This window comes from Priestia sp. BR_2, from assembly GCF_041954005.1.
Classification (GTDB): domain Bacteria; phylum Bacillota; class Bacilli; order Paenibacillales; family Paenibacillaceae; genus Paenibacillus_AQ; species Paenibacillus_AQ lautus_A.
On sequence record NZ_JAVFHM010000185.1, the window covers coordinates 115,344 to 173,014 of the forward strand.

At 50.4% G+C, this 57,671-nt stretch carries 59 protein-coding genes (2 of these 59 cut by a window edge); 46 read left to right on the forward strand and 13 right to left on the reverse strand.

All coding sequences use genetic code 11. From position 1 onward, the window contains the following. Window positions 1-381: the 5' portion of a polysaccharide deacetylase family protein gene (locus RB298_RS09890; RefSeq protein WP_096773411.1), read on the reverse strand. The gene continues 468 nt to the left of window position 1, outside the view; the window shows 381 of its 849 coding nt (coding positions 1-381); its start codon is at window positions 379-381; its stop codon lies beyond the left edge, outside the window. 166 nt (window positions 382-547) lie between these two features. Here RB298_RS09890 and RB298_RS09895 point away from each other — a divergent pair, with 166 nt between their 5' ends. From RB298_RS09895 to mobB, 7 genes are all read left to right on the forward strand, one after another. Next, window positions 548-1,570 (forward strand): NADH:flavin oxidoreductase/NADH oxidase, encoded by a 1,023-nt coding sequence (locus tag RB298_RS09895; protein ID WP_036665360.1) that lies wholly within the window; start codon window positions 548-550, stop codon window positions 1,568-1,570. A gap of 159 nt (window positions 1,571-1,729) precedes the next feature. After that, window positions 1,730-2,398 carry a PspA/IM30 family protein gene (locus RB298_RS09900; protein ID WP_486046977.1) on the forward strand — a complete coding sequence of 223 codons (669 nt, stop codon included), beginning with the start codon at window positions 1,730-1,732 and terminating at the stop codon, window positions 2,396-2,398. 200 nt (window positions 2,399-2,598) lie between these two features. Continuing rightward, on the forward strand, window positions 2,599-3,003 hold the full coding sequence (locus RB298_RS09905; RefSeq protein ID WP_009589371.1) for a DUF350 domain-containing protein: 405 nt from the start codon (window positions 2,599-2,601) through the stop codon (window positions 3,001-3,003). A gap of 31 nt (window positions 3,004-3,034) precedes the next feature. After that, on the forward strand, window positions 3,035-3,541 hold the full coding sequence (locus RB298_RS09910) for a DUF4178 domain-containing protein (protein WP_009589430.1): 507 nt from the start codon (window positions 3,035-3,037) through the stop codon (window positions 3,539-3,541). 10 nt (window positions 3,542-3,551) lie between these two features. Further along, window positions 3,552-4,286: a DUF4247 domain-containing protein gene (locus RB298_RS09915; RefSeq protein ID WP_486046978.1), complete on the forward strand. Its 735-nt coding sequence runs from the start codon at window positions 3,552-3,554 to the stop codon at window positions 4,284-4,286. A gap of 187 nt (window positions 4,287-4,473) precedes the next feature. After that, window positions 4,474-5,763, forward strand: a complete 1,290-nt coding sequence (locus tag RB298_RS09920; protein ID WP_486046979.1) for a molybdopterin molybdotransferase MoeA — start codon at window positions 4,474-4,476, stop codon at window positions 5,761-5,763. Further along, window positions 5,760-6,263 (forward strand): molybdopterin-guanine dinucleotide biosynthesis protein B, encoded by a 504-nt coding sequence (mobB, locus tag RB298_RS09925; protein WP_192572324.1) that lies wholly within the window; start codon window positions 5,760-5,762, stop codon window positions 6,261-6,263. Before RB298_RS09920 ends, mobB begins: the two co-directional genes overlap by 4 nt. A 9-nt stretch (window positions 6,264-6,272) precedes the next feature. On the opposite strand, the gene xerS is transcribed toward mobB, so the two are convergent. Further along, window positions 6,273-7,355: a tyrosine recombinase XerS gene (gene xerS, locus RB298_RS09930; RefSeq protein ID WP_015734723.1), complete on the reverse strand. Its 1,083-nt coding sequence runs from the start codon at window positions 7,353-7,355 to the stop codon at window positions 6,273-6,275. Between the two features lie 200 nt (window positions 7,356-7,555). Here xerS and RB298_RS09935 point away from each other — a divergent pair, with 200 nt between their 5' ends. The 6 genes from RB298_RS09935 (at window position 7,556) to RB298_RS09960 (ending at window position 13,676) form a co-directional block, all read left to right on the forward strand. Beyond that, entirely contained in the window at window positions 7,556-8,059 is a 504-nt protein-coding gene (locus tag RB298_RS09935; protein WP_213577947.1) for a GNAT family N-acetyltransferase, read from the forward strand. Between the two features lie 82 nt (window positions 8,060-8,141). Then, window positions 8,142-8,915, forward strand: coding sequence for an SDR family NAD(P)-dependent oxidoreductase (locus RB298_RS09940; protein WP_096773415.1), 774 nt, complete (start codon window positions 8,142-8,144; stop codon window positions 8,913-8,915). Between the two features lie 124 nt (window positions 8,916-9,039). After that, window positions 9,040-9,927 (forward strand): aldo/keto reductase, encoded by an 888-nt coding sequence (locus RB298_RS09945; protein ID WP_192572321.1) that lies wholly within the window; start codon window positions 9,040-9,042, stop codon window positions 9,925-9,927. Between the two features lie 533 nt (window positions 9,928-10,460). Continuing rightward, on the forward strand, window positions 10,461-11,807 hold the full coding sequence (locus tag RB298_RS09950) for an ABC transporter substrate-binding protein (RefSeq protein WP_486046980.1): 1,347 nt from the start codon (window positions 10,461-10,463) through the stop codon (window positions 11,805-11,807). Window positions 11,808-11,924: 117 nt separating this feature from the next. Next, the gene (locus tag RB298_RS09955) at window positions 11,925-12,782 is read left to right on the forward strand and encodes a carbohydrate ABC transporter permease (protein ID WP_009589479.1); all 858 of its coding nucleotides are present in this window, start codon (window positions 11,925-11,927) and stop codon (window positions 12,780-12,782) included. Between the two features lie 21 nt (window positions 12,783-12,803). After that, window positions 12,804-13,676: a carbohydrate ABC transporter permease gene (locus tag RB298_RS09960; protein ID WP_486046981.1), complete on the forward strand. Its 873-nt coding sequence runs from the start codon at window positions 12,804-12,806 to the stop codon at window positions 13,674-13,676. 120 nt (window positions 13,677-13,796) lie between these two features. Here the strand turns inward: RB298_RS09960 and RB298_RS09965 are convergent, their stop codons facing one another. Continuing rightward, entirely contained in the window at window positions 13,797-14,735 is a 939-nt protein-coding gene (locus RB298_RS09965; RefSeq protein WP_375119514.1) for an NAD(P)-dependent oxidoreductase, read from the reverse strand. 285 nt (window positions 14,736-15,020) lie between these two features. Here RB298_RS09965 and RB298_RS09970 point away from each other — a divergent pair, with 285 nt between their 5' ends. Together RB298_RS09970 and RB298_RS09975 are read left to right on the forward strand one after the other, a co-directional pair. After that, complete coding sequence (locus tag RB298_RS09970; protein WP_096773420.1) at window positions 15,021-15,455, forward strand: MarR family winged helix-turn-helix transcriptional regulator; 435 nt, start codon at window positions 15,021-15,023, stop codon at window positions 15,453-15,455. A 56-nt stretch (window positions 15,456-15,511) separates the two neighbouring features. Continuing rightward, entirely contained in the window at window positions 15,512-16,147 is a 636-nt protein-coding gene (locus RB298_RS09975; protein ID WP_096773421.1) for an NAD(P)-dependent oxidoreductase, read from the forward strand. Window positions 16,148-16,491: 344 nt separating this feature from the next. Here RB298_RS09975 and RB298_RS09980 read toward each other — a convergent pair whose 3' ends face one another. Then, window positions 16,492-16,953, reverse strand: coding sequence for an Hsp20/alpha crystallin family protein (locus RB298_RS09980; protein WP_486046982.1), 462 nt, complete (start codon window positions 16,951-16,953; stop codon window positions 16,492-16,494). Between the two features lie 120 nt (window positions 16,954-17,073). Here RB298_RS09980 and RB298_RS09985 point away from each other — a divergent pair, with 120 nt between their 5' ends. Genes RB298_RS09985 through RB298_RS10005 form a run of 5 tightly spaced genes read left to right on the forward strand, consistent with a single transcriptional unit; the run spans window position 17,074 to window position 18,785 of the window. Then, the gene (locus RB298_RS09985; RefSeq protein WP_009589476.1) at window positions 17,074-17,295 is read left to right on the forward strand and encodes a spore germination protein; all 222 of its coding nucleotides are present in this window, start codon (window positions 17,074-17,076) and stop codon (window positions 17,293-17,295) included. Between the two features lie 18 nt (window positions 17,296-17,313). Further along, on the forward strand, window positions 17,314-17,541 hold the full coding sequence (locus tag RB298_RS09990; RefSeq protein WP_096773422.1) for a spore germination protein GerPB: 228 nt from the start codon (window positions 17,314-17,316) through the stop codon (window positions 17,539-17,541). A gap of 47 nt (window positions 17,542-17,588) precedes the next feature. Then, window positions 17,589-18,206 (forward strand): spore germination protein GerPC, encoded by a 618-nt coding sequence (gene gerPC / locus RB298_RS09995; RefSeq protein ID WP_486046983.1) that lies wholly within the window; start codon window positions 17,589-17,591, stop codon window positions 18,204-18,206. Continuing rightward, window positions 18,184-18,369: a hypothetical protein gene (locus RB298_RS10000; protein ID WP_015734741.1), complete on the forward strand. Its 186-nt coding sequence runs from the start codon at window positions 18,184-18,186 to the stop codon at window positions 18,367-18,369. The genes gerPC and RB298_RS10000 overlap by 23 nt, the downstream gene beginning before the upstream one ends. Next, entirely contained in the window at window positions 18,366-18,785 is a 420-nt protein-coding gene (locus RB298_RS10005) for a spore germination protein GerPE (protein ID WP_375119517.1), read from the forward strand. Before RB298_RS10000 ends, RB298_RS10005 begins: the two co-directional genes overlap by 4 nt. 59 nt (window positions 18,786-18,844) lie before the next feature. Here the strand turns inward: RB298_RS10005 and tlp are convergent, their stop codons facing one another. Further along, window positions 18,845-19,072 (reverse strand): small acid-soluble spore protein Tlp, encoded by a 228-nt coding sequence (gene tlp / locus RB298_RS10010; RefSeq protein ID WP_375119518.1) that lies wholly within the window; start codon window positions 19,070-19,072, stop codon window positions 18,845-18,847. 222 nt (window positions 19,073-19,294) lie between these two features. Between tlp and RB298_RS10015 the strand changes: the two genes are divergently transcribed. The 4 genes from RB298_RS10015 to RB298_RS10030 all read left to right on the forward strand — a co-directional run bounded on the left by RB298_RS10015 (window position 19,295) and on the right by RB298_RS10030 (window position 22,433). Beyond that, window positions 19,295-20,593 carry a YCF48-related protein gene (locus RB298_RS10015; RefSeq protein ID WP_015734743.1) on the forward strand — a complete coding sequence of 433 codons (1,299 nt, stop codon included), beginning with the start codon at window positions 19,295-19,297 and terminating at the stop codon, window positions 20,591-20,593. A gap of 207 nt (window positions 20,594-20,800) precedes the next feature. After that, window positions 20,801-20,983 carry a hypothetical protein gene (locus tag RB298_RS10020; RefSeq protein ID WP_036665338.1) on the forward strand — a complete coding sequence of 61 codons (183 nt, stop codon included), beginning with the start codon at window positions 20,801-20,803 and terminating at the stop codon, window positions 20,981-20,983. A gap of 218 nt (window positions 20,984-21,201) precedes the next feature. Continuing rightward, on the forward strand, window positions 21,202-21,618 hold the full coding sequence (locus tag RB298_RS10025) for a DUF2500 domain-containing protein (RefSeq protein WP_486046984.1): 417 nt from the start codon (window positions 21,202-21,204) through the stop codon (window positions 21,616-21,618). Window positions 21,619-21,683: 65 nt separating this feature from the next. After that, the gene (locus RB298_RS10030; protein ID WP_486046985.1) at window positions 21,684-22,433 is read left to right on the forward strand and encodes an SDR family NAD(P)-dependent oxidoreductase; all 750 of its coding nucleotides are present in this window, start codon (window positions 21,684-21,686) and stop codon (window positions 22,431-22,433) included. Window positions 22,434-22,540: 107 nt separating this feature from the next. Here the strand turns inward: RB298_RS10030 and RB298_RS10035 are convergent, their stop codons facing one another. Then, window positions 22,541-26,944 carry an Ig-like domain-containing protein gene (locus RB298_RS10035; RefSeq protein ID WP_486047013.1) on the reverse strand — a complete coding sequence of 1,468 codons (4,404 nt, stop codon included), beginning with the start codon at window positions 26,942-26,944 and terminating at the stop codon, window positions 22,541-22,543. Between the two features lie 215 nt (window positions 26,945-27,159). Here RB298_RS10035 and RB298_RS10040 point away from each other — a divergent pair, with 215 nt between their 5' ends. From RB298_RS10040 to RB298_RS10095, 12 genes are all read left to right on the forward strand, one after another. Continuing rightward, window positions 27,160-29,493, forward strand: a complete 2,334-nt coding sequence (locus RB298_RS10040) for an AraC family transcriptional regulator (protein WP_486046986.1) — start codon at window positions 27,160-27,162, stop codon at window positions 29,491-29,493. 137 nt (window positions 29,494-29,630) lie between these two features. Further along, complete coding sequence (locus tag RB298_RS10045; RefSeq protein WP_192572308.1) at window positions 29,631-31,262, forward strand: extracellular solute-binding protein; 1,632 nt, start codon at window positions 29,631-29,633, stop codon at window positions 31,260-31,262. Between the two features lie 84 nt (window positions 31,263-31,346). Next, window positions 31,347-32,306 (forward strand): ABC transporter permease, encoded by a 960-nt coding sequence (locus RB298_RS10050; RefSeq protein ID WP_009589453.1) that lies wholly within the window; start codon window positions 31,347-31,349, stop codon window positions 32,304-32,306. Window positions 32,307-32,319: 13 nt separating this feature from the next. Beyond that, window positions 32,320-33,201: a carbohydrate ABC transporter permease gene (locus tag RB298_RS10055; protein ID WP_036665327.1), complete on the forward strand. Its 882-nt coding sequence runs from the start codon at window positions 32,320-32,322 to the stop codon at window positions 33,199-33,201. Window positions 33,202-33,215: 14 nt separating this feature from the next. Continuing rightward, a complete protein-coding gene (locus RB298_RS10060) occupies window positions 33,216-34,343 on the forward strand; it encodes a glycoside hydrolase family 88 protein (RefSeq protein ID WP_332294245.1) in 1,128 nt (375 codons plus the stop codon). 173 nt (window positions 34,344-34,516) lie between these two features. Further along, window positions 34,517-35,152, forward strand: coding sequence for a copper homeostasis periplasmic binding protein CopC (gene copC, locus RB298_RS10065; RefSeq protein WP_486046987.1), 636 nt, complete (start codon window positions 34,517-34,519; stop codon window positions 35,150-35,152). Further along, a complete protein-coding gene (locus RB298_RS10070) occupies window positions 35,152-36,240 on the forward strand; it encodes a copper resistance D family protein (RefSeq protein WP_486046988.1) in 1,089 nt (362 codons plus the stop codon). The genes copC and RB298_RS10070 overlap by 1 nt, the downstream gene beginning before the upstream one ends. A gap of 145 nt (window positions 36,241-36,385) precedes the next feature. Continuing rightward, window positions 36,386-36,820: a GNAT family N-acetyltransferase gene (locus RB298_RS10075; protein WP_486046989.1), complete on the forward strand. Its 435-nt coding sequence runs from the start codon at window positions 36,386-36,388 to the stop codon at window positions 36,818-36,820. Window positions 36,821-36,877: 57 nt separating this feature from the next. Further along, window positions 36,878-38,578 (forward strand): GAF domain-containing sensor histidine kinase, encoded by a 1,701-nt coding sequence (locus RB298_RS10080; RefSeq protein WP_375119524.1) that lies wholly within the window; start codon window positions 36,878-36,880, stop codon window positions 38,576-38,578. After that, window positions 38,575-39,216: a response regulator gene (locus tag RB298_RS10085; protein WP_096773435.1), complete on the forward strand. Its 642-nt coding sequence runs from the start codon at window positions 38,575-38,577 to the stop codon at window positions 39,214-39,216. The genes RB298_RS10080 and RB298_RS10085 overlap by 4 nt, the downstream gene beginning before the upstream one ends. Before the next feature lie 174 nt (window positions 39,217-39,390). Further along, window positions 39,391-40,209: an NmrA family NAD(P)-binding protein gene (locus tag RB298_RS10090; protein WP_096773436.1), complete on the forward strand. Its 819-nt coding sequence runs from the start codon at window positions 39,391-39,393 to the stop codon at window positions 40,207-40,209. A 19-nt stretch (window positions 40,210-40,228) separates the two neighbouring features. Beyond that, window positions 40,229-40,408, forward strand: coding sequence for a hypothetical protein (locus RB298_RS10095; RefSeq protein WP_486046990.1), 180 nt, complete (start codon window positions 40,229-40,231; stop codon window positions 40,406-40,408). A 94-nt stretch (window positions 40,409-40,502) separates the two neighbouring features. Here RB298_RS10095 and RB298_RS10100 read toward each other — a convergent pair whose 3' ends face one another. Beyond that, window positions 40,503-41,375: an AraC family transcriptional regulator gene (locus RB298_RS10100; RefSeq protein ID WP_096773438.1), complete on the reverse strand. Its 873-nt coding sequence runs from the start codon at window positions 41,373-41,375 to the stop codon at window positions 40,503-40,505. Between the two features lie 200 nt (window positions 41,376-41,575). Between RB298_RS10100 and RB298_RS10105 the strand changes: the two genes are divergently transcribed. The 5 genes from RB298_RS10105 (at window position 41,576) to RB298_RS10125 (ending at window position 47,751) form a co-directional block, all read left to right on the forward strand. Beyond that, complete coding sequence (locus RB298_RS10105) at window positions 41,576-44,260, forward strand: family 78 glycoside hydrolase catalytic domain (RefSeq protein ID WP_486046991.1); 2,685 nt, start codon at window positions 41,576-41,578, stop codon at window positions 44,258-44,260. Between the two features lie 132 nt (window positions 44,261-44,392). Then, window positions 44,393-44,815 carry a cell wall hydrolase gene (locus tag RB298_RS10110; protein ID WP_009589484.1) on the forward strand — a complete coding sequence of 141 codons (423 nt, stop codon included), beginning with the start codon at window positions 44,393-44,395 and terminating at the stop codon, window positions 44,813-44,815. A gap of 88 nt (window positions 44,816-44,903) precedes the next feature. Then, the gene (gerQ, locus tag RB298_RS10115; protein ID WP_374705876.1) at window positions 44,904-45,305 is read left to right on the forward strand and encodes a spore coat protein GerQ; all 402 of its coding nucleotides are present in this window, start codon (window positions 44,904-44,906) and stop codon (window positions 45,303-45,305) included. Between the two features lie 466 nt (window positions 45,306-45,771). Next, window positions 45,772-47,091, forward strand: coding sequence for a hemolysin family protein (locus RB298_RS10120; RefSeq protein WP_096773440.1), 1,320 nt, complete (start codon window positions 45,772-45,774; stop codon window positions 47,089-47,091). A gap of 216 nt (window positions 47,092-47,307) precedes the next feature. After that, window positions 47,308-47,751: a hypothetical protein gene (locus RB298_RS10125; RefSeq protein ID WP_486046992.1), complete on the forward strand. Its 444-nt coding sequence runs from the start codon at window positions 47,308-47,310 to the stop codon at window positions 47,749-47,751. 68 nt (window positions 47,752-47,819) lie between these two features. On the opposite strand, the gene RB298_RS10130 is transcribed toward RB298_RS10125, so the two are convergent. The 4 genes from RB298_RS10130 to RB298_RS10145 all read right to left on the reverse strand — a co-directional run bounded on the left by RB298_RS10130 (window position 47,820) and on the right by RB298_RS10145 (window position 52,209). Further along, window positions 47,820-48,638: a DUF4367 domain-containing protein gene (locus RB298_RS10130; protein WP_486046993.1), complete on the reverse strand. Its 819-nt coding sequence runs from the start codon at window positions 48,636-48,638 to the stop codon at window positions 47,820-47,822. Next, on the reverse strand, window positions 48,616-49,206 hold the full coding sequence (locus tag RB298_RS10135) for an RNA polymerase sigma factor (protein ID WP_036665307.1): 591 nt from the start codon (window positions 49,204-49,206) through the stop codon (window positions 48,616-48,618). The genes RB298_RS10130 and RB298_RS10135 overlap by 23 nt, the downstream gene beginning before the upstream one ends. Before the next feature lie 371 nt (window positions 49,207-49,577). Beyond that, window positions 49,578-50,807 (reverse strand): aminopeptidase, encoded by a 1,230-nt coding sequence (locus tag RB298_RS10140; protein ID WP_277748646.1) that lies wholly within the window; start codon window positions 50,805-50,807, stop codon window positions 49,578-49,580. A 169-nt stretch (window positions 50,808-50,976) separates the two neighbouring features. Continuing rightward, on the reverse strand, window positions 50,977-52,209 hold the full coding sequence (locus RB298_RS10145) for an aminopeptidase (RefSeq protein ID WP_486046994.1): 1,233 nt from the start codon (window positions 52,207-52,209) through the stop codon (window positions 50,977-50,979). 145 nt (window positions 52,210-52,354) lie between these two features. Here RB298_RS10145 and RB298_RS10150 point away from each other — a divergent pair, with 145 nt between their 5' ends. Further along, entirely contained in the window at window positions 52,355-52,642 is a 288-nt protein-coding gene (locus tag RB298_RS10150) for a hypothetical protein (protein WP_009589418.1), read from the forward strand. 88 nt (window positions 52,643-52,730) lie between these two features. On the opposite strand, the gene RB298_RS10155 is transcribed toward RB298_RS10150, so the two are convergent. Beyond that, a complete protein-coding gene (locus tag RB298_RS10155; RefSeq protein WP_486046995.1) occupies window positions 52,731-54,083 on the reverse strand; it encodes a TrkH family potassium uptake protein in 1,353 nt (450 codons plus the stop codon). A 77-nt stretch (window positions 54,084-54,160) separates the two neighbouring features. Here RB298_RS10155 and RB298_RS10160 point away from each other — a divergent pair, with 77 nt between their 5' ends. The 4 genes from RB298_RS10160 to RB298_RS10175 all read left to right on the forward strand — a co-directional run bounded on the left by RB298_RS10160 (window position 54,161) and on the right by RB298_RS10175 (window position 57,547). Next, window positions 54,161-55,078: a DMT family transporter gene (locus tag RB298_RS10160; protein ID WP_486046996.1), complete on the forward strand. Its 918-nt coding sequence runs from the start codon at window positions 54,161-54,163 to the stop codon at window positions 55,076-55,078. A gap of 111 nt (window positions 55,079-55,189) precedes the next feature. Continuing rightward, window positions 55,190-56,326, forward strand: a complete 1,137-nt coding sequence (locus tag RB298_RS10165) for a zinc-dependent alcohol dehydrogenase (protein WP_486046997.1) — start codon at window positions 55,190-55,192, stop codon at window positions 56,324-56,326. A 169-nt stretch (window positions 56,327-56,495) separates the two neighbouring features. Beyond that, window positions 56,496-57,230 (forward strand): AzlC family ABC transporter permease, encoded by a 735-nt coding sequence (locus RB298_RS10170; protein WP_486046998.1) that lies wholly within the window; start codon window positions 56,496-56,498, stop codon window positions 57,228-57,230. Continuing rightward, complete coding sequence (locus RB298_RS10175; protein WP_486046999.1) at window positions 57,221-57,547, forward strand: AzlD domain-containing protein; 327 nt, start codon at window positions 57,221-57,223, stop codon at window positions 57,545-57,547. Before RB298_RS10170 ends, RB298_RS10175 begins: the two co-directional genes overlap by 10 nt. Before the next feature lie 102 nt (window positions 57,548-57,649). Here RB298_RS10175 and RB298_RS10180 read toward each other — a convergent pair whose 3' ends face one another. Further along, window positions 57,650-57,671: the final stretch of an NAD-dependent epimerase/dehydratase family protein gene (locus RB298_RS10180; protein ID WP_486047000.1), read on the reverse strand. Its footprint extends 920 nt past the window's final position; only the last 22 of its 942 coding nucleotides appear in the window; the start codon falls outside the window, past its right edge; it ends in the stop codon at window positions 57,650-57,652.

A 57,671-nucleotide genomic window follows, 5' to 3' on the forward strand; every position in this document is an offset into this window, starting at 1 on the left:
TTTCTTGGCACGTTCTCCTACTGCAAAAAAGGTGGCCTTCACCTGCTGTTCCTTCAGCACATCGAGTACTTTTCCGGTAAATCGGGGATCCGGTACATCATCAAAGGTAAGCGCCACCTGTTTGACCCGTGGTCCGCTTGCGCGAAACGTGTCCGGGTATTTCCTCAGCAATTGGCTTAAAGACGGCGCGTCGTCTGATGGTTTGCTCTGATTTCGCTTCGAATGATCCATGACTTGGCCGGACTCCGACATGACGGAAGCATCCTGAGGTTGTGGTGACAGATTATGTAAACCGGACGCGTTTGCCGGGATGCCCGGCACAACGAAAAAGAATGAAAGGATCCACAGCAGGCAGATTCCTGCGCGGCATCTTTTGAACATCACGATCGGCCCCTTTAGCTTTTTAGTATGGTATGCCCAGTTGGACAAACAATTATCCTCAATATGGGAATTCGACGGTTTTTAGTTTTCCCTCGGAAAGGTGTATAATAACCCCTAACAGATTTTATTACATCTTAATCATTTGGATGTGGAAGGAGATAATCGCTTGGCTGACTTGTTTACACCCTACAATTTCAAGAATTTGACCCTCAAGAACCGCATTGTTATGCCACCGATGTGTCAATATTCCGTAAAGGCCGGGGACGGGATTCCGAATGATTGGCATTTTGTGCATTACGTCAGCCGTGCCGTGGGAGGCACTGGCTTAATTATTGTGGAAATGACAGGCGTTCACCCGGACGGACGCATAACCAATCAGGATACCGGGATCTGGGACGACAATCAAATTCCTGCCTATCGCCGCATTGTCGAAGCCGTGCATTCTTATGGAACCAAGATTGGTATCCAGCTCGGCCATGCCGGCCGAAAGGCGCAGGATGCCGAGCCGTCGGTAGCCCCGTCGGCAATCCCGTTCAGTTCCCATTACAAAATGCCGAAGGCACTCTCCACTGCCGAAGTGGAAGATCTCATACAGGCCTTCAGGGAAGGAGCTCGCCGGGCTGTTGAAGCCGGATTCGATACGGTTGAGATTCATGGCGCGCATGGTTACCTGATCCATCAGTTTCATTCGCCGCTGACGAATCAACGCAGTGACGAATATGGCCAAGACCTCCCCCTGTTCGGCGAACGGGTTGTCCAGGCCGTTAAGGAAGTGCTGCCCGAAGGCATGCCGATCATCATGAGGGTGTCTGCAAAAGAATATGTGGACGGCGGTTATGATGTGGAGTACTGTGCGGAAATCTGCAAACGATACCGGGATGCCGGGGTCGATATTTTTCATATCTCCTCCGGAGGAGAAGGGGTCGTCGGTTCCAATGGCGGTCCGGAAGCGAAGCCGGGTTATCAGGTCGATCTGGCTGCGGAGTTCAAACAACTGCTGAAGGTCCCAGTGATTGCAGTAGGGCTGCTTGATGATTACAATGTCGCCCAAGAGGTGGTTTTGTCGGGCAAGGCAGATATGGTAGCGATTGGAAGGGGCATGCTGCGGGATCCGTACTGGGCGGTTCATGCTGCCAAAGCGCTAGATGAAGAACAGAAAGTACCGAAGCAGTATGAACGTGGATATTAAAAATCAGTGCGTGTTCAAAATTCAGATTTCAGCACCGATAAGGTGATCCCAAGATGACTTTTAACAACCACTAAAAAATTTTGAAACCGTTTGGGATCATGCAACGTAAACATTTAACATATACCAGTATTTTAAAGCGAAAGCGAGAGGAAGAGAACGATGTCCATATTTAAAAGATTGCGTGACTTGACCATGTCCAATATTAACGCCATTATCGACAAGGCTGAAGACCCGATCAAGATGACGGACCAGTACATCCGCGATATGACCGAAGACCTTGAGGATGCCGAGAAGGCGGTAGCTTCCCAAATCGCCATCGAGAAACGCTTCAAAGCCCTTTATGAAGAGCAAGCTGCTCTCGTGGAAAAACGCACGCAGCAGGCTCATACGGCAGCGCAGGCGCAAAACGTTGAACTTGCCCGTCGTGCGCTGGAAGAGAAGAAGGCAGCTGAAGCCAAGCGCGAAGAGTACAAAGCAAGCTACGATCAGAACAAGCTGGCAGCCGACAACCTGCGCGGCAAGCTGGAGGAAATGCGCAAGCAGCTTACAGCCATGAAGAACAAGCGCGAGACGCTGGTTGCCCGTTATAATGCGGCTAAAGCGCAAACCGAGATCAACAAAGCAATGAACGGTTTCGGGTCTGACACGGCTTCGGCCGGGTTGAAGCGGATGGAAGAAAAGATGCTGGCCATGGAAGCGCGTGCCGAAGCAAGCAACGAAATGTCGACGCGCGAGAAATCCCTCGATGAAGAGTTCGAGAACCTCGGCAAGGACAAAGCCGTTGAGGATGAGCTTGCAGCCTTGATGAAGCAATACGAGAACAAGTAATCCGGGTCTGGTGGTCTGACAGGTAAATAGTATCGATGGCGAGGGAGACGCAGCAGGGCTGAATACTACTGTGCTTCTCCTTCGCTTTTGTTTGATACCGGATATATACGGGACTACCCCTTTAAGGTTGTCTATCTTCAATTTGAAGCAGTCTGATCAGGGCAAGTTGATATGTATGTTGAATGTGTGGAGGCTTAGAGATGGATTTTGATATGATCTTGCGTGTATTGCTTTGGACGGCGGTCGGCGGGCTGCTGTTGTTTGTCTTGATGTTCGTGGATTCCCTGTTCACGAAATATAACGATCTTGAAGAAGTGAAAGCGGGTAACATGGCGGTAACCACAAGGCTGATCCTCAAGCTGGTCGCCCAAGGGTATATTTTATCCGTGTCGATCGGAACGTCCTATCACCTGCTGGAGGCGATTGTGGTATCGGTCGTTTCGTTTATCATATTGTTTGTTCTCGAAGCGTTGACAGAGCTCATGCTGCGCAATTTTGGCAAGCTGAACCTGGATAAGGGAACCCGCGAGGGCAAAACCGGTTACGGTTTGTTTGCAGGATCGCTGCATGTGGTTGGAGCGTTAATTATTACCGCTTGCTTATAGAACGCATAATGGAGATAGGGGATTAGGAAAGATGAGTATGTGGAAAAGAATCAGCAATTTATTTAGCAAGCCCGAGCCGCCAAAGGTAGAGAAGAGCATGCTGCAGCTGGCTCCGGGCGATATTTGCGAAGTGTCTCTGGTTACTTACGAAGTCACGGGCCGCGTGCACAATCGAGGCCGCAACGCGGTCGTCCTGACGCTTCAGGATGGCAGCACCATTGCTTATCTTCACATCGAAGAACGCGAGACGGTTCAATATGCACTCTACGCGCCCATCGATGGACGCCTGGATTCGCCGGATGAGGTGCCGTCCATCATCGATCTGGACGATCATGTGTTTCATTTGGAAGAGGAATACGGTGGACATGTTTCGATATCCGGCCGTACCGCGTTTATGCAAAGCGGGGAGCAGCACGTATGGCAGTACCAATCCGATGATTACAAGCTGCTGCGAATCGAATGGCAGAATGGACGGTTTATGCTCTATGAAGGTGAGAAAGTGATACCGGGGGACGTAAGGGTTATCCGGGCGACTTAGGAGTGGTGGCATGAAGGAACGCTCTTTTTTATCTGTAAAAATCATACTGGTACTGAGTCTGTTCGTATCTTTATTAAGCGGATGCGGAGCGCCGAATATCAAGGACACATATCCGCTGGAGTCCGTCAATCGGGACGGAAATGCAACATCCTACGTGTATCGGGCAGCTGATAAAAGCGTTCCCGAAGTGGCGAGCGAGCTCATGGCGGCCAATACGCCGGATCAATCTTCTCCTGAGGATACGGAGCGGATGTTCTTGGTCTATGGCGATGAGTATTACCATTTGCAGCAGGATCCCCAGAAGCCGGCCGATACGCTGATCGAAATCGATTCCAAGGAATATGTTCAGCGCAATTACGATTCCAGTTTCCTGCAGGGATACTTGACCGCCGTCCTTATTGGGAATTTGTTTGATTCGATGGGCGGCGGGGGCTATCGCGGCTATACCAGCAAAGATGTGTATAAACCGGCTCAAGGGAACTATAAAAAGCCGACAAGCCAAGATAAGAAGATCGCTCCGCCGTTGACGGTTGACCGGAGCGGGAAAATTACGCGGCGCGGTCAGGATACGGTCGTCGGCACGGGCGGAAGCCTGTTCAGACGGAATCCGGATTCGAGCGGTGACCGCGGCTCGATCAAACGCGGCGAAAGCGGCGGAAGTTTGTTCGATTCGCCGAAGAAATCGTACAAGAAGCCCAAGACCCGGATCGGATCCGGAAAGATTTCCCGAAGGGGCCGAAGGTAAAACAATTACGTTTCATGCGCATGGTCTAAGGGCCATGCGTTTTTTAATGTTTCGAAACGAAAATATACAACCGTCTGATACGTACATGCGATTTCTTGGAGATCAGCCGCTCGGTTTGAAGATTGCTCAGAATGTAGTACAGTAAGATTATCAGTCTGGGATATAGTCAGAAAGCGAGGAATGCGTTGTGAAAGATCATGAACCGATATCGCCCAAGAAACCAAACCATAAATTCGATCGGCGTGCACTACAGGTATCAGACGCGCAAGCGTTAGCAACTTCTTATGCGGATCGCGGCCAGGAGGAGCTCATTCGGCTGCAGGACAGCGATGGCCGGGTGCTTGCATCCGATGTCGTCGCTCCCCACCCGTTCCCGGCTTTTGCCCGTTCGGGCATGGACGGTTATGCGGTGTCGTCAGCGGATTTGGCGCCATGCGATCAGGGCGAAAAGGTTTGGCTTGAGGTCGTCGACCATATCCCGTGCGGATATGTCTCCTCCGTGCCGATCGTACAAGGCAAGGCTTCCCGTATCATGACGGGCGCCCAGGTGCCCGAAGGCGCAGACGCTGTCGTGATGCTTGAAGCGACGGAGCTTCGCGTGGAGGATAGCGTAACCTATGTAGGCTTTAAGCGTTCCATCGAGAAGGGAAAGAATATTACCCCTCTCGGGTTCGAACTCCAGGAAGGCGATATGATTCTCCGCCGAGGGACTCGCATCGGGCCGGGAGAGATTTCGGTTCTGGCTACGTTTGGCATTCATAAGGTTGGAGTGTATCGTCAGCCGGTCGTGGGAATCTTCTCGACGGGCACCGAGCTGCTCGACATAACCGAGCCGCTTGAGCCCGGTAAAATCCGTAACAGCAACACCTATATGCTTGCATCGCAAATTCGGGAAGCGGGCGGCGTTCCGGTGATCATGGAGGCCATTCCCGATCATATCGAGCTTGCCCGTCAGAAGGTGGAGGAAGCGCTCCGGGATTATGACATCGTGGTTACGACAGGCGGCGTCTCCGTAGGCGATTACGATATTATGGGAGAGCTGGTGACATCCGGCGGATTGGACATGCTGTTTAATAAAGTCACGATGCGTCCGGGCAGCGTGACAACCGCGGCGGTGAAGGAGGGGAAGCTGCTCTTCGCGCTCTCCGGTAATCCGGGGGCATGCTTTGTCGGATTTCTGTTGTTTGTCAGACCTTCGATTCGAAAAATGCTGGGCATGGAGCAGTTGTATTTAACCGAATGGACAGCCGAGCTGGGTTCGGATTATGCAAAGGTGAATAATTTTACCCGTTTTGTCAGGGGCAGCCTCCAAGCGGTAAACGGCAAACTTGTAGCCACGCCCGCCGCCCTGGATGAATCGAGTGTCATGATCACGATCAAGGACAGCGACTGTTTGATTGTTATACCGCCAGAGCTTAGAGGAGCGGTTAAAGGCCAAGCCGTGCAGGTGCTCGTTCTTCCAGGGGTTTGGTCATGAAAGTCTTCCAGTTCTGCGGGTATAAGAACAGCGGCAAAACCACGCTCATTGCGTCTCTGATTCCGCAATTGAAACGACAGGGCATCAGGATAGCCGTCATCAAGCATGATGGGCATGGCTTTGATATGGACCGCGAAGGGACGGATACTTACAAATTCCGCGAGGCCGGAGCCGAGGGGATTGCCATTGCCTCGCCGGGCCGGACGGCCATGCTGAGGGAAACGGAGCTGGACCTCGATACGTTGATACATATGTACACTGATTATGACATGGTGCTGGTCGAAGGGTATAAGATGATGCCTCACCCAAAATTGGTGCTGCTGCGGGGAATGGAGGACAGGGGGCTGCTGGATCAGGTCGAGGAGATCCGGGGAATCGTCGTGAATCCCGACATGCTAAAGGAACCGCCCGGCCTGCAGGAGATTCAGCATCGGCTGGCGGTTCCCTTGTTTACTTGGAATGAGACGGAGCGGATCGCGTCGCTTATACTATCACTGTAAAAAACATAATTACTCGTCGGAACGCCGCTCAATCGCCTCGGACATCGTTTTGTCCGTCAAATGGGCATACACTTCGGTCGTTTCGGTGGAAGCGTGCCCCAATTGTTCTTTCGTTTTATATATGTCATTTTGAAGATAGTAATCCGTTGCAAACGAGTGCCGCAGCTTGTGCACGGTCAGGGACGGCTTGCCAAAACGCTTGGCGTATTTGATGATCATTGCCTGAATCGCCCGTTTCGTCATGCGCTGTCCTTCATTCTGGCCGTTTCGCAGCGCGACGAAGAGAGCCTTTTCTTTTTTCGGCACCTTGTAGCGGGTCTGCCGCAGCTGCAGATAATGCTCGAGATCGTCTTTGGCCTGCGCCCGGAAGTAGACCGGGGTTTTAAAGGTTTCATCGTTATTGCCCTTACGATACACATGCAGCATTTTATTGTTCAGGTCGATGTCTGCAAGATTCAAGTTGACCACTTCGGATACGCGAAGACCCGAGTTTAGAATAAGGCTGGCAATGCAGGCATCTCGGACTTTGTTCTGTTCATGCGCGTATAGAGCCTGTTTGTTATTCTCCACATCGTGCCCGTATCCTTCGTGAATGTAAGTGATGAAATCCTGAAGCTCTTCTTCTTCCAGTATTTTTCCTTTCAACTTGGCAGCCGTATCTTTGGGCTTGTGAATCCGTTTGATCTCCACTTTGGCCATGATGTTGCGTTTAAGGAGCGGGTAAAAATCCTCATCCTCCGCAATCTGGCTTAAATAATGGAACAGAGAGCGAAGCGATGACAGCTTGCGGGAAACCGTAATTCGGGAGTTGGTGCCTTCCCGGCGCGTGGTCAAATATAATCGGTAACCTGTGATGCTGTCCATGCGAAGGGTCTCCAGCTCAAGCAGCGTCACGTCTCGGTTAGAGGCGGCTTGTGACAGCCCTTCCGACCGGAGCCAATTAAAAAACGTTTCATAGTCCCTTACATATTCGAGCAGGGTGGAGGGGGAGAGATCCGGAAGTTTGTAGTCGATAAATTGCTGCACAAACCAAGGCATGGCCGGCGCTTTCTCATCGAGTCGTGCGCGGTCGATATCTTTTTGTATATTCATGTTCCACCTCGAATGATTGTCTTTATAGCGATAATCGCTGTCATTATATACTAGTGTAACATATGGAAAGTCCGTCGTGCTTAATGCCTCACACGATCGTCTCCTCGATCCGATGGCGCTTGTGTTTCAACATAGACGGATACTATGATGAAGATGGGAAGCATTTGATATGATAGTGAAATGCCTAGGGAGGCGGCAGCATGATTTCAGAACGAGCGGAGCGCATGGGAATTGAGCTGGTTCCCAAACGGAAGCAAGCCGTTATCGTAAACTTGATGCAACTGTACTTGTACGATTTTACTAAATACCTGGATATCTCGGTGAACGATCAAGGATTGTTTTTACCCTATCCCGATCTCGATGAGTTCTGGAAAAAGCGGGAACGGAAATATCCGTTTCTGATTACGTTTGATCAACGGCCGGCCGGTTTTGCCTTGATCGAGCGTATGGACAACGCCGCGGAAGCCGACTATTACATGACGGAATTTTTCGTTATGCAAAAATACAGACGTACGGGATTGGGGACTTGGGCGGCGACCTGGCTGTTCGATCATTTCCAGGGACGCTGGAAGGTGACGCAGGTCAGCAGCAATATACCGGCCCAGGCTTTCTGGCGAAAAGTCATCGAGTCCTATACGGGCGGGCGTTATGAGGAATACGTGGACCCGGTTCGTTTAAATCCGTCTCAATATTTCAATTCCTAGTAAGTCAGCATGAAATCAACTTTTGACGTGTTTCAACTGAATACCTGAGCTGTTTGCATATCTATAACTTGGAGGGATTCGAATGTATTTGCCCAGCTTTAATCTGGAAGGAAAAAAAGCCTTTGTAACAGGAGCGGGGCGGGGAATCGGGCGCGCGATAGCCGTAGGCTTGGCGGAGGCCGGATGCGACGTTGGCCTGATGTCCCGAACCCGAAGCGATCTGGAGGAGACCGCGGGTCTGATTGCCGGCTTGAAGAAAGGTCAAGCCTATGTGTTGCCGGGCGATCTGACGATTCGGGAAGAGATGGAGGCGGCGATCCGCGAATTTGTGGACCAGGCGGGGCAAATCGATATATTGGTGAACAATGCCGGCATGAACATTCGTACGCCGGCGCTTGAAGTGACCGATGACGAATGGGAATTAATCGTTCAGACCAATTTGAAATCGGCATTTGTCGCATCTCAAACCGCTGCCCGTTATATGAAGGAGCAGGGGAATGGAAGAATCATCAACATTTCTTCCGTAGGCGGCCATACCGCCCTACGCACGGGCGTTGTCTATGGATCGACCAAGGCTGCTCTAATCCATATGACCAAGGTGCTGGCGATGGAGTGGGCGCAGTATGGAATCCAGGTCAACGCCGTCGGTCCTTGGTATTTCCGGACGCCGCTGACCGAGAAGCTGCTGAATGACGACACTTACATGCAGGCTATCCTGGACCGGACGCCGCTAAAACGCGTAGGAAGCCTGGAAGAAGTGGTGGGTCCCGTCGTTTTCCTGGCTTCCGAAGCCGCCAATTACATGACCGGGCAGACGCTGCTGGTTGACGGCGGGCTTAGCATTTATGGATTTTGATACGGGATTCTTTTCATGGATGCAGGTGCTTGAATCCTTTGGCAATTGTATCGGAACAAGGCTTTCAAGATTATCCATAACGGGTAATGTAGAATGGTAATCATAGGGAGGAGAGTGAAGGACGATGGAACGTAGAGCATTTGGGCGGACGGATATGCAGGTCAGTGTATTGGGATTCGGCGGTGCCGAGATCGGACAGTCGGATCAGAAGACGGTGGACCGGCTGCTGCACAGCGCGATTGACGCAGGCCTTAACATGATTGATACCGCGGAATGTTACGGCCACAGCGAGGAATTGATCGGCAAAGCGCTGTCGGGCCGCAGAGATGATTATTACCTGTTTACGAAATGCGGGCACGCCTCCGGACTGGACTACCCGGATTGGGATCCGGTGATGCTTGAGCAAAGCATTGACCGGAGCTTGAAACGGCTGCAGGTGGACCACGTTGATGTCATACACCTTCACAGCTGCTCTGAGGAAATTCTACGGCAGGGCGCCGTGATCGAGGTGCTGAAAAAAGCAAAAGAGCAGGGGAAAACGCGGTATATCGGCTACAGCGGCGATTCGACGGATGCACTGTACGCCCTTCAAACCGGGGCATTCGACAGCTTTGAAACTTCGCTGAACATTGCGGACCAGGAGGCGATCGACCTCACGATTCCCCTTGCCATGAAGCAGGGAATAGGGGTTATTGCCAAACGTCCCGTAGCCAACGTAGCCTGGAAGCATGAAACATTAAGCGAACGGGACTATGCCTATCCTTACTGGGTTCGGCTCGGCGAGCTGAACTACGATTTCCTCTCTGACGTTCAGCAAGGCGTTGAGACGGCATTACGGTTCACCCTGAGCACGCCGGGCATTGCGACGGCCATCGTGGGTACGGCAAATCCCGACCGTTGGGGGCAAAATGCCGCACTGCTCGAGAAAGGGAAATTGCCGGAGGAGGTTTACGAATCCATCCGCGGCCGCTGGAGAGAGGTTGCCGGATCCGACTGGGTAGGTAAAGTGTAGATCGCGGCTTGCTTAGAACCTGAGATTCAGACCGAATAGAGTAAGAGGTTGATGCGCCTTAAATACCGTCTTGGTATCCCGGAAGAGCTTGTCAAGATTTCTTGACAAGCTCTTTTGCCGTGATGAGAGCGCGGATGCCGCGTTTCGGCAGATCGATACCGATAAAGTGGAATGATGTTTCCGGGGAGGGCCGGCCATGCGAATGGCGGGTCTTTTTTTGTTGAATAAGAGAGCATGAGCGTTTCGATGGTGAATAATTATATTAATTCAACATATGAAAAATTCATAATAGAGAAATACCAACCACTTACGTTACTCTTGCCGCTCCGATGTTCCCGCTTAACTATGCCTTAACCTAACACAATGATATGGCCTAAAAAAAGAGCTAGGGTGCGAAGAAAAGTTGACATGGAAATATTTCCCCCTGCTAAAGATGAATGTCCCCCTTTGAAAGCAATAGGGCTTGGAATAAAATTCTGGTAGACAGCAAGTGTTTGCATCAGGTTCTGAAAACATACTTAGGGGGATTAGAAATGAAAAGGACTTCCATGTTACTCATGAGTGTCATGCTGCTGCTCTCCATGTTCCTCGCAGCCTGCGGAAACAGCGGTGGCACCAACACTCCTGCAGCTGAAGGAGAAACGCCGAAGACGGAAACAACTCCGCCGGCGGAAGAGAAGAAGGATGAAGCCGCTCCGGTTTCGCTTCGCGTGTTCTCGACCTTCGGAGGAACCGACGCAGCTCGCGAAGCCTTCCAAGCCGCGTTGGATGAATTCACGAAAGAGCATCCAAACGTAAAGATTGATAATGACACCATGTCAGCAAATGATGACGGTTTCAGAACGAAAGTCAACACCGATATGAACAGCGGCAACGAGCCAGACCTGTTGTTCTACTTCATCGGGGCTGACGCAGAAGGGTTCGTCAATGCCGGAAAAGTCGTGCCGCTGAACGAAATTCTCGACGCTGACGCTGACTGGAAGAACGGATTCATTCCGGATGCGCTTGAGCTTGCCAAGCAGAAAGACGGCAACATTTACGCTGCACCTTTGACCGGCTTCTACGAAGGCTTGTTCGTTAACAAAAAAATCTTCGAAGAAAACGGTCTGGAGCTCCCAACCGATTGGGCGAAGCTGACCACGGCCGTTAAGGCATTGTCCGAAAAAGGCATCATTCCTTTGTCCGTACCGTTTGACCAATCGCACTACCTGATCGAGCATACCATTTTGTCTGCGGCTGGTCCTGAAGGACAAAATAAAGGCCTGCTCGATGGCATCGATCCAAACTGGGAAAAAGCTTATGCCGCTATGAAAGAATTGTATGATCTTGGCGCATTCCCTAAAGATGCCGCAACGATCGACCTGAGTATGTCCGGCAACTATTACAGCGAAGGCCTGGCAGCCATGACCGTCGAAGGATCCTGGGCCATCGGCGGCTGGAGCGACGATACTCGTGACAATTCCACGGTTGTGCCATTCCCGACGGTTCCTGGCGGCGTGGGCAGCGGCAATGATATCGTAGGCGGATTCGGTTCCGGCTTCTACCTCTCCAAAGCCACCTATGACGATACAGCCAAGAAAGAAACAGCCATCGCTTTGCTGAAACACCTGACTTCCCCGGCGTCCATTCAAAAAATCGCTTCGGCTAACGGCGGTACACCTGCTGCTGACGTTGAAGTGACCGGATTGCCGCAAGTCGCACTCGACGGCTTCGCTATGGCAGCAAAAGCAGCCTCCATCAGCGCACCGGTTGACAGTAAAGTTTCGCAAGAAACGTTCGGTAACCTTCGTGCCAGCGTTCAGCCTGTAGTGGAAGGCAAGAAAACTCCTACTCAAGCGATCGAAGAAGCGAAGAAAACCGAGGATGCCAACAAAAAATAGTTGTTATCAGAAACGGTAGAAATAAAAGTGACGTACGCCGCCCCTCTGCTTTCATTCGGGCGGCGTAGTCATTTCGGCATGGACGATGAAGAAAAATAAACATCAAGGGTGATTAATATGAAGGGTGATCGCAAGTACATTGTGCTGTTTTTATTACCCGCAGCGGCCATCATGACAATCTTTCTATATTATCCGTTCTTCAAGAGTTTGTATCTCAGCTTTTATCGCACAAGCGGCTTTTTCGACAAAAAGTTTGTGGGCTGGGCTAACTATGAGAGACTCGTTACGGATAAGCTGCTTGGCGCTGCAACGCTGCACACGCTGGAAATTATGCTCTATGTTATCGTGTTCCAGGTGGGAATTGCGCTAGTGCTGGCCGTCCTGGTAGATAACATATCCAAGCTGAAAGGGTTCTATCGAACCGTATTCTTCTTCCCGGTGGTTATATCCGGTACGGCTATATCTTTGTTGTTTGTGCTCTTCTACAACTACAACTTCGGTTTGCTGAACAACTTGCTGGCGAATTTCAACATCGAGAAGGTATTGTGGCTGGATGCGAAAAATGCGCTTAAAGCGGTATCGATCCCAACGGTATGGCATTATGTGGGCTTTTATTTCGTTCTGTTCTTGACCGCCATGTCCAAAATACCTTCGGATTATTATGAAGCTGCAAAATTGGAAGGAATCACGGGCCTCAAAAAAACAACGATGCTTACAATTCCGCTTATCATGAGTGACATCAAGGTCGTCATTACCCTTGCCATTACAGGTACGTTGAAGGTGTTCGAGTTCATCTGGGTCATCACGAGCGGCCAGAACGGAACCGAGGTGCTGGGGACGTACATGTACAAAAAGGCCATGGTGGACCAGAACTTTGGTTACGGATCGGCGGTTGCGATATACATGGTGGTCTTTGGCGTGCTGCTTGCGTTGATAGCCAACCGTTTGTTGAAAAGAGACGAGATTACATACTAAGCATTATAGGGGTGTACTGTTATGGAGCCAACCATCGTCGTTGAACACAAAACTCAGCGCGTTAGGAAGCATCGGTTTAGTCTAGGCACCACGTTGATGTACGTGATTTTGACAGCGTGGTCCTTAACGACCATCTATCCGTTATTCTGGATCGTGAACAACTCGTTCAAAGTATCCCGCGATGTGATGAATAATTCCTTTGGCATCGCCTGGGAACCGGTGTTTGTTAACTATCAGAACGCATTTGACCGCATTAATATCGGAAGAAGTTATATCAATAGTTTGGTGATGTCCTTCAGCACCGTATTCTTGGTATTATTGCTTGGAGGATTAGCTGCTTACGTGTTGTCCAGGTTCAACTTTCGAGGAAAGCGAACCATCTATTCCATTTTGTATGCGACGCTGCTGATTCCTGCGTTTGCAACCGTGGTTCCGGTATATGAGCTGCTTATCAAAACCAGTCTGGTCAATACATACTGGGGTTTGATCTTTCCCCAAACGGCAGGCAATCTGACGTTTGCGACCTTGGTTATTGCCGGTTACATGGCAACCATACCGAAAGAGCTTGAAGAAGCGGCATTCATGGACGGCTGCAACCGATGGCAGATGTTTGTGAAGATCTTCGTTCCGATCTCTCAGCCCGTATTCGCGTCGGCAAGCATCTTCGTGTTTATGTGGTCGTATAACGATTTGTTCTCGGCATTGATTTTTGTGAACAAAGAGAATGTCCGTCCAATCGTTGCCTTGCTCAATGAGATCAGCTCGCAATACGGAACGGACTTTGGTCTGATGGCGACGGCAGTATCATTGACGGTTATTCCGGTTCTGATTGTATATCTGTTTATCTCGAAATTTATCCAGAAAGGCCTGACCGAGGGAGCCGTCAAAGGTTAAGGAAACGGCGAACTCAACGAATAGGCAAGTCAAGAGGGGACATGAAGTCGCCTGTTTGACTTGCCTATTCGTTGTTAGGTTTCATTCGAGTATTAAACTGCAGCGAGCGCGATCGGTCAATTATGGCGAGGTGAGATTATACTCGATCAAGCGGGAGAAGCCGTCTTCTCCATGGCCGGCCTGGATTGCTTTTCGGGCAATTGCTTTTGCTGCGATTAAGACGCTGCTATCAATTCCATGATGTTCGGCAGCGTGGATGATATGCTCCATGCTCGTTACATTCGAGATCAGGTTGGAACTGTCCCCAGGGTAAACACCCCGATCCGCATCATGCGCCATATAGGTCATGATATCCGGCATAATGCGAATGATATTGTGCGCATAAGGGGCGATGTCTTCCGCAGCGATGTTCTCCGCCCGTGCAATGGCCAGCGCGTGCACATAACCGCTCATGGCTGTCCAGAACACATCTAGCAGCGCCACGTCATATGCCGCTGCACGACCCGGATCCTCGCCCAGGAACGAAGCGGTTCCGCCCAGGCTGGCGAGTATACGATGATGGCTGCGATAAACGTCTTCTGGCCCGCTGTACAAAATGACGGCCGAAGGCTCCCCAATCGTAGGTATCGGCGTCATGATGGCGCCATCGATGTAGTCAATTCCGTTGCGGTAAGCCCATTCCGCCATTTCCCGCGCACGTTCAGGTACGTCGGCTGTCAGGTTTATAAGCGTTTTTCCTTTCAATGCACTTGTCTCAGAAGACAGAACGGCGTTCACCGCATCATAGTTGAGTACGCAGATGATAATAAGCTGACTGGCAAGCACCGCATCCTTAACGGACGGAGCCAGCACGGCACCTTGCTTTACCAGCGAGTCAGCCTTTGCCGATGTCCGGTTCCAGACCGTTGTGGAATGGCCGCTCCTGATAAATGCACCGGCCAGGGCTTGCCCCATGGGTCCGAGCCCCAGCACCGTTACGGCGGTTTGACTGCCGTTTGCCGGCGTTTGCCGAGTTTCGGATTCGAGCATTTGTTCTTGATGTTGTTTCGATGGTTTCATTGTATACCTCCTTAAGGATTAGCTTCGAATACAGTGTAGACCTTGACACTAATGACAAGGTCAACGATTTTTTACAACCCTAGCGGAGAGAATAATATTTCAACATATGAAAAATTCATAAAAGTACTAGTAACACGTTCTACCATCAGTGGAGCATGCTTACGGCTGAATCCGAACTTATTGACAAACGAAAGAGGAAAAAGCATTGAAACTAACTAAAATAAAGTTGTTGACAATAACATAGTTCAATGTTAATTTGTATATACAAATGAGAGGTGGCTGGATATGAACATCGATGATTCCATTTTAAGCTCGTGCCTGTTTTTTACGTCAAATCGGTTTGCACGTTCCATGACCAAGATGGCGGAGGATGCATTTGCAAAAGCCGGCTTATCCCCAACGTACTCCTATGTGCTGGTGGTGATCCATCAATATCCCGGAATTACGCAGAAAGAGCTTAGCGATAAATTGTCGATTGCTCCATCCACAAGCACCCGATTCATTGATAAGCTGGAGGAGAAACTTCTGGTAAAGCGCAAATCCGAATGGAAGGAAACGCATATTTTCTTGACGGACGAGGGGATGGCGTTATACCGGGAGCTGAACCAATATTTTGAAAAGTTATACGGAGAGTATGTCACCCTCTTGGGGAAGGAGCATAGCGAACAGTTAGCGAAACTTCTCCATGAATCCAGCGAATTGCTGAAAAGGGGAATGTAGCCTCTGTCTTTTTCACCACTCATTTGTACATACAATTGATAAAGGAGAGATTCGAAATGCAGATTGGTATTATCGGTGCGACAGGGAAAGCGGGAAATCTGATTCTCAAGGAGGCACAAGCACGCGGTCATGAAGTAACGGCGATCGTGCGTAATGCATCCAAAATCTCCGATTCCAGCATAAACATTTTGGAGAAGAACGTGCTGGATCTGACCAGCGCCGATCTTCAGCGGTTCGACGTTGTCGTGAATGCATTTGGCGCGGCGCCTGGACAGGAGACTCAATATGTGGAAGTAGGCCGGGTGCTGATACAAGCATTAAAAGGCACGGATACCAGACTGTTTGTTGTCGGAGGAGCCGGCAGCTTGTTTGTGGACGAAGCCAAAACGCTTCGACTTTTAGAAACGCCCGATTTTCCGAAGGAATATTATCCGACGGCATTTCATGCCGGCGAGAATTTGAAGGACCTGGAACAAACTACGGATGTAACATGGACGTATCTTAGTCCGGCAGCGTTCTTTAATCCGGAAGGTCGGCGGACAGGGAGTTATCAGGAGGGCAAAGATCAAGTCATTGGCAACGCTAGCGGTAAAAGCTACGTCAGCTATGCCGATTACGTCATCGCGGTGCTCGATGAGCTTGAGCAGCCCAAACATCTCAACGAGCGCTATACGGTCGTTTCCGAGGCTTAACAGGCCCGGACATGCGGCCTTCATAATAGATCTTTGAATAAGCTGGTTTCTTAACTGAAATCAGCTTATTTCTTTTTTTATTATGTTATTTCAACATATGAAAAATTCACAATAGAAAACACCTCAAGCGATATCTAGCTACATCCTCTTAAATGCAGCCCGACCACTTACAAAGCAGCCATGATATAGGTTTAAACAAGGAAAAACCCCATTACGATAGCGCAATTCAGGCATCTATAAGTATTAGATAAGATGAGTCAAAACAACCTGCAAACAACGGATATTGCATGCAAGTTGTTTTGAACGGTGCTTCTGTTGGCTGTCCTTGTTGTTATCCGTCTGATTCACAAGAAACGAATATTGATATCGCGCATGCGGCCGGGAGACATTTTCGGCATCTTAATTTGAAGCGTAGGCTGTCTATAGGTCGCAACGGATTGCGCAGGCAGGATGGGGACGGGTAAAGATATGGTTTGGTGTTGTTCTTTTGGCAAGCCGTTGATTTTGATCTGCGTCCGGTTCAGCTGAATCCATAAATTTTCCGGATGGATGCGTTTAGGCACATAACATTTCACGATCAGAAAGTTATGAGTATCTAACGTTTCATAGCGAAGCGAATGCGGGTCGGGAAGAATTTCATTTCCGCCAGTCGCTTTTCGTATCGTATCCTTTACATAATCCTCAATGATCGTCGGATCCAGCTGATAATCTTCATTGAGATGATTCAGATCCTTAAATGGAAAGGAATTGTTGTTAAAGAAAGAGTCCTGTGTCAACCAGTCCGGCTTTTTGGATCTTGAGCTCACGATAATCCCTCCTACGTTCTTTGTTCCAGTGTATGGGCGAAGGAATGTTATAGTGACATCTGGGCATCCGACCACATAGAATAAATCCAAGCGGACGATTTTGAACAAAGAGGTGGAATTGTGGTTTCAATTATCGGCAATATGAAAATCGTAAACGTGGGCCCCAGTTCTACGGTACTAGTTGGAAATACAGGAGTAATCGATTTAAACAGCACGACAAAAGCTTATTCCGGCGCCAACTCGTTCACCACCGGAGACAGTATTGGTACGAATATAACTAATAACCAAGCCAACAGCACGAATACATTCGATCCAGACCTCATTGATTCGCCTAATGCTTAATTAAGGTTGTGAGCCCCAGTGAATCTAACGGTACATCAATGCATTAATATACAGCAGCTTCGGGTTGACGCGGTGACCAATTCCTCGGTGCTTCAGATTGGAACCGCAGGTGAGATCCGCGCATTATCCAATATATATAACACGGGCGGTTTTACGGGCCCTGCTCCGGAGTTCGAGCCTCCGAATAATATGGCCCCCCTGGTTCCGTTACCTGCGCCGATTGAAGATCTATATCGGCCAGAATGAGGCTCATATCATACGCATACAATCATTAGGGAGCGGGGGGAGATGCTATGTATCAATACCATATCCAGCAATTGTTCCATTGCCTTCAATCCCAGACGGAGCAGCTTAACAGAATGGAACAAATGCTAAAGGAAATACGTAATGAAATAAATCAATTACAGCAGGGCAATCAAAAGTCGACGGATCACGTCGAATATAATTTTGATTTATTGAAAATCGAAAAATTGGAAGGAACCTTAAACATTGGACTGACACCCTCAGATGGGAAGTCTCTGGGGGATATCACCGTCAATGGCCAGCCGGCAGAACAATTACAGGCGGTAGCTGCCGGAAGGGATCTTTACTCAAACATACATCAGCAGGTATCAAGCCACTTGGAACATGCAGTGCCGGCGCGACTCGAGCAAATGAATCCCCAGTCCAATCACGAACTTGGAGATCAATATGCTTCGGTGATGATAGAAGATATCCGAAAACAACTCGGAGATCGCATCAACGTTTACTTACAGCAATACCACTCGAACAGTACCGCGATAAATCCAGGTGATATTGAGCAAATGATCGCTAATCAAATGAAAAAAGAAATCGATACGGCAGTCGAGCATCATCTTCATAATTTGCGACAAGGAAAGAGGAATACGAATGAAAATGACGGTCATCAATAAAGAGCTCCGGGTTGGTTCGATCCGTATTACGGCGATCTCCAGCTCATCCGTGCTGTTGATCGGAGATACCCGGGTCATTAATAGTAGTTCCATCTACGACACTCCTTCCGAATCCCTGCAGATCACCCCGCTCGTTCCGTTATCACCGGCTACGGCACCATGAAGCGCCATGTACTCGTTGATAACGTATATATCATCAATATCTCTAATAGTTCGGCGTGCATCTGCGGCGAATCGGGACATATCGATGCCTATACCCGGGCATTGGCGATTCAACGTCAAGTTCCGGTTTTTTTTGAGGACGAAGGCAATTATGAGGACTATCCGATTTTTTCGAGATCCATACCTGCATGGCAGCTTCCGTCAGATGTAGACTTAGACGTTATACATGACCATAAAACGATTCATGTGGGATGCCTGGACGTGATATCGACAGCGTCTGCATCGGTTGTGCAGGTAGGTTCGAACGATACGATGGAATTAGAATCAAGGGTGAAGGCGATCAGGCACTTTATTACGGATGCGTCCCAAGAATTAAAGGATTATAAAGGCGTCATTGTCAGAATGAGCCCACGCTAGTGTGCGGCAAAAACAGGAGGAGCTTCAGAAGCTCCTCCTGTTTTTTTGCGGTCTGAAGTTTATTCTCCTTGCTGGTGGGCAGCCTCGTCTTTAATCTCTTCCCGGAAGCCGGAAATACTCTTTTCGCGACGAGCATTGCGGTCTTGAATCTGTTCCTTCTCGCTTGCGGGAATCTCATCCCCGAACTCCTGAAGATAATCTTCTGCCTCGCGGAAGTTCTCGATCGTGTTTTGGACGGCCTGCTGCAAATGTTCGACATTGTCTTCGCGATTATCAGGTTTAGTCATGAAAGTTCACCTCCTTGTATGTAATAATCTTGCTCATTCGCACACCTCAAAAGTCTTCCATAATCGAAACATCCTTATGCATCTGAGAATGACGCTATCAAAAAAGCTACAGTATTGTAAATTTTGCAAGCCGGTTCTTTACATTTCCGTAGGATGTAATATGTTATAATGTCGAAAAAGCAGACTTGCCGGCATGACATCGAATAAGAGGAGGAAGAATTCTTGATATCTAGACGTTTTATATTCTGGCTCGGTATGCTGATGATGATTGTATTCATGTTAGCAGCCTGTACCTCAGAACCGATAAAACAACAACAGCAAACTTCTACTGTAGAAGACCCTCCTGAATCAATTGAGGATGAAGAAGAAGGTCAGACCATCACACTAGTAACGCCGGATACGGCCATGAAAGCACCTGAGGAAAAAAGCAAATATCAGATACATACACGGTTGACGGATTTCCATCTGCTCAATGAGTCAACGGGGATTGCTTGGGGGATCACGAACACAGAACTGCGTCTCTATCAGACCGAAGATTACGGTGAGACCTGGGTCGATATCTCTCCATCATCCAATGTCCAATTCGTTGATAAGCTGGAGTATGGGAAAGACATCGTGTTCACGGATAAAAATCATGGTTGGATTATACGAAACAAACAGAGATCCGCCGAAACGATCCTACTCAATACGACCGACGGGGGCGGCAGCTGGAAGCTCTCTTCGCTTCCGGAGACGGGAGTCGTTACGGCAATGTCCTTCGTTTCATCCCAGCAGGGATGGATTATGGCGAAAGGCGATCTCTCCCGGGGATCGGAAGAGAAGTCGCTGTTTCACACCAGCAATAATGGCGGAGTATGGGATGAGATTATGCAGAATACGGAGTATCCGACATCCCGAATTCCGGGAAGCGTCATTCCGCGAACCGGATCCGTCATCGGATTAACGTTCACGGATTCGCTTGTCGGGTTTGCAACCATCCGTGAAATGCAATCTTCCAAGTTGTATATAACACGTGACGGAGGACAGAAGTGGAAGTCTTCCGGCCAAGTATTCAAAAGCAAGCTGCTGGATGCGTGCGGTTCCGTTTTTGCCGGGACTCCCAAGTATCTGGGCAAAGGTGGAAGCGGAAGCGAGATTTATATACCGGTTACCTGCGTGAAGGAAGATCAGGCGAACTATTTGGGTTACTTTACGGCCGATACGGGGAAGTCATGGAATTTGGTGTCGTTCCCCATGACGGGAAATAGCGGGAAGGGAACCATCCAGCCTGTCTTCCGTCGTCTGCATGACGGATGGAGAATGGTGAACGGCATCGTCTATCATACGAGCGATATGGGCAAGACCTGGACACCATTCCCTAGAAGCAAGCTGTTGTCCGATAATCTTGCAAAATATCCGAATGTGGTCAAATTGCAATTCACATCGTCGGATGTCGGCTGGATGCTGATTGAAACGACGGACAAAAACCGATCGCGCCTGATGAAAAGCAGTGACGGCGGCGTTACCTGGCAGGGGTTGTAATACCGACTAATAACCTACAAGCAGGATCTGATTCGCCAATCGAAAACCCTCTCGATGACGAAGGCTTTATCGGCTAAAACCAACGGTTCCGATAAAGCCTTTATAAACTTATTATATTGTGAAATAAATCACAAATAAAATTCAACCTGTATGCTACTATAAAGATGTAATCAGGTACGTCAAAAAGTTTGGAAGGGGACGATCCTTATGCATACCGATCAAATGACGATAAATTTCCTTCGCTTGTGCTACCATTGCGATGATGCATGTTTATGTCAGACGGAGGAGCAATGTCTGGCTTGCTGGAACGAGCAGGACATGGCACCGCAGGACCATGAAATGACGGGACAAGAAGAAACGATGAAGTGGATGAGATTGGCTTACGATTAAGCGGGTATGAACAAGATGAAGACAATGAATGGATCAGGGCGTTATAAGGTTCCGTGAAGAAGCTGATGACTGGCACATTGCCGGCATCAGCTTTTTTTGGCGCTCCCAGAAAGGGACAAGTTCTTTAAAATTTCAATCAAACTTTCCATGATGCATGAGTTAAATTGTCCGACATAAAGCATATACATATTTCAAGACAAGGTGGAGGGGGGAGCCGTATGGGATCGGGGTCAGATTGGATGTTCGATTTTTTCGGCAGCGTTATGCCCGTGTTTTTCATCGTCGTCATCGGGATCATTTTGCTGTCGGCCGGTAAGGGAATCCTGCAATGGAGTCAGAATAACCGACAGCCTTTGCTATCGGTCGATTCCAAAATTGTGAGCAAGCGAACGGAAGTGAAACATACACAGCAGACGGATGATACGATGTCGAGCCGTACTCGTACCACCTATTATCTGACATTCGAAGTGGAGAGCGGAGATCGCATGGAATTTGCCGTAAACGGCGAGGAATTCGGCATGTGCGCGGAAGGGGACGAGGGACTGCTTCGTTTTCAGGGAACCCGGTACTACGGATTCGGCAGGCACCCCAGAGCGCATCTTCATGTGGTCCGGGGTTATGAACAACCTAAATAAGAGGCTGGTTCATTTTATGACGCCTTCTCCTGTGGTATATAATGTAGGAGAAGGAGGAGCTGCCTATGAAATTTCAGGATAAAACGGTGGTGATAACGGGCGCTGCGAACGGGATAGGCCGCGGATTGGCTGAGGCTTATGCGGCTAGCGGAGCTCGAGTGATAGTAAGCGATGTTCATGAAGAGCAGGGCAATCTGGCGGCAAACACCTTGAAGGATCAAGGATTTCATGCCGTCTTCATCCCCTGCGATGTGAGGAAGGAAGAAGAGATTAAACGCCTGATGAACCAAGCGGCCCAATATGGGGGCACCATCGATATCTTAATAAACAACGCAGGGGTCTCCCGATGGAAATCACCATATGAGCTTACGGTGGGAGAATGGGACGACGTAATCAACACGAACGCCAGAAGCTGTTTTTTGGCTACCCGCGAGGCTGCCGCATATATGAAAAAGAGTGGGAATGGCGGGGCTGTCGTCAATATATCCTCCACGCGTTCCATCATGTCCGAGCCGAATTCGGAAGCTTATGCGGCTTCCAAGGGAGCCATCGTTGCGTTGAGCCATGCCATGGCCGTTAGTCTGGGGCCCGATGGAATTCGGGTGAATTGCATAAGTCCGGGCTGGATTGAAACCGGGGATTATGAAGAGCTTCGATCCGAGGACCATAAGCAGCACCCTGCGGGTCGGGTCGGGATTCCGGCCGATATCGCCAAAGCCTGCTTTTATTTTACCGATCCGGAGAATGACTTTGTAACAGGGTCCCATCTGGTGGTGGACGGCGGCATGACCCGCAAAATGATATATGAACCTTAACTTGTTGCGGATAAAATAAAAAAGGATCGTCTCCTCGGGGACGATCCTTTCCTGATTATAACCCGTATTCGCAAAACAGTGGCGAATATCAATATAGCCGCTTGGACTTAACGGACGGTTATAGCCATGGAATCCGTCTTGCCGCTCGTCCGGTCGGTTACGCTGACAACAGCAATTCCGCTTTGATTCGCGCGGGCAACTCCCTGTTCGTTAACGGAGATGATATGGGGGTTGCTGCTGCGATAGCTGAGTTTGTCGAGGGATTCCTTGCGGCCATCGGGGTGAAGAAGTTCAGCCCGAAGCTGCTGCGTTGTCTTGGAAGTCATTAGATCCTTGCCCAGGAGCCGGAGAAAAGGCTGATTTCCATCGAATGCGGCCGTGACATGGAGCGTTTCAACGAATCCGTAACGTTGGTCCTTAACCGAGATCGCAGCGCTTCCCGGAGATATCGCCTTCATCCGTCCGTTTGAACTCACTTGAATGATATCCGGAGCATCGGAAGTGTACGTCAGCTCTTCCGCCTGTTCACGCATCCCGCCCGGAAAGCCGTACCAGGCTTCGATCTGTTCCGATTCGCCCAGTTTGAGCTCATCTGAAGCTTCCACGCGCATCACGATCGGGGCTAGCGGGTACACGCCGACTTCGGTGAAGCTATTCCACGGGTTGGCATTATTTCCTTTGCCCAGTATCCGAATGTATCGGGCTGTCGTTTGCTCCACAAGAAAAGTTTCAGGCTGCACAGTCGTGCCGGAAGTCAGCCCATTCTCGTAGATGGTCGACCATTCTTCGCCATCGACGGAGGCAAGAACATCAAACCGGTTTTTACGGGTATCCCCTAAATATATGGCCAGCGAAACAGCGCCCACTGGCTTCAGCCCACCCAGGTCAAGCTGTACGTATTCCGTACCCGGCGCGGACCAGCGAGTGCTCAGGTTGCCGTCGACGGTATGTTCCGGAATGTTCGCCGATTCGGGAACGGCGCTCGCGGTAACATGCCGTACCTGATATTTTAGATGGTTCGGCGGTTCGCCTATGGCCGGATTCCGGGTGAATTTGATGGTATATCTATTGCTCAGATTCGGTTGAGCGTCGTTCTGAATGACGATGGTTGCCGTACCCGGAATCGTATCTGCCTGATCAATGGACACGGCATGCTCCGCTTCGGCCGTCATCACAGGCGGAGAGGGAGCATCAAACGGAAGTCCGACTTCATAATACGTGACTTCTGGACGAAACCCATGGAGCGGCATTCCGTCCATGAATAAACGGTTAGCCATAGGTCGCGCTGCCGGTTCGGGCAGATCGCCGTCAGGTATGGTCCATTCCAGCAGGGGAGTAAACCCCGTCTCCGCTGGAGGTATCGGATCGTTTGCGTATAAAGGAACCATGCGAACGGACAACCGGACATGCTGGACGTGCTCCAGGTGTATGGTCAGCTTGCGCATGCCTTCGTTGCTGGATTGGCCATCCGGATTCGGAGAGGTGGCCAGCGGCGCTGCATCCATGACGGAGAACCGGGCGCCGGCCGGTCCTTCGACCAGCTCAACATACAGCCGCTTATCCAGTTGTGAAAGAATGGCGGCGCGTCCATTCTCCACAATCTCCACGTCCGCTCCGGTGTGCATGAACCAATACAGCTCTGAAGGAAGCTTCAGTTTCATCTCATCCTGGACGACCAGCTCGCGTCTATCGGCGGAGAGTTTCATTCCTCTTAACATCTCGCCTGCGTCTTTCCGGTACAGGTCGGTCATATTTAGAATTGTATAGGCTCCTCTTGGCTTCGATTCCTTCTTTATCGTAACGGCTGTGCCGTAAGGCTCTTGCTGAACAATCGGATTCTGGGCGGGATTGATGACGATGGTATTATGTCCCTCGGTTTTTTTGCGGTAATACGTCCAGCGATTATAATTGTAATCCCAGAAGCCGGGCAAGCTGTAGGATTCGTTCCCCAGATCGGATGCCCACCTTACGCCCAGCGCGTCAAAAACGAAGGTACCGCCATCCAGATCGTTATGGCTTCGCATCGTTTCGTTAACGCCTTTCATGGAAGCAAACAAGGCATAGGGATCATCCCATGCGCTCCGCATGGAGGCCGATTCAATGCCGGTGAAGAAACGATCCAGCTCCGTCGGAACCGTTTCAAACATGCCAGGCTCGTAAAACACCAGATAGAGAGGGTGGAAGTAGCCCTTGCGCTCATACAGATCGCCAATAAACCAGGCGTATTCAGGTTTGTTGAAGAACGAGGCGAACCATAAGGATTCATACATGTTGTAGCTGACGCCGCCATCATAAAAATTGAACACGCCGCCCTCGCCTAGCAAATGATACGGATAAGCGCCCGATGCCTCGTATCCCGGCAGCAGGGATAGCTCAAAATCGGTACCCAGGCTTTTATTCAAGCCTTGAATATACATGGCCAAGTATTGGCCTCCATAATGCCAATAAGCAGGACCTTCCGGCCAAGAACCGTCCTCGGTATAGTGACGAAGCGCATATTGCAGCTTCTGAAACGTGCTCTGGATGACTTCCAGCGCCTGATCCTCGGTCTCAGGCTCATCCGCAACGGTTAACGCAAGCAGGCCAAGGCCTCCGTTGTCTACCAGGTTAATGTTATTGTGCTCCCCGTTATGGCGGAATTCACCCCGGTACCAATCGAGCGCGACAGCAAGCGCATGATCTCGAATCGCCGCATTCAATTGGGCTCGCTGAGCTTCATTCAAATCGTCGTATATCCAATCGTAGGCCAGCGCAACGGCGAAAGACAATTCGGACAAGGCAAGGATGTTGTTGGTTCTGCCGCCCCAATCGGGGTAGTGCGTCATCGCTTCCAGTTCCTGCCACGCACGTTCGGCATAACGGGATTCGCCGGTCAAGCGATACATGAGCGCGGTCGGAATCAAGCGGTCGCGTAGCATGTAGGCATTGCCGCCATTAGGTTGGTAGGTTAGCGGCGAAGTTGCAAGGACGGGGTCCGCTTGATTTCTCAAGAGTTCCATCCACTCCGTCATATAACGATCTCCGCTTGCCAGCAATTGCTTGGAGCGGTTCAAATCGTCCGTGGATGCGAGAAGGCGCGGATGGGAACGGGCGGATGAGGCATGACCGTGCAGCGATTCCGAAATTCGATCTGCCGTCGGCCCGACAAAGACCAGCATATCGCTTTCCGTACGTCCGCCACGTCCATCTTCAGCCGATACGCGAAAACGGTCGTACCCCAGATAGTTTTCATTGGGAGCATATCGATAAGTACCCTCTGCATCCACTTGAACCGTGCCCTGTGCCGGCGGTGCTTCAAGTTTCCATGCGATCGGATCTCCATCCGGATCCTTCGCTTTCGTGAACTGGCCGGAAAGGGAAGTATTCATCGTCGTATAACCCCATTCCAAATCCAACAGGGGAGCAGCATTCACAGGAGTAACGTGGATCGTGCCCTGGCCGAATTTGGCGCCGCCCGTATCAGCCTGCAGGGCAGCAAACTGGAAGCGGTCCGTACCGCTAAAGCCGCTGTCGGGATAGTAGGCAAAGCTGCCGTTCTCCTTTACGGTAATCTTGCCGTGCGCAGGCTGGGAGACGAGGAGATACGTATGGTCGGCACCGCTGCTGTCGCGCGCGGACAATTGCCCGAGCAAAGCTTGGCCTTGAGCCGTTTCGCCTTCGTAATCGTCCACCAGCAAGGTGTCCGGCGCATTGACGCTGACCGCCATAGAGGCGGTATGAGCACCGTCATAAGTCGCTGCCGTTACGGTTGCAAGTCCTGTGGAAAGGCCGGTTACGTCACCTTGATCCGTCACTTCCACGACTTCCGGATTGGACGCAGACCACTGCAGCTGAGGGGGAGGCGACGAACCTGGCTCATAACGGACGGAAGGTGTTATGGTCTCGCCCGTATTCAGATAGGCCACATCCGGTTCGATCGCGATGGATTGAAGCGGCTCCTCAACCAACACATCGTCGAACCAAGCTTTGCCCGTTCCGGTTTCCAGAAACAGCTCAACGGTCAATAGGGGCGGTGAGGCTGCATTATCCGGAACGGTGAACAGCTTCTCCATATACGTCCAGTCTTGGGTGCCCTTGAGCGTTCCGACATGAACCAGCACATTGCTGGTCCCGGTTCGCTTCATTTGATATCGGATGAGCGCGGCATTGCTGACGGACTCCGTTTTGACCCAGCCGCTGATCCGATACGTTTTCCCGACCTCTACCGGGATGGACTGGGTTATGGCTGCCCGGCTGGACGTTCCTGCGGGACCTTCGATGCTGACCGATTGCTTCCCGGATTTGAATATTCCCGAATCTACTCCCAATATGGGCGAGCCTGTTGGAAGCCACTGTCCCCAATTTGCCGGCTTGATTCCGCCTGACCAGCTGGACCCCGCCTCCGTTGCCTCAAAACCGCTGTTCACAAGCAAACCCTCCTGTACTTGATCTCGTTCGCTCTCTGCCCATGCCAATGGGGGCGGCAAAAAGCCATGAAGCCCCGTAATCAGCACGAGTACAATCAGAGCCATTCGTTTCACATCCATTCCCTCCCGACTGATATCGATTTCCGGCCATGAAACCGGAACACTTCCATCGTAGAGGAAGCCGCAGCGTTCGAGTATGATACAATTTCGTGATGCATTAACATTTTTGAAGAAAACCTGTTCATGTTAAATAAAAACAGTATGATGTAATTAATGTAAGTGCGGAAAGAATACATCTAAGGAATGGAAGGAATGAGGGTATGGGGAAATTGACGACAACCACTGCAAGAAATGAGCGATCCAATCGCGTATCCGTGTTCGTTACGTTGCTCATGTCCTATCTTGTGGTACTGCTGATCCCGGTCATCGTGTTCTGGGGTCTGTATACCCAAATCGAGCGAATTATGATCGAGAATGCCAACAACTCCAACATGGCACTCATCGAACAGGCCAAGCAGGTCGTGGACAGCCGATTGGATGAAATGCATTTGATTTCTCGGAACATTACTTCACATCCGAGACTGGATACGCTGTTAAAGGCAGGATCCCCTCAAACCGGAGCGGAGCATTACAATTACTACACCTTCATGCAGGAAATGCAGCGGTACCGAAACAGCAGCAGTTTTATCACCGATTTTTATGTGTATCTTGATGAGAGCGATACGGTTCTCAGCCCAACCTTAAAAACGACGTCCAGCGTCTTGTTCTCCGATATCTACGGATATGAAAGCTTAACCTTTCAACAATACCAAGCAGATATACTGCGCGGCGTTCATTTCAACCGGTATCTGCCCGTAGCGGAGGTCGGCAAAGGCCTGAACCAGAAACGAATGCTCACATATATGCAAACGCTTCCATTTGGCGAGAAAAACAACCCTAAAGGCGCCCTTGTCATGCTGATCGACGAAAGGCAGATTACAGGCTTGCTCGAGGAGATCGTGAAAACCAACAACGGAACGATATCCATTAAGGATGCCAGCGGTCAAGTGATTCTTCGTGCCGGTGAAACCGCAGTATCCAATGTGGGTAAAGCTGAGGATAAGCAGGCCGTCATGACGGTATCGTCCAGATCCGCACGCAGCGGGTGGGAGTACGTGTCGGTCGTGCCGGAAAAAGTGTTTATGGAAAAGGTGAATATGGTCAAACGAATGGCCGCAGGCGTTCTCGGCATCTGCCTGGCCGCCGGAGTTGCCGCTTGCGCGTACATGACGTACCGGGCGTATTATCCCCTGCGCGACATTATCCGCTTTATCCGCCAATCCCATCCGGTCAAGGAGGGGAAGGTACGCAACGAATATGATTTCATCAAATCCACGATGGCCGATTCCTTTGGCAAGCAGACGGAAATGAAGGAGCAATTGTCGAGGCAAACGCCGGTGATCCGGTCCAACTTTTTGCAGCGTTTATTGAAGGGAAACGTGGATGCGGCCGATATGTCGGAGCATGCCCTGGAATTCATGGGGATATCGTTTCCGCATCCCGGCTTTGCCGTTGCCCTGATCGAGCTGAGGGATGCCAGCGGGTTCATTCATAACGAACGGGAAAGCGAATGGGCCCTGATCCGCTTTGTCACAGGGAAGGTGGCCGAAGAAATTCATCCCTTTACCGCGTATTCCGTGGATCTGGAGAAGAACCAGGTCGCCATGATTCTGAATATGCCGGAACCTCTGCAGGACAAGGCGGGCGAGCTGTACGATTGGGCGGAACAAGTGAAGCTGGTGATCGAACAGCGCTTCAAGTCCGAGATCACGATCGCGATCAGCGATATCCGTTCGGATCTTGGATGTTTGGCAAGCGGATATACCCAAAGCTTGAAGGCGCTGGAATATTCCATTTTTACGGCCTATAAACCGATTTTATTCTACGATGAAATGAAGCAGAAAACGGGGGTGTATTATGATTTTCCCATTGAGACGGAAATCCAGCTCATTAACGCCATGAAAAGCGGGGATACGGATAAGGCTCAGGATATCATTCAAAGTCTGTACCACAACAACTTCAGCGGTCAATCCATCTCGCCCGAGCTCGGTCGACTCATGTTCGCGAACCTGCTCAGCACGATGTTCAAGCTGCTCAATGCCTTAAATTTGAAATACGAGGACGTATTCGGTCAGGCAGGCAAATCGATCGAGGACATTACCGAGGGCAGCACGGTAGAGGAGCTGTACCGGGAAGTGAAATGGATGTTCGGCCAAGTCTGCCTGTACGTAAGAGACCAGAGAGGCGATTCCTCCTCGCAGCTCCTGGATAAGATAAAAAGCTACATCGCGGAGCATCACGACGATGCCATGATCAGCCTGGCTTCCATTGCCGAGCAATTCGATATCACGCCGCCCTATCTGTCGGCCTTCTTCAAGAAGAACAGCGGGACCAATCTGACCGATTACCTAGCCAAAATTCGGATCGAGCGCTCCAAGGAAATGATGCGGGATGCCAAAAATACGATTTCGCACATCGCCCGTTCCGTCGGTTATACCAGCGATGTCGGTTTTATCCGGGTATTCAAGAAATACGAAGGGATCACCCCGGGAAAATACAAGGAAACCCTGCATTCCCTATCATCAACCTTAAGAAATGATCATCTCAATTCTTAATCGCTGTATATGGATCCAGAAACTGTACGATATACGTTGAAAGCGCTTCAGCATTAATATTTGAGGCAGGGCCGGCATCAACTCGGCCTGAACATTTGAGATGATTATTCATTAGGAAAAAAGGGAGGCGTCGTGATTTGAAAACAAACCGGAAACGTATGACGAGACTGGCCATCTTCATGCTGATTGTGGCTATGATTGCCGGGTGCAGCGGAAAAGGCTCGGGAGCCGAGGAGCCTGCCGGCGACAAAGGCAAGGAAGGAACGGGCGTTGCCTCAGGCGGAGAAACGGGGTATCCCGGCCAGCTGACCTATTGGGTATCGCTGAATGCCAACGCATCGGCAACGATGCAGGATATGAACGGCATTGCCGCCTATCAGGAAATGGAGAAATTGACAGGGACCAAGGTTGAGTTCCAGCATCCGCCGGCAGGGCAAGAGGCAGACGCCTTCAACATTATGGTCTCGTCGGGCAACTTGCCGGATGTCGTGGAGTATGGCTGGGCCAACGTATCCGGAGGGCCGGATAAAGCGATATCGGACGGTTCGATCATTCGCCTGAATGAGCTGATTGAAGAGCATGCTCCAAACCTATCGAAACTGCTGAACGAACACCCGGAATACAAAAAGCTGATAACGACGGATGGCGGAAACATTTACGTATTCCCGTTCATCCGCGGAGACGAGTATCTGCTGACCTTTAACGGCCTTATCATCCGCCAGGACTGGCTGGATCAGCTCAACCTGCAAGTGCCGGAAACGATTGACGAGTGGTATGAAGTATTAAAAGCGATCAAGACCCAGGATCCCAACGGGAACGGTCAGGCGGATGAAATCCCGCTCCTGCTTGATATGGATATGACGGGCATTAACCATGCATTTGTCGGCGCGTGGGGAATTACGACAGGATTTTATCAGGTGGACGGGAAGGTACAGTACGGCCCCATCCAACCGGAATTCAAATCTTATTTGGAGACGATGAGCAAATGGTATGCCGAAGGCCTGATCGATCAGGATTATGCGGCAACGGACGGGACGCTCAAAGATGCCAAAGTGACCAACAATCAAGTGGGTGCCTTCTCCGGATACATGGGCAGCAGCCTCGGCCGCTATTCCGAACTCATGTTAAAAAGCAATCCGGACGTCAGTCTGGTGGGCGCTCCCAACGTTGTGCTAAAGAAGGGGGACACGCCGCTTCTTGGACAGAAGGATTCGCCGTTCAACGGATTTGGGGCGGCTGTGACGAAAGCGAACAAATTCCCGGCGGAAACGGTGAAATGGCTCGATTACAAATATGGGGAAGAAGGGCACATGCTGTTTAATTTCGGGGTTGAGGGAGTCAGCTACGAGATGAAGGACGGGTACCCGACCTATACCGACGAAGTGATGAAGAATCCAGATGGGCTGTCGATCACCCAGGCGTTGTCGAAATACAACCTGGCGAGTTATTCGGGACCTTTCGTTCAGGATCGCCGTTACGTCGAGCAGTATTCCGCGCTTCCTCAGCAAAAAGCGGCCATTGAGACATGGATGAAGGCGGAGAACGACCGTTTAATGCCGATTATTTCGCCGACGGCAGAAGAGAGCACGCGTTATGCCTCGATCATGAACGATATTAATACGTATTACGAAGAGATGGTCAACAAATTCATTATGGGCGTGGAGCCGATCAGCGGCTTTGATCAATTTGTCCAAACGGTGCAGGGAATGGGCATTGAAGAAGCCCTTCAGATTCAGCAGTCTGCGCTGGACCGTTTTAACAGCCGGTAAGTTGTAGAAGCGCATGAAGAGGGAGAAAACGGGCGAGCCGTATCCTTCTTCATGCGGGTTATTTTTCACAGAGGAGGGCATACGGTGCAGCTAAAGGAAGAAACAAAACGCATGACGATACAGAGCAAATCCGAGAGCTTCAGCGCAAGAGCAGCGAAGGACTTTCGCCGGAATTCCACGATCTACCTGATGCTGCTGCCGGTTGTGGCGTTTTATGCCGTGTTTCATTACGGACCGTTATACGGCCTGCAGATTGCGTTCAAGAACTTCTCCGCAGGGCTCGGCATCTGGAATAGCCCATGGGTCGGCTTTCAACATTTCAGCGATTTTTTTAACGGATTTTTCTTTGAGCGGGTCGTTTCCAATACCATTATCCTCGGCGCGTACGATCTTATCTTCGTATTTCCCGCCTCCATCGTGCTGGCCTTGATGCTGAACGAGGTGCGACATCGGATCTTTAAGCGGACCGTACAATCCATTACGTATATTCCCCATTTCATTTCCGTTGTCGTTGTTGTCGGGATGCTGGTTGATTTTTTGGCGGTGGACGGCCTGATCAACCATATCATCACCTACTTCGGCGGCAAGCCGATTTCGTTCATGCGGCTGCCGGAATGGTTCCGCACCATCTATACCTCGTCCGCCATCTGGCAGGGGATTGGCTGGGGCTCCATCATTTATCTGGCGGCGATTTCCAATATTGATCCGTCCCTGTATGAGGCGGCGAAAGTGGACGGTGCCGGCCGCTGGAAGCAGATGCTTCAAATAACGCTCCCTGGCATCCTGCCGACCGTGATCATTCTGCTTATCTTGCGGATCGGTTCCTTTATGGCACTGCAGGATGAGAAGATCCTGATTATGTACAACCCGGTCATCTACGAGACGGCAGACGTGATCGGGACTTATGTCTACCGCAAGGGAATACTGGAAGCAAGCTACAGCTTTAGCGCCGCTGTCGGCATGTTCAATTCCTTGATTAACTTTGCGCTGCTCATTGGAGCCAATTATCTCAGCAAGCGGTTTACCGATACGAAGCTGTGGTAGAGAGGGGGATCTCATGCGAACTACTAGATCGGTCAGTGAAGTCCTGTTTGATTCTGCGAATGTCATTCTATTGTGTTTGTTATCGATCATAACGTTATATCCGTTTCTCTACGTATTGTTTGCTTCGATCAGCACGCCGGCCGAATTCGTTCAGCACCGGGGCATCCTGCTGTGGCCCAAGGGCTTCTCGCTGGACTCCTATCGTATGGTATTCGAGAACCCGAATATCATCCGAAGTTACCTCAACACGATATTTTATGTGGTCGTCGGCACGACGCTAAACATTCTCATGACGGCTCTCGGAGCCTATGGTTTATCCAGGAAAAACGTGATGTGGAAAGGCGCCATCATGATGCTGATCGTGATGACGATGTTTTTTGACGGCGGGCTCATCCCGAAATACCTGCTCGTGAAAAATATGGGTCTGCTTGATACGTACTGGGCATTGATTATTCCAAGCGCCATGACGACATGGAACTTGATTATTATGCGAACGGCATTTCAAGGGGTACCCGATGCGCTCGAGGAATCCGCGCGGATCGACGGAGCCACCGACTGGACCATTCTGTTCCGGATCATCATCCCGTTATCGCTGCCGGTCATTGCGGTCATGGTGCTCTTTTACGGGGTGTGGCATTGGAATAAATGGTTTGATGCCCTCATCTATTTAAGGGACCGGGACTTGTTTCCGCTGCAGTTGATCCTGCGCGAGATTCTGATCCAGAACGATACCAGCAGCATGATGACCTCGGTAGGAGGGGGAGATCGGATGCCGGTTGGCGAAACGATTAAGTATGCGACGATTATGGTGGCGACGCTGCCGATCTTGTTTCTGTATCCGTTCTTGCAGAAATATTTCGTGAAGGGCGTCATGATCGGCGCCATCAAAGAATAGGAGGTATGTGAACCATGTGGGAACAGGCCATCATGGATGCGGTTGAAAAGACCAAGAGGAACATCGGTTTATTTCCGATGAAATTCCCTCACATCACGGCGGAGAAGCGATACGAGTGGGGAGAAAGCAATGACTGGATTGAAGGCTTCTACACCGGAATGATCTGGCTGTGTTATGAATATACGAAGGACCCGCTGTTTAAGGATACGGCAATCGCTCAATTGGAGGATTACAAGGCGCGGCTGGAGGAGAAGCGGCATCTGGATCATCATGATATCGGATTTCTGTACCTGCCCTCCGCATTGGCCGCGTGGATCGTGGATGAACATGAAGAGGGCAAACAGCTGGCCCTAAAAGCAGCCGACCATCTGATGCTGCGCTGGCGGGAAGAAGGCCAGTATATTCAGGCCTGGGGCCGGAAGGGCGACGAGAAGAACGGCGGCCGCATTATCATCGACTGCATGATGAACATACCGCTGCTGTATTGGGCGTATGACCAAACAGGCGACGAACGCTACAAACGCGTGGCCGTCGCGCACGCGGAGAAGAGCCGCCGTTATTTAATGCGAGGGGATGATTCTTCGTACCATACCTTCTACTTCCAGCCGTCGGACGGGAAGCCCATCGGCGGTGGGACGCACCAAGGATATCACGACGGCTCCACCTGGACGCGCGGGCAAGCATGGGCCATCTACGGATTTGGGCTTTCCTACCGTTATACCCGTGATCCGAAGTATTTGGATACCGCCGTGCGAGCTGCCCGCTATTTTATCGAGCATTTGCCGGAAGACCATGTCGCCTATTGGGATTTTGACGTTCCGATCGAAGCGGGTACGCCTCGCGACAGTTCCGCTTCCGCCATCGCCGCATGCGGGATGCTGGAGATCTTGGAGCACCTGGAAGAGGAAGATGGCAATAAAGGGCTATTGACAGACGTCGTCGAGAAGTCCATGATCTCCCTTGTAAACCGTTATTCCACTATCGGTGAAGCTGCCGAGGAAGGCTTGATCAAGCATGGTTCCTATTATGTCAGAGGCGGGATGGGACCGGACGATTACATGATCTGGGGGGATTATTATTATCTCGAGGCCTTGCTGCGACTGACCAAAGGGATACCTGGCTATTGGTACGAGAGAGGATAGTAGAACCGGATCCGTGAACTATAACGGGAACGCCGCAATCTGTGCGGCGTTCCCTTTTTTGTGTAAAATAGGATAGGATCATTGTTCACAATATACTCATTAGCAATGAGGGAACGTCTTTGTTATGATGGGGAAGATTCAAATTTAAGATAAATGGTTTGGAGGAGATAGGCATGTTGAAACATGTGAAAACTTCGGTTCTGCTGACCTTGGGTCTGCTGCTTGTACTGGTGTTCCCGACAGCAACGTGGGCGCATTCCAAGCTGGAATCCAGTACGCCCGCGGCGGACGCCAAGATCACGGAAAGCGTGAAGGAAATCAATCTGTCATTCAATGAAAATATCGATGAAAACTTAAGCACCCTCAAGGTGAAGAATGCGCAAGGCGAAGCGGTAGAAGTATCGGAAGTCAAGGTTAACCAGAACACTATGGCTGGAACGCTGGCAGCACCGCTTCCATCCGGTTCTTACACGGTGGAATGGAAGATCGTTGGCGGAGATGGACATCCCGTTGACGGAACGTATGCTTTCGAAGTCGATGCACCGGAAGGGGAAGCTGCTCCGGAGACTTCTGCCGACACCGAAGAAACGCCTGCGGATACAGGAAATACACCGGATGATACAGCAACGGCGGATGATACAGCCGCAGACAACGCAGATCCGTCGGCGGATACGAATCAGCAGGCGGAGAATACGCCGGCTAATGACACATCCGAAGGAAACGGGTCGACCGTGTGGATCGTGATTATCGTCATTGTGGCCGTTGTCGCAGGATACTTTGGAATTAAAGCATCCCGGAAGAGAAAGTAATGTCTTATTATTGGTTAAGCGAGCCGTTTTTATATTTAGCATACGCCATTCTGGCAGGGATCACGGTGCTGTCCCTGGTACCGAAGGCTTATAAGCCGGACATATCGGTACCGGCCTGGCTCGGCCCAGCGGCGGGGGCAGCCATCATCCTATTCGGCTTTGTGCCGCTGCTGCAAATCATCATGTTCTTCAAGGATGATATCGGATTCTGGCAGTCCTTTAACAGCATCATGTTCAAATTCAGCGAGGGCGAGCGTTATGCCTGGATACTGGTTCTTTCGATCCTATTGGCGGTACTGACCCTGATCGTCCGCCGGAAGCCCTTCTCTCCCTTACGCTGGCTTATGCCCGCTCTTCTGTTGGGCATTGCCGTCGCCATGTCTTCGTTCAACCACGCTGCATCCCTGTTCGATGGCGTTGGACAGCTTGCTTTCTTCGCCCATTTCACGGCGATGGCCATATGGACGGGAACGCTGCTGCTTACAGGATGGTTCAGCACGGAACATGATCGCTGGAGTGCGTTTCTCCGATGGTTCCATCCATTAGCCATCGCCTGCGTCATCCTTGTCATCGGATCGGGTCTGTTCCTGATGACAGCCGTGACGCCGGAACCCGTAAACAGCTGGACGCTGTCCTACGGTCAGGCCCTGCTGGTCAAGCATATTCTCATTCTGCCGCTGCTGGTGTTCGCGTTCGTTAACGGTTATCTCGTCAAGCGCAAGCTGCGCAGGGATACAAGCTATCGACCTGCGGCATGGGCACGAAGCGAGGGAATCCTGATCTGGCTGATTTATATCGTCACCGGCTACATGAACCAGCAGCCGGCGCCGCACGAGGTCGTGGATACATTGGCGTCATATGGCCCTGCAGCAACGTTTGTCTGGTTCCATCCCGGGTTTACGATCGGTGAATTGGCCTTTACGTGGAGCTGGATCGGGATACTCTGCCTGTGCCTTGGGCTTGGTCTCCTCTGGAATGTCGTGAACGTATTTCGCAGGAACCGGGCAGCAGCCGTCGGGCTGTTAAGCGGGTTAGGCGCCGTTGCGCTGATATATTGCGGCTTGATGTTCTCGGTTACCGCCGTTTAATTTGTTTGAAGTGAAAGGTCCTTGCTGTTTAATCAGCAGGGCCTTTTTTTGGTATGGGAGCAATGAGAGATGGCTGGATAAAGGTGGTATACTTGGGGGTGAAGATCGAACATGGACCAAATCTTGAACTGGGGGGAAATATGATATGGAAAAAGTGAAATTTATTCGCTTAGCATCTCCTACGGATGCATCCGTACTGGACCGATTAAACGAGGAGTTTAATGGGGTTAGGATGCAGCTGGAGGAAATTAAATATAGTTTGGAACAAGCGGATGAGATCGTGGCCATCGCTTATTTAGGCGATGATCCTGTAGGATTTGCCTGCGCCCAATCATTTAAGTCCTTTTGTTACCGGGAGCTTGTCGGCGAGATAACGGAAATGTACATTCAGGAGCGGGCAAGAAGGCAGGGTCTGGCAGGAATGCTGCTCGTTTTTCTGGAGGAACAATTGTTCGCGCGCGGGGTGAGAACGGTTAAGGTGCTTACGGGTCATGATAATCACCAAGCCATCGGAGCATATGAGAAATCAGGTTATAAGCGGGAGGATGAAGTGCTTCTGGAGAAAGAGCTGAAATCATAGTGTATAATCCTAACTATGAATATTTCCAATTTTCGGTATGAATGGAGGTGAATCAGAATGTTATGTGATAAAGACCAATACGTTGAAGAACTGCTCGTTCTGAAAACGATTGCGGAAAATTTGAATCAGAGCAACGACATGAAGCAAATGCTGCAGACGACACTCGAAAAACTGTTGGAGTTAACCCATCTAGAGACAGGTTGGCTTTTTCTGGTCGAGGATAAACCCGACTATATTTTGATGGCTGATTACAACCTTCCCCCTGCTTTGTCACGTGAAGACAAAATACCGATGCGATGCGGAGATTGCCTATGTCTTCGCATGTATTGGGCGGGAAGTTTAAACGAACCGGTTACAATGATTGAATGTGAGCGCCTACATAATGCCAAAGAACAGTGCTGGGGAGAAACCCACAATTTGACCCATCATGCTACGATTCCCCTCATGGTTCAAGGCAAACGGCTGGGGCTGCTGAATGTGGGCTCGCCGGACAAAGAGCATTTTAGCGAGGGAGAACTTGCGCTGTTGCAATCCGTTGCCTATCAGATTGGAACGGCGGTCGAGCGGACAGAACTGTCCGAGCAAAGGGAGAAACAGGCGGTGGACAGCATGGCCCGTTTCATCGTCGATTATTATGCCAAGGCAAGCAAAGTAACCAGATATCTATGGAAAATTAACGATATGAAGCGAATGCTTGAGGCGATCGTGGAGGAGCTTGCTCATGCGTTTGGATGGCCGACTGTTGCCATGATTACGTCTGACGATGACAACTTGTATCTTCGTACGGTCCGACAGAATGAAGTGACGCATAGCTGCAAGGAGCTGGTACGAAAGGCTGCCCATAAGACCGCACGAAAGTCAGGAATCGTACAACGGGCATATGAGGAACAAAACGTAGTGGTGCAAGAAGGCCTGGTCCGGGTGCTTCCCGGCGTTCAGCCCCATACGTATACGGCGGCGATACCATTAAAGCATCTTGAGCGTATTTTTCAGACCTATGAGACGATGGGGGTGCTCTTTATTGGCCGTGAGAGTGGGCCCTTCTCTGAGCTGGAGGTTGAAATCTTAGAGGTGCTGGCGGAGCATATATCATTGGCCATTGAAAAGATATGTTTATATTACGAGTGGCAGGATTTATTGTTGGTTGAAGAGAGGAACCGTTTGGCACGGGACCTACATGATTCCGTCAATCAAAAGCTGTTCTCTCTTTCACTGCTTGCCCAAGGCGTGCGTGAGACGACCTTACATGAGAATCCGCATACGGCGGAGGCAATACACGATATTGGACAGCTTGCCCAGGAAACGCTCACTGAAATGCGCTCGTTAATTTGGCAGCTGCGACCTTCCGGAGAGGCCAAAGGGATATTGGCTTCACTGAAGGACTATGCCGAGAAACTTGGCATACAGTTGACGTTTATCATGAAGGAAATTCCTGTTTTGACGAACCGGGTGGAAGAGTCCTTGTATCGAATTGGGCAGGAGGCATTGAACAATATCAGCAAACACGCGGGTACGAATCGAGCCTGGATCCGAATGGAACAGGACGGCTCCTATCTATATATGAAAATATCGGATCAAGGCCGAGGATTCAACCCGGGATCGCCCGAACTCTGTCCGCATTCGCTTGGGCTTACCAGCATGAGGGAGAGGGCTTCAGAAATACAAGGAACCTTAAGTATAAGCAGCGAGGAAGGCACAGGGACGATGGTGACCGTGATGGTTCCGTTTTTATCCCAAGAAAGAGGTTTGAACTTATGAAGATTAAAGTGCTAATTGTTGATGATCATCTCGTTGTATTAAGGGGGTTGCGTTATTTTCTGCAGACACAGCCCATGATCGAAATCGTAGATCAAGCTCTTAACGGGCTAGAGGCTCTGGATAAGGTAGAGAAGCTGCAGCCTGATGTGGTCCTGATGGATCTGAAGATGCCGGAGATGGACGGAGTCGAAGCCACGAAGCGAATCACAAACAAGTTTCCACATACGAAAGTTATCATTCTTACCAGTTTTGCCGATCGGGATTCGGTTTTGCCGGCGATTAAAGCGGGAGCTATTGGATATCAACTGAAGGATATCGAGCCTAAAGTGCTGGTCGAAACCATCATCGCTGCTGTAAACGGAAATCGCATGCTTCATCCTCAGGTAACGAATCAATTAATTGCCCATGTGGCGACAGATACCGAGCCTGTTAAAGGCATCGACATTCTGACCATTCGTGAGCAGCATGTACTTGAACAGATTACGCTCGGCAGGAGTAACAAAGAAATCGCCGCAGAACTACATATTACCGAGAAAACGGTAAAGACGCATATCACGCATATTCTGGGAAAAATGGAGGTGCAGGACCGCACCCAGGCTGCCTTGTATGCGATAAGGAACCATTGGTTTAACACATAGCCATCAGACTATGGTCGTAATGAAAGGTCTTATCTTCGGATAAGGCCTTTTTGGAATGGCTGATTTAGACCTGAGCTGGACGTAACCGGTCTGGAATTGCGTTTAAATGGAACTACAGGGAAACAGTAAGAACAACACTGTAGGCTTGTAATGGCTATAAAGGAGGATTAAACAATGACAATATTAGTTACAGGTGCGACAGGAAAAGTTGGTCGACAGGTTGTGAATGAGCTGCTTAAGACTGGACATCGCGTCAGAGCGCTCAGCCGATATCCGGCATCAGCCATATTACCTGCTGGCGTAGAAGTGGTTGCTGGTGATCTGAGTAAGCCCGACACGCTGGTTCCAGCATTACGGGGTGTGACCGGCCTCCATTTAATCACGACAGGAGCAGGCTTCGTCCCGCTTACGACAGGGGAAGAGATTATTCGAATCGCGGAGGCTGCCGGAGTAAGGCGCGTCAGCGTATTGTGGGACGGAAAGAAAGGGACGGTAGAGGAGGCGCTTGTATCGAGTAATCTGGAATGGACACAGCTGCAGCCGGTAGATTACATGTCCAATGTTATGAACTGGAGAGAATCGATCCGAACCGAGGGTGTAGTACGCGATATGTTTGGTGATTCGTTAAATGCTTCGATTCATGAGCGGGATATCGGTCAGGTGGCTGCAGCGGTCCTGACGGAGGACGTTCATGTGGGCAAAATTTATCCTTTAACCGGTCCCGAGGCGCTAACGGTTCCTGACAAGGTGCAGATTCTTAGTCACTATATCGGTAAAGATGTAAAGTTTATTCAGTTAACCGAAGAGCAGGAGCGTAAACGAATGGCCGAACTTGGGGTTAATGAGGGCGTCATTGATTACGTCATCAACTGGTACAAGAATCCACCAATCGAAGCATACACCGTCAATCAAACGGTTGAACAGATAACAGGACGTCCTGCAAGAACGTTTGCCGAGTGGGCGGAAGAGCACGCAAGATACTTTAAATGGTAAAAAAAGGACTTATGCTGCTATGAATGCAGAAGAAAAGCTGCCTACAGCACTTGCCGATGAGATCCGAATGTTAGCTAAAGCGGCATTTGCATCCGGATTTCAAGTTGTTGGTATTCTGAGCTCAGTTCTATTGATAGGAATCGCAGTAATATCTATGACTTCCCTACGTGATAAAAGCCCTATCAAGGGTAATGAATAACTATCATCGAAATCATCAAAGTACATTCAATAGCATGATAATCCTATCTTTAAGGATCATCATGCTTTTATTATTTGCTGGAGCATCCGGTCATTTATCCATAATGCTGCGTTTCGGAGCGATATTGACCCGGCGTGAGTCCCGTGCTTCGCTTGAATACCGAGTTGAAGGAATGCATGTCCTTGTAACCGACTTTTTCGGCGATCATACTGATTTTGTCTGTGGTGGTTCGCAGCAGCTCGCGGCTCATTCGAATGCGTACGGTCTGCAGATAATGATGCCAGCTCTGGCCGGTATATCTGCGGAACAATCGCTGAAGATGGCGTTCGCTGAAGCCGCTGATCTGCGCAAGACGCGTCAGCGTGAGCTCATGCATGTATTGTCCCTCCACGTATTGAAGGACATCTTGAAAAGAGGGATGCGAAGGCTCCGAGGTGATAGGCTGCGAATGCTCGATGGCCCGGCTGAACTCAATGATCAACTGTAACAGCAGCGTATGCAAATAGACGGCTGAGCCGCTGATTTGCATGGCATAATGTTCATAGAGGGAGACGAACAGCTTCTCGAAACGGTCATGCCGATCCGTAATGGCGCGGTACCCAAGCGAGCCGTCTTCCATCTGTTTCAATAAGAAGGCTGTCTTCGAATCGGAAGCAAAGGCAATCAGTTTCGGCAGAAGCTTAACGGAGAATATGCAATTGTTCACGATGAGCGGCTTCCCGTTGGAAGAGGTAGGCCGGAATACGTGAGGCATTCCGAGCGGTATATAAAACATATGTCCTTTGCGAACCCGCTGCACCGAGTTCTCCATGTAATGGAAGCCTTCTCCCTCAGCAATATACGCAATTTCCAGAAAATCATGGTTATGGTAAGACCCCGTAAAATTCTCCGCGTTACGATTTACATACATCAGGGTGTCATCCCGGAAAAAATAATCTCCGTAATAGGTTTCCATCGGTCGTTTCATCCTGTTTGCTCCTTTTCATAAATCGAGGATGGATGTCCGTTTTACCACATTAAATTGTCCGTTATCCCCATCATCTTGCTTGTAGGTTCACTTATAATAATAGTTGAAACAGGGACAGAAATGAAAGCGTATATCAAGCCAAGCGGCTAATTCAAACGGATTGTTGAAGCAGCCTTCTTGAAGTGAACGGAGGAATGAGCATGTTCAGCGTAACGGATGTACGATGCGAATATCTTCATCAACCGATAGGTATCGGAGAGCGAAAGCCGCGCATCAGTTGGAGGTTGGCCTCGGACAAAAGAGCCGTCAGCCAAACCGCTTATGAGATTGAGGTTTCCAACGAGAAGGAATTTGCCAAGCCCTGCTGGACATCAGGGAAAACAGCCTCGTCGCAGTCGGTTCACGTGGAATTAACGGGGCAGAGCGTAACATCATGTAAGCGCTATTTCTATCGCGTGCGTGCCTGGAACCAAGCCGGGGAATTGACGGAATGGTCCGACACGGCCTACTGGGAGACTGGAAAACTGGGAGGGGAGCCATGGGTCGGACAATGGATATCTGCACCACGATCCTTGCTGCCTGCTGACGCCGGTCACCTCCCGCTGCTCCGCAAGAGCTTCAGCTTAAAGTCGCCCATTACGAAAGCAAGAATATATGTCACGGCGCTGGGCCTTTATGAACTTGAGCTTAACGGACAGAGAGTGGGAGATTGTTATTTCACGCCAGGCTGGACGAGTTACGATCATACGATTCAGACGCAGACCTATGACGTGACCGAGATGCTGAAATCTGGCCAAAACGCGATCGGTGCTTGGCTCGGTAACGGTTGGTACAAGGGACAGCTGGGGTGGGAGGATCGGCACGCGATTTATGGAGATCGATTAGCGCTTCTGCTGGAGCTGCATATCACGTATGCTGACGGCAGCGAAGAAGTGATGGGAACCGATTCAAGCTGGCAGTCGGCCAAAGGCCCGATCGCCATGTCGGAGCTCTATCATGGCGAAACCTATGATGCGCGCCTCGAACTGGACGGCTTCAGTTCGGCAGGTTATAACTCGGTTGATTGGCATGGCGTGGAAACGATCGACCAAGGTTACGACAAGCTGAAGCCCCAGATCAACGAGCCCGTGAGAGCCGTTCAAACGGTGCGGCCCGTGGAATGTCTGACCACGCCCAAAGGTGAAACCGTCATCGACTTCGGGCAGAATTTGGTAGGCTGGGTACGATTTAGCGTGTCCGGTGCGGAGGGCACAACGGTGACGCTGCAGCATGCGGAAATCCTGGATGCCGAGGGTAACTTTTATACGGAGAATCTCCGAACCGCTAAACAAACGATTCAATACACGTTAAAAGGCGGAGGGAACGAAATCCATGAACCTCATTTTACGTTCCAAGGCTTCCGATATGTTCGTTTAGACGGTTTCACGGAAGATCAGCTGGACCTCCGGCATTTCGAAGCGGTCGTGCTCCATTCGGATTTCGAAGAAACCGGAACTTTTCAATGTTCGGATCCCATGGTTAATCAATTGCAGAGCAACATTCGATGGGGACTGAAGGGGAATTTCCTCGACGTGCCCACGGATTGCCCGCAGCGTGACGAGCGGCTTGGCTGGACCGGCGATGCGCAGATGTTCATCGGGACGGCGGCCTATCTTGCCAACGTGGCGCCTTTCTTCACGAAATGGCTGTCGGACCTGGCCGCGGAACAGCGCGATGACGGAGCGGTTCCGTTCGTTGTTCCGCATGTGCTCGGCGATGAAGCCTATGCTTCGGCCGCATGGGGAGATGCAGCGGTCATTTGCCCGTGGACGGTGTACGTCAATTTTGGCGATCGACGGATATTGGAGCGTCAATATGAGAGCATGAAGCGCTGGGTCTCCTACATTCAAGCTCAAGGGGAGCATGAATATCTGTGGAATACCGGCTTCCATTTCGGCGATTGGCTGGGACTGGATGCGAAATCCGGGGACTATGTGGGTGCTACGGAACGGGACTTTATCGCTTCGGCGTTTTATGGTTATTCGGTGGAACTGCTTAGGAAAACCGCGGTCGTATTGGGACGAGAACAAGATGCTGCCCTGTATGCCGAGCTTAAAGAAAAGGTTGTCGCTGCATTCCGTAACGAATTCGTGACCCCGTCCGGAAGGCTTGCGGCGTCGACGCAGACCGCGCACGTGCTTGCGCTTATGTTCGGGCTGCTGGATGAGGCGGCGGAAAAACGTGCGGCGGATCGTCTTTATGCATTGCTGGAGGAGAGCCGGTTTCATTTAACGACCGGTTTTGTGGGCACGCCTTATATTAATCATGTGTTAAGCCGGCACGGCATGCACGATGCGGCGTATAAGCTTCTGCTGCAGCAGGACTATCCTTCATGGCTGTATCCGGTGACGAAAGGCGCCACGACGATATGGGAGCATTGGGACGGCATCAAGGAAGACGGCAGCTTCTGGAGCCGCGACATGAATTCATTCAATCATTATGCATACGGAGCCATCGGCGAATGGCTGTATCGTTCGGTTGCCGGCATACAGACCGTGGAGGATGCGCCGGGTTATAAACATATCCGGTTTGCGCCTGTACCGGGCGATGGCCTGACATGGGCGGAAGGCAAAATCGATACGATGTATGGAACCGTCCTGTCATGCTGGCGGATGGAAGATGATGGCGAGTTTCAGCTGGAAGTGTGTATTCCGCCTAATACGACTGCTGAAATATGCCTGCCGGGTGTTTTTGACGTTTCAAACGTTAAGGAAGGCAGCACGATCCCTCTAAACGAAGCGAAGGGGATCCATTCCGCGGTTGATGGCGAAGCGGGTGTTGTGATTCAAGCGGGTTCGGGGGAGTATACGTTCCGTTATGTATACAACTATCCTAAAGCGAAGTAAGGCATGATAGCAGGAGACCAAAGTTCTTTACCGCGACGGACGCGGTAAGGAACTTTTTTTTCGTATCCAGGCACATTTCTGGGCGAATGCACATACGATACAAAGTGATCTTAAGGAAGCGAGGGGAACTCTGTGGCAGTCATCAAAGCGAATTCGAATGATGTGGATCTTCTGGCAAGATTGATCCGCGCAGAGGCAGAAGGCGAAGGTGAGCAGGGCATGCTCATGGTAGGGAATGTCGGGGTGAACCGGATACTGGGTAACTGCCTGGATTTTCGAAACATCCGCAACATGAACGATATGGTATTTCAGAGCCCGGGTGGTTTTGAAGCAACACAGAAAGGCTATTTTTATCAACGGGCCAGGGATCGGGATCGTCAGCTAGCCCAAAGGGTCATTAATGGGGAACGCATATGGCCGGCTAGCAACGCGCTATGGTTTTTCCGCCCGGCAGGGGACTGCCCGGCAACCTGGTACAATCAGCAGAACACAGGCCGATTCAAGGCACACTGCTTCTTCACCCCGACATATGCCGATTGCCCGTCCGTTTTTTGATTCATGTTATACAACCGCTTAGGCGGGAGTTATAAATTAAAGGAGGAAATTACTTATGTACAATCAAGGTGTGCCGCCTGTGAACTTCATGAATGGAGTCCGTTATCCGGGAGTGCCGAACCGCGGGACCGCTGGTTACACGGCAAACGTTCCACCGCAGGTGCCCAGCGGAAGTCCAATGACGCCGGGAGGCACCGTTGTTCCGGCACCGCCGCAATTCGAACAATCTTACGTGGAGAATATCCTTCGATTGAACCTTGGGAAGCAGGCAACGTTTTACATGACGTATGAAAACAATTCGCAATGGAATGCCAAGGTGTTCACGGGCATTATCGAAGCCGCCGGTCGCGATCATATCGTCATCAGCGAACGGACGACAGGGCGCCGGATCATCCTGCTGATGGTGAACCTGGACTATGTCGTGTTTGACGAGCCGCTCAATTACCAATATCCGGGCGTGATCGGCAATCCGCCTCCAACGGCAAGATAAATCTATTTTTGCGAATGCCCCAATAACCTTCGTTTACACCGATGTGAAACGGAGGTTATTTCATTTGGCCTTGGCAGAATATTCAATGGCATGCGTTTTTCTAACGACACTCCGCGCGGCCGCATTGTATTATTTTAACATTATGATTGTATTATTTTAACATTATGAATGTTTATTCATAGAATCGTTCAATTCATCGGAAAACGAGTGTTAACGGCTGAGAATCAAATTAAAGCTCATAACAACGATGATTAATGTCATAAGACAACGTTTGACTGTGTATCGTAGTACTATATAATTACTTATATAGCTTGAATAAGTCGGAATAAGACAAGGAGATGAGACCATTGGGAAGTTGATGCGTAGTCCGAACACGCTGTTATGCTTGATGGCACCACACATTTTTAATAACCGAAGGAGGTGTTCCTATTCGTCATAGCATGCTGTATGGCGGGTAGGAGATCGATTGAGTGACCCCTTACCGAGTTTGATAAGTTTAACCTTGGTATTGATTCTCGTCCTATTAAACGGATTTTTTGTATCGGCTGAATTGGCTTTTGTTAAAGTGAAGAGCAGCCGGATTGACGCTTTGGTTGAAGAAGGACATAGACGTGCACAATTTGCGCAGAACATACTGAAGAACCTGGACGGATATATATCCGCTTGCCAGTTTGGCATTACCATCGTGTCCATCGGCCTTGGCTGGATCGGCGAGAGAACGATTTCCGCCATGATTACGCCTTGGTTCAACGGAATAGGATGGAGCAACACAGCCGTTCATGCGGTGTCCTTGGTATTAGCCTTCATCTTGATCGCACTTATGCATATCGTATTCGGTGCATTAGCGCCTAAGACGGTGGCCGTACGCAAGGCGGAACAAATCACGCTGCTGTCCGCAGGCCCGCTGCGGGTATTTTACACCATCATGTTCCCGTTTATCTGGTTTGCCAATGGGCTTTCCAATAACGTTCTCCGCTTATTCCGGATGAAGCCGGTGGTTGAACGCAATGTCCATACCGAGGAAGAACTGCGGGATATGATGAAAGAGAGCAGCGAGAGCGGATTGATGGATAGCACGGAGATGACACTGGTAGACAACATTTTTGAATTTGCCGACACAACGGCAAGGGAGATCATGATCCCCCGTACAGAAATGATCTGCTTATACAACAATCTTTCATTGGAAGAAAATCTGAAGATTGCAAGCGAGGGCATGCGAACCCGTTATCCGATCTGCGACGAAGACAAGGATCATATCATTGGCTTTATTCACATTAAAGATCTGATGCGCGGCTTCGTTGGCGACCAGCTTTCCCTGATTCGCCCGATCATTGCTGTTCCTGAGTCAATCAAGATCAGCGAACTGCTGCGAAGAATGCAGCGGAGCAAGACGCAAATCGCCATTCTTATCGATGAATACGGCGGGACCTCGGGACTCGTGACCCTGGAGGATATTATGGAAGAAATCGTCGGTGAAATTCAAGACGAGTTTGACGAAGAGCGTCCAGGCATTGAAAAGGTGGGGGAGGATGAATACTCCATTGATGGATTGATGCTGATCGATGAAATCAATGACCAATTTGGTCTGAATGTGGATACAGAAGATTACGATACCATCGGTGGATGGCTGTCTGCGCGCCTTGAGGTGCTGCTTCCGCACAAAGGCCAGTCTGTTATATTCGAAGACTGTCGCTTTGTGATCGAGGAGACGGAGAATAAACGCATCTCCCGGATACGCCTGATCAGGCAAGAGCAGCAGCTGATACAGGAAGAAGCGGGCGCGTAAACTGGTTATTAGAAGAAGCAGCGACATTAAATGTCGCTGCTTCTTTTTATTTGCAGAAAAGTTTCAAAAATTATATCAAACCGTGAAAAAATAGAAACTTTTACGCTAACACGACGTGTTAAAATATGGATGTTCCTATCATATTGAAAGAAAGGTGATATTATGTCGAAAGTACGCAGTCCAAAACGTATAGCTTCAGCACTTGCAGTCAGTGTTTTGTTAAGTTTATCCCTGGCAGGAGGGGCTTTCGCGGACTCCGCTGCAGGCATTGCACCCGGTGCTTTGACGACTCCGCCTCCGGTTGAAATGAATTTGAATTCTTCCATCAGCCTCTTAGCGAATAAATATTTGATCAACTACTATTCTACGATTAGCAAGGCAAGCGGCACCCAAGTGAGTATCAACGGATTTACCGGCGCTGGACAAGCCGTAGACAGCATCGGCATTAATTATGTTCTACAGCGCTGGACAGGGTCGGCTTGGGTGGATGCTGGCAGTGCATATGAAAACGGAACCAACAAGCTTTCGCTTAGCGGCACCAAAAATTTCAACGTTCAGGCAGGCTACTATTACCGTGGCAAAACCATTCATTGGATTAATGAGAACGGTACATATGAGGAAGGCACTTATTATACGAACTCGATATTAGTAGAACAGTAATTTCAATAGGTTATAACAAAGAAGGACACTTTATGCAAGTGTCCTTCTTTGTGTGTGCAGGTATGGTTCTAGTGTATGCTGTTGGCGATTTTAATGAATTCTTCTCTAGAGAACAATCCGCTAATATTCACCAATATTTTGTCATTGTCATGCAAAAAGCGGAGGTTGGTTTCAGTCAGGTAGGCTACGGCTCCGGATTTCAGCTTCAGCGTCTCGGTAACCTTTCCTCCAAGGCCGATGGACCGTTCTGCCGTCATGTCGATTAAATCGATGTAGAATACCTTTTCATCCGCATTCTTGTAGTGAAGATGAAGATCCAGGATCGGCGCGCTCTCGCTTTCCGCGATTCCCGTTGCCTCATAGAACTCAAAGCCTGGCGGAATATAGCCGATTTCAGGGATCTTGAATAATACGCGCTTTTGCGATTCGATTAAGGATTCGTTAGAATCCGTAAAGGGAACGTCTTCGGTTTCCATCAATTCAGCGGGCGGTACTTGGTCGGCGTTATCTGGGACAGGGCTTATATCCGGCGGAGGCGCAGTGAGGGCCTTGCTGGGATCGACGGGCTCTTTCTTGCCGAATATCTGGCCCGTAATGCCGTTGCCCCAATCCACGATTTGCTGATAGATCGGCGATACGGCTTGCGTGACGGTAGGCTGGGAGAACACGAATGCCCCGAATGCCATGGAAGCTGCGATAATACCGGCCAACTGAAATCTGCGGCGTCGCTGTTTCCGATTGTTAAGTTTCTCGACCTGCAGCTTGACTTGCTGCCAGGATTGTCGCTTGGATTCGTTGTCCGTAGGGAGTGAGGAACGTGAAGCTGCACGATCAAAGGCTTCATCAAAGGCCTCATCAAACCAATCATCGTATTTTTCGTTGCTCATCCAATTCACCCCACTCTCTATACAGCATTTTCTTAACGGATTCCCTGGCCCGGAACAAACGCTGCTTCACGATCTCTTCGCGAGTATTCAGCAGCTCCGCGATTTCCCTGTAGGTCAGGCTGTGCTTCCAACGATACTCAATCAATAGCTTGTATTCAGGCTTCAATTGGTCGAGGTACTGCCCGATCGATTCCTCCAGCAAATTCGATTCCACCTGGTGTTCGACGTTCGTGGAAGAAACTACCACGTCCTCTTCATTAATAAAAACACTATCGACATCCACTTGGTTACGGTATTTTTTATTTTTTCTTAAATAATTCATGGTTGAGTTTTTCGCGACGACACGGAGCCAGCCCCGCATCTTGCTTTCCGTTTCGAACTTCGGCTTGCTTGTGATCACTTTGATAAAGGACTCCTGAATGATATCCTCAACAGCAGCATGATCCCGTACGACATACAGTATTTGCCCATAAACGAGGTCATAAAATTCATAATAGATTTCTTCCTGAATAGGTTCGCTCAGATCAGCGAAATCTGCTGCAAGGAGGAGCTGTAATCGGTTGGACACGCGATAATCCCCTCTCTGGTGTAACCATCCTATTTCTCTCATCATTTTACAACATATCGGGTAAAAAAGCCCTACAAATTCTAGTAACAGCCGACTCTGGAGACCGTAGGCATCCCGGCTTATCCTATGGAATTCATGGTATGGGGCCCGCTTTTTCGCCTCTATTATCGGCAAGTCAATGAGCTGCGCCCATCTCTTCATCATATGCTCGGCCATCAATGGGTATTAATCGAATCTGGGATTGACTCGGCAAGAGATAGGGCGGGGATGGACCAGACAAAAACAGGACAGCCTCTGAGAATCAGGCTGCCCTGTCGATCGTTCTTAATCGAATGTTGGGTTGCTAGTCATGGTAACGGGAAAAATGGCGATTATGCCCAGTTACCATCGATGAAGACTGGCTCTTCCTTGCCATCATGCGTGATTCCCGTAATCTGAAGCTCCTTGGAGCCCATCATGAAGTCGACGTGGGTAATGCTGGTGTTCAGGCCGCTTGCCTGGAGCTGTTCGGACGTCATGGTCTTGCCGCCTTCAAGGTTGAAGGCATATGCGCTCCCGATGGCCAGATGACAGGATGCATTTTCATCAAACAGCGTGTTGTAATACAGGATGCCGCTTTCCGAGATCGGGGAGCGGTGGGGGACAAGAGCCACCTCGCCCAGATAATGCGACCCTTCGTCCATGGAGATCAGTCGGGTTAAAGTATCCTGGCCTTGTTCGGCGGAAAAATCGACGATGCGCCCGTTCTCGAACGTAATCGAGAAATTGTCGATGATGTTGCCGCCGTAGCTCAAAGGCTTCGTGCTGCGTACGGTGCCGTTGACGCCGGTTTTGAGGGGGGCGGTGAATACTTCCTCCGTCGGGATGTTGGCAACGAAGCGCTCGCCTTTTTCGTTGTGGCTGCCCGCCTGGGCCCATATATGACCCTCCGGCAGCTCGATTGTCAGATCCGTTCCAGGTGAAGTGAACCGGAGCTTGTGATATTTCTTGGCATTGAGTTCATCCGATTTGCGTTGAAGGGTATGGATATGCTCCTCCCACGCCCCAATAGGATCTTCCAGGTCCGCGCGAACCGCGTGGAAAATCGCGTCCCACATTTTGTCCACCTGTTGGCCGGCAGGAACGTCAGGAAACACCTTGGCGGCCCAATCGGGGGAAGCGTACGCTATGCCGGTCCAGCTCATTTTGTCGGCCTGCTGGTATTGCCGGTATTTCGACATGGCTGCGCCATATGTACGTTGATAATTGGATATACGCTCGGGATCGACTCCTTTTAACAGGTCGGGGTTCGAGGAGAGGATCGTCAAGAAAGCGGCTCCTTGTTCGGCAAGTTCGGTTACTTCCTCTGCGTAATAAGTCGGCGGTTCCAAAAAAACTTCGTCGGGCGCCAGATCGTACCGAATCCGATTCACGATCTCGTCACTGTAATTCACTTTCACTTGCTTGGCACCCGTTTCGTAGGCTTTCTTCACGATCAGGCGCACCAGCGGCGCCGCATCAATCATGGCGTTAACCACCAGCGTTTGTCCCGGCTGCACGTTGGCGCCGACCTTGACTGCTAGCTCCGCATAGCGTTCCAATTTTTGTTCAAAGCTGGACATGACAGACCCTCCATTTCTTATATGCTGCCTCATAGCAACTTCAAGCGTTGTTTAGATTATCGCACAATTTTTAAGTTTGTAAATCAACCTCGGGTCAATTAAAGTCCGAAAAAGTTAAAAGAAAGCAGCTACTTCGCGAGAAATAGCTGCTTAATGCTGCATCTTATTCTTAAAATGCCCAGTTTCCTTTCAGGAATACGGGTTCTTCCTTGCCATCTGCCGTAACGCCGTATATATCCATGTCGCCGGAGCCGATCATGAAGTCGACATGGGTTACGCTCGTATTGAGGCCGCTCTGAATCAGCTGCTCCTGATTCATGTCCTTGCCGCCCTCGAGACAGAAAGCATAAGCGCTGCCGAGCGCCAGGTGGTTGGAGGCATTCTCGTCAAACAACGTGTTGTAATACAGGATGTTCGACTCCGAGATCGGGGATTGATGCGGCACAAGCGCCACTTCACCAAGGTACCGTGCACCTTCATCCATGTTCAGGAGGCGCTCCAAAGTCTCATACCCTTGCTCCGCCGTGAAGCTGACCACCTTGCCTTCTGCAAAAGTAAGGGAGAAGTTGTTTATGATGTTACCGGCATAACTCAATGGCTTCGTACTATGTACGGTCCCGTTGACGCCTGTTTTGAGCGGAGCGGTAAAGACTTCCTCAGTCGGCATGTTAGCCACAAAGGAGTGTCCTCGTTCGTTGATGCTGTCGCCTTGTGCCCAAATGTGCCCTTCCGGCAGCTCGATGGTAAGATCGGTTCCAGGCGCAACATAGTGGAGCTTCTTGTATTTCTTGGCGTTCAGCACGGAGGATTTGGCTTCAAGCACTTCGAGATGTTGGTTCCAGGCCTCTACCGGGTTCTCCTGGTCCACACGTACGGTGTGGAAAATCGCATCCCACAATTTGCCGACCTGCTCGGATTCCGGAACATCCGGGAATACCTTCGCGGCCCACTCAGCCGAAGGAACTGCGACCAGGCACCAGCTGAACTTGTCGGACTGCTGATAGGCACGGTATTGCTTCAATGCTTCGCCCCGCGCCTTGTAGAAGTTTCCGATGCGCTCGGAATCGATGCCGCTGAGCAGATCGGGGTTCTCGGCCAGCACGTGCAGAACGGCTGCCCCGTTCTCGACCAGCTCCGTCATTTCTCCGGCATACCATTTTGGCGCTTCGGTAAATACGTCATCCGCAGCTTTTTCGAATTGAAGCCTTGTTATCGTTTCGTCGGTCCACAGGATCTTAACGAGGCGGGCCCCCGCTTCGTATGCCTTCTTGGCGATCAAGCGGGTAAACTCGGCGGAATCGACAGGAGCATGGACCACCAGCGTTTGCCCTTCCTGTATGTTGACTCCAACCTTTACGGCCAACTCGGCATATTTGTCCAGGTATGTATTGAAATCGGACATTTGGAACCCTCCAATGCAATTAATAATGTAACACCCCATATTATACTAGATCGAGCTGTATAAGAAAAACCATAATCAGCGATCAAGAAAAGTGATATACTGAGTCTTGTGAGTGCTTTACAACGTAACGAAGGAGCGTGAAAACGTGTCACAAGTCCGAATCGAGCGTGCGGATATGAAGCGGGATGATGCCGATCAATTCGTGGGATATACCGTATTTTCTATAGATGGACATGCCTCATCCTACGAGATCACCTTCCTGAGCAAGAACGGGCGGGATTGGGATTACAGTCTGAACTTTGCCGGCGAGCCGGGAATCGAGGAGCAGTTTCTCCAGATAGACGAACGGATCGAAAACGATGACGAGCTGTTTGACGATTTGCTGGATGCAGCCATTGATGCCAGCGAATTCGGGGAATCAGAGGCGGACTAAAGAAACGTATTTAAGAAACAAACCGTACACCTCTCTTAGATGGAGGCGTACGGTTTGTTTACATGCGGCAATGAGCGGGCCGGATAGCTTATCCTATTGTGATTCGTCCTTCGGGATGGCGATACAGCTCCTTGTTATTCTTGCGGCTAAGCGCGTAGGCAAGCGTTAGCGGCCCCAGCCGGCCGAGGAACATGAGCATGGCAATGGTTACCTTGCCAACCCCGGAGAGCTCGGTGGTCAGACCCATGGATAACCCGGCCGTGCCGAAGGCGGATACGGCTTCGAACAGAATCCTTAAGAATTCGCCTGATTCCGTAACGGACAGGAACATCGAGGCGCCTACCAATAGCAGCAGCGATAGAATCGTCAGCGTGATGGAGCGGTAAACCAGGGCTTGGGAGATGCGGTTGCGATAGAGCACCACATCGCGTTTTCCCTGAATCATCGTGATGACGGCACCGATCAGCACGGCAAAGGTAGTCACCTTGATGCCGCCTCCGGTCGATCCGGGGGCGGCCCCGATGAACATCAGGAGAATCATGAAGAACTGGGACGATTGCTCCAGACTCGCAATGTCCAGGGTGCTGACGCCTCCCGAACGGGGAGTGATCGATTGGAATATGGAAGCCATAATCTTTACCGGATACGAAAGAGGCCCCAAGGTTTTGGGATTGCTGTGCTCCAGGATAAAGATCATGACGGCTCCGATCACGATTAACAGGGACGTCACCGTCAAGACAACCTTGGAATGAAGCGAAAGCTTCTTGCATTTCGGATACTCGATGAGATCAAAGATAACGATGAAGCCGATGCCCCCAAGGAAGATCAAGAACATCAGGATAATATTCACGATAGGATCCGCTACATAGGTGGCAAACCCTGAGAAGGGTCCGTGAATTTGGCCGAAGAGATCAAAGCCTGCATTGTTGAAGATGGAGATGCTCTGGAAAATGCCGAAGTATGCCGCATCGGAAAGCGGCATGATGGCAGAGAACCTGAGCGTCAGCAGCAAGGCGCCCGCGCCTTCTATGATCAGCGTGTAGACCAGCACTCTTCGGATGAGATCCACGATGCCTTGTATTTGGTATTGTCCCATCGCTTCCTGAAGGATCATGCGCTCCCGGAGCGAGATTCTGCGGTTAAACATCAATGCAATCCAGGTGGCCGAGGTCATAAACCCCAAGCCGCCAAGCTGAACCAGCATAAGCATGACAATTTGTCCAAATATCGACCAATGGGTGCCCGTATCCACGACGGTTAACCCCGTCACGCTGATGGCTGACACTGCCGTGAAGAGAGCATCTACCAGCGGAGTCGAAGTCCCGTCGGCGGTAGCGATAGGGAGCTTAAGCAGAAAAGTTCCGATCAGTGTGATCGATGCGAAACCGATAGCCAGAAATTTAGGAGGCGTCATTTGATTGCGTAGGTCTTTCTTTTTCATGCCGATTATCCTTTACCGAAAGTTTAATTTTGAAATCAATCTCTAATATAACACGAAAGGTGAATCATTTAACCATCATGAATTCGAACCGAGCACCGATTCCCGTTTTTATCCCGTTATTTATAGGGATTATAGCCATATCCTTTTCATCGATTTTCGTAAAATGGTCCGGCAGTCCCGTTTCCATTCAGGCCATGTACCGATTGGTGATCACGTTTCTGATCATGCTGCCGTTCGCGGGAAAGTACATGCCCGTTATCCGATCGCTGAAGCGCTCCGAAGTGCTTCTGCTGATTCTGTCCGGTGCGATGCTGGCCCTGCACTTTTTGTTATGGATGGGCTCCCTGAAGTGGACGAGCGTAGCCAGTTCTACGATCATCCTGGCCCTTCAGCCGGTATTCGTCATGATCGGCGCCTACATCTGGTTTAAGGAGAAAACGTCGCTGGCGGCCATAGGAGGTATGGCCATCGCCTTTCTCGGCGTGTTCCTACTCATTGGCAGCAGCGGCTTCAGCGGGAGCAAGGGGCATCTGACCGGCGATATCATGTCTTTGCTGGGGACGGCCGCGGTGGCCGTCCATATGCTGCTCGGACAACTGCTGCTCAGAAGGCTGCCGTCATTCCTGTACAGCTGGCTGGTTTTTGCGGTAGCTGCTGCCGTATTGGCGGTATATAACGTGGGCATGCAGATTCCGCTGACCGGGTATTCCGCTCGCGAGTGGGGGATATTCGCCTTGTTGGCCGTCGTGCCCACGGTATTCGGTCATCTGTTATTCAATTGGCTGATGAAGTATGCGACTGCCTCCACCGTGTCGATGAGCGTTCTCGGAGAGCCGGTTGGAGCGAGTCTGCTGGCTTTTCTCCTGCTGAATGAGTCGATGAATTCGCTGCAAGCCGCAGGCGGAGCGCTGGTGCTGTTAGGGCTGGTATTGTTCTTGAAGGTCGGCAGAACCAAAAAGCAGCCGGTGGACGTCCACCCTGAAGTGCTGGGCTGATCCCGCATTATTTTGCCTGGATAGACTAGTTCCCGCAAAATTAGCGCACACTGAACATTAAAAAGCCAAAATATTACAATTATGGAATAAAGGATTAGAACGGGGGCGCGCGTGAAAGCAGTCACTTATCAAGGCAGACATCGGATCAAAGTGAAGGAAATGAAAGACGCCGTTCTTCGGCACAGCGACGATATCTTGGTTCGAGTCACCACCACGGCCATCTGCGGATCTGACTTGCATTTATATAACGGCGAGCTGAAGCATCTTAACGATGATTACATTATCGGCCATGAGCCGATGGGGGTCGTCGTGGATGCAGGGCCGGAAGTAAGCAAGGTCAAAGTGGGGGATCGGGTGATCATTCCTTTTATCGTGTCTTGCGGCAAATGCAACTTCTGCCAGAATCAAATGGAAAGCCAATGCGATTATGCGAACGAAGCCAAGGATACCGGCGGTTTTTTTGGATACAGCGACGCGTACGGTGGCTTTCAAGGCGCGCAGGCGGAACTGCTGCGGGTACCTTACGGTAATTTCATGCCCTTTGTCATCCCGGAGGATGCCGAAATGGAGGATGAGAAGCTGCTCATGCTGTCCGATGCGCTGCCAACCGCCATGTGGAGCGTGGAGAACGGAGGAGTTAGGCCCGGCGATGTCGTCATTGTCCTCGGATGCGGCCCGATAGGATTGTTAACGCAGAAGTTTGCATGGCTGAAAGGAGCGAAGCGGGTCATCGCCATCGACCATGTGGACTACAGGCTGGCGCATGCCAGCCGCACCAATCATGTGGAAACCTACAACTTCGAGAAGATACCCGAGATCGTGAACTATATCCTTGAGATAACCAAGGGCGGCGCCGACGTGGTCATCGATTGCGTGGGCCTGGATGCCAAACGGACCGGCATCGAGATGCTGGGCAGCATGCTGAAGCTTCAGGGAGGCTCCTTGGGGGCTTTTCGCATGGCTGTGAGAATGGTGCGCAAGTACGGGACCATCCAGCTCACGGGCGTATATGGGCTTATCTACAATGCATTTCCGCTAGGCGAGCTGTTTGAACGCAATATTACGTTAAAAATGGGTCTTGCCCCGGTCATTCATTACATGCCCCGCCTGTATCAAATGTTGAAAGAGGGGACGGTGGATCCTTCGGATATCATTACCCACCGGTTTCCGATGGAGAAGGCTGCCCTTGGCTATGATATTTTCAATGAGAGGAAGGATGGCTGTATCAAAGTCATCCTGAAGCCTTAGACCACGCCAATCCAATTAAAACGAGGAGCGTTTCGGAAGATGAGCAGCACGTCCGGAACGCTTTTTTATTTGTATGGAAAAAAAACGATCCCTGGCGTTGACAAGCCAGCAAGAAGTATTCATAGTAATGAAAAATAGAATTGTAGAGGGAGAGAGGAATCGAACACAGATGAGCACCAAGTCAGAACGGCTTCCCGCCGATATCGAGGGAAACCAGGCCAATTCCTATCTTCAAGGATTCAAGGATTGCATACCAACACTGCTGGGATACCTGAGCATCGGTTTTGCGGCAGGCGTCGTCGAGCGTACCGCAGGTTTCAGCCTGCTCGAGATCGCTTTCCTTTCGCTGCTGCTCTATGCGGGCTCCGGACAGTTCATAGCCGCGGGGATGGTAGCCGCCGCAAGCCCGGTCTTATCCATTATTGTCACGATATTTTTCGTAAATGCCAGGCATCTGCTGTTAAGCGCGGCGATTGCACCGTATTTTAAAGGGTTGTCCTCGGGAAAAAGCTTCTTCATCGGTTCCCTGCTAACCGACGAAACGTTTGGTGTGGCGGCAGCCAAGGCGGCCGAGCAGAAGAGGCTGGGTTATCGGTGGATGGTGGGACTGAATATTACGGCGTATCTGTTCTGGTGTGCAGCGAACGTTGCGGGAGGTCTTGTCGGAGCGTGGATACCGGAGCCGGAGAAGTTTGGCCTTGATTTTGCATTGCCTGGCATGTTTATCGGATTGCTGGCCCTGCAATGGATCAGCCGAAAGAAGTATAAACTGGACTTCATGGTGATTATGGTTGCCGCCGTTTCGGTAATCGCGATCAGTACGATCATGCCGGGAAGCGCAGCGGTCATCGCTGCGATTATGGTTGCGGCTACAGCAGGGATGGTGATCGAACGATGGAAATAAGATGGCATATCGCCATACTGATTATCGGATGCGCTGTCGTCACCCTGATTCCAAGGGTTCTGCCGCTCATGATTCTGAGCAAGCTTCGCATTCCGGAATTGATGATCCGTTGGCTGGATCATGTTCCGATCGCGGTCATGGCGGGGCTATTAGCGCAGGAGCTGCTCGTTAGTGACGGACGCGTGGATCCGGGGGGCCATACACTGGAACTGATAGCGGCTGTCCCTGCTTTTCTGACCGCATTTCTTACGAAAAGCCTGTTTGCCACCGTCATTGTCGGGATCCTAACCTTGGTGGGGCTCCGCTTGCTGATCTGACCAAACGAAGCGTTATGCATGAGATGTTTATCGTAGCCCTAACCGGAACGCTTGCAAACAGCCGTATTCCTTGGAATGACAAGGAATGCGGCTGTTTTATGTTCATTTGCCAGGGTCGCTTGGG

Excerpts from the sequence above, each read along its gene's own strand:
- RB298_RS10105 (WP_486046991.1), top strand. The coding sequence starts at position 41,576 with ATGTTCAGCGTAACGGATGTACGATGCGAATATCTTCATCAACCGATA.
- RB298_RS10075 (WP_486046989.1), top strand. The coding sequence starts at position 36,386 with ATGGAAAAAGTGAAATTTATTCGCTTAGCATCTCCTACGGATGCATCC.
- RB298_RS10160 (WP_486046996.1), top strand. The coding sequence starts at position 54,161 with ATGAATTCGAACCGAGCACCGATTCCCGTTTTTATCCCGTTATTTATA.
- gerQ (WP_374705876.1), top strand. The coding sequence starts at position 44,904 with ATGAATGGAGTCCGTTATCCGGGAGTGCCGAACCGCGGGACCGCTGGT.
- RB298_RS10085 (WP_096773435.1), top strand. The coding sequence starts at position 38,575 with ATGAAGATTAAAGTGCTAATTGTTGATGATCATCTCGTTGTATTAAGG.
- copC (WP_486046987.1), top strand. The coding sequence starts at position 34,517 with ATGTTGAAACATGTGAAAACTTCGGTTCTGCTGACCTTGGGTCTGCTG.
- tlp (WP_375119518.1), bottom strand. The coding sequence starts at position 19,072 with ATGACTAAACCTGATAATCGCGAAGACAATGTCGAACATTTGCAGCAG.
- RB298_RS10040 (WP_486046986.1), top strand. The coding sequence starts at position 27,160 with ATGGGGAAATTGACGACAACCACTGCAAGAAATGAGCGATCCAATCGC.
- RB298_RS09900 (WP_486046977.1), top strand. The coding sequence starts at position 1,730 with ATGTCCATATTTAAAAGATTGCGTGACTTGACCATGTCCAATATTAAC.
- RB298_RS10060 (WP_332294245.1), top strand. The coding sequence starts at position 33,216 with ATGTGGGAACAGGCCATCATGGATGCGGTTGAAAAGACCAAGAGGAAC.
- RB298_RS09945 (WP_192572321.1), top strand. The coding sequence starts at position 9,040 with ATGGAACGTAGAGCATTTGGGCGGACGGATATGCAGGTCAGTGTATTG.
- RB298_RS10145 (WP_486046994.1), bottom strand. The coding sequence starts at position 52,209 with ATGTCCGATTTCAATACATACCTGGACAAATATGCCGAGTTGGCCGTA.
- RB298_RS09935 (WP_213577947.1), top strand. The coding sequence starts at position 7,556 with ATGATTTCAGAACGAGCGGAGCGCATGGGAATTGAGCTGGTTCCCAAA.
- RB298_RS10020 (WP_036665338.1), top strand. The coding sequence starts at position 20,801 with ATGCATACCGATCAAATGACGATAAATTTCCTTCGCTTGTGCTACCAT.
- RB298_RS10035 (WP_486047013.1), bottom strand. The coding sequence starts at position 26,944 with ATGGCTCTGATTGTACTCGTGCTGATTACGGGGCTTCATGGCTTTTTG.
- RB298_RS09975 (WP_096773421.1), top strand. The coding sequence starts at position 15,512 with ATGCAGATTGGTATTATCGGTGCGACAGGGAAAGCGGGAAATCTGATT.
- RB298_RS10100 (WP_096773438.1), bottom strand. The coding sequence starts at position 41,375 with ATGAAACGACCGATGGAAACCTATTACGGAGATTATTTTTTCCGGGAT.
- RB298_RS10070 (WP_486046988.1), top strand. The coding sequence starts at position 35,152 with ATGTCTTATTATTGGTTAAGCGAGCCGTTTTTATATTTAGCATACGCC.
- RB298_RS10030 (WP_486046985.1), top strand. The coding sequence starts at position 21,684 with ATGAAATTTCAGGATAAAACGGTGGTGATAACGGGCGCTGCGAACGGG.
- RB298_RS10025 (WP_486046984.1), top strand. The coding sequence starts at position 21,202 with ATGGGATCGGGGTCAGATTGGATGTTCGATTTTTTCGGCAGCGTTATG.
- gerPC (WP_486046983.1), top strand. The coding sequence starts at position 17,589 with ATGTATCAATACCATATCCAGCAATTGTTCCATTGCCTTCAATCCCAG.
- RB298_RS10095 (WP_486046990.1), top strand. The coding sequence starts at position 40,229 with ATGAATGCAGAAGAAAAGCTGCCTACAGCACTTGCCGATGAGATCCGA.
- RB298_RS10090 (WP_096773436.1), top strand. The coding sequence starts at position 39,391 with ATGACAATATTAGTTACAGGTGCGACAGGAAAAGTTGGTCGACAGGTT.
- RB298_RS09965 (WP_375119514.1), bottom strand. The coding sequence starts at position 14,735 with ATGAAACCATCGAAACAACATCAAGAACAAATGCTCGAATCCGAAACT.
- mobB (WP_192572324.1), top strand. The coding sequence starts at position 5,760 with ATGAAAGTCTTCCAGTTCTGCGGGTATAAGAACAGCGGCAAAACCACG.
- RB298_RS10000 (WP_015734741.1), top strand. The coding sequence starts at position 18,184 with ATGAAAATGACGGTCATCAATAAAGAGCTCCGGGTTGGTTCGATCCGT.
- RB298_RS10170 (WP_486046998.1), top strand. The coding sequence starts at position 56,496 with ATGAGCACCAAGTCAGAACGGCTTCCCGCCGATATCGAGGGAAACCAG.
- RB298_RS10005 (WP_375119517.1), top strand. The coding sequence starts at position 18,366 with ATGAAGCGCCATGTACTCGTTGATAACGTATATATCATCAATATCTCT.
- RB298_RS09955 (WP_009589479.1), top strand. The coding sequence starts at position 11,925 with ATGAAGGGTGATCGCAAGTACATTGTGCTGTTTTTATTACCCGCAGCG.
- RB298_RS10130 (WP_486046993.1), bottom strand. The coding sequence starts at position 48,638 with ATGAGCAACGAAAAATACGATGATTGGTTTGATGAGGCCTTTGATGAA.
- RB298_RS09915 (WP_486046978.1), top strand. The coding sequence starts at position 3,552 with ATGAAGGAACGCTCTTTTTTATCTGTAAAAATCATACTGGTACTGAGT.
- RB298_RS10140 (WP_277748646.1), bottom strand. The coding sequence starts at position 50,807 with ATGTCCAGCTTTGAACAAAAATTGGAACGCTATGCGGAGCTAGCAGTC.
- RB298_RS09940 (WP_096773415.1), top strand. The coding sequence starts at position 8,142 with ATGTATTTGCCCAGCTTTAATCTGGAAGGAAAAAAAGCCTTTGTAACA.
- RB298_RS09905 (WP_009589371.1), top strand. The coding sequence starts at position 2,599 with ATGGATTTTGATATGATCTTGCGTGTATTGCTTTGGACGGCGGTCGGC.
- xerS (WP_015734723.1), bottom strand. The coding sequence starts at position 7,355 with ATGAATATACAAAAAGATATCGACCGCGCACGACTCGATGAGAAAGCG.
- RB298_RS09950 (WP_486046980.1), top strand. The coding sequence starts at position 10,461 with ATGAAAAGGACTTCCATGTTACTCATGAGTGTCATGCTGCTGCTCTCC.
- RB298_RS10175 (WP_486046999.1), top strand. The coding sequence starts at position 57,221 with ATGGAAATAAGATGGCATATCGCCATACTGATTATCGGATGCGCTGTC.
- RB298_RS10080 (WP_375119524.1), top strand. The coding sequence starts at position 36,878 with ATGTTATGTGATAAAGACCAATACGTTGAAGAACTGCTCGTTCTGAAA.
- RB298_RS09910 (WP_009589430.1), top strand. The coding sequence starts at position 3,035 with ATGAGTATGTGGAAAAGAATCAGCAATTTATTTAGCAAGCCCGAGCCG.
- RB298_RS09970 (WP_096773420.1), top strand. The coding sequence starts at position 15,021 with ATGAACATCGATGATTCCATTTTAAGCTCGTGCCTGTTTTTTACGTCA.
- RB298_RS09960 (WP_486046981.1), top strand. The coding sequence starts at position 12,804 with ATGGAGCCAACCATCGTCGTTGAACACAAAACTCAGCGCGTTAGGAAG.
- RB298_RS10155 (WP_486046995.1), bottom strand. The coding sequence starts at position 54,083 with ATGAAAAAGAAAGACCTACGCAATCAAATGACGCCTCCTAAATTTCTG.
- RB298_RS10055 (WP_036665327.1), top strand. The coding sequence starts at position 32,320 with ATGCGAACTACTAGATCGGTCAGTGAAGTCCTGTTTGATTCTGCGAAT.